Source organism: Amycolatopsis sp. w19 (assembly GCF_051373225.1).
GTDB lineage: Bacteria > Actinomycetota > Actinomycetes > Mycobacteriales > Pseudonocardiaceae > Amycolatopsis > Amycolatopsis japonica.
Map to the genome: position 1 here is coordinate 1 of NZ_JBPQFM010000005.1, position 56,685 is coordinate 56,685.

Consider the following 56,685-nt stretch of genomic DNA (forward strand, 5'->3'; position numbering starts at 1 on the left):
TGCTGGCCGCCGTACTGGTCGTAGCCGGGCTGCTGGGCGGCGCCGCCGTAGCCCTGGTCGTACCCGGGCTGCTGCTGGCCGCCGTACTGGTCGTAGCCGGGCTGCTGGGCGCCGCCGTAACCCTGGTCGTAGCCGCCCTGCTGCTGGCCGCCATAACCCTGGTCGTACCCGGGCTGCTGCTGGCCAGCCTGCTGTCCGTAGCCGTACTGGCCCTGCTGCTGGCCGTACGGGTCACCCTGGTCGTATTGGCCGTAGCCGGGGGGCTGGCTCATTGCTGGGTCTCCTGCGTTGCTGGGTCGTGCCGACCGTGACGAACCTTCGGCGCCGTGGGGCTTGACGTCGGGATCGACGGACGAACGGGTCTTGAACTGTCCAGTATGCAGCGCCTCGTTGCGCTCGAGCGAAACTACGACGTCACCATAGGTGTCCCATCCGTGCTCGGCGAGGTGTTCCTTGACCGCCTCCGCCAACACCGAGGTGACCCGACGCTCGTCTCCGGCCATGCGCTCGTGATCAGCCTGCCCCAACGACACGATGTAGTGATTGGGAGCGAGCTGTCGACCACCGGCCAGCTCACGAACGTTCTCCTCGCTCTCGCGCTCAAGCGCCACCGCCACTTCCTGCGTGACGACGTTGCCACCGAACATGCGCGCGAAGGTATTGCCCACAAGGTTCTCGAGCCGTCTGTCAAACCGTTCGACGCGGCCCACCGGGCAACCCTCCTCACACGTGTGCTTCCCCGTCGATCCTATCCGGGTACGGCCAGTCGGACACGGCCCCCGGTGAAACCCGTGAAATCCGCCTGCTACGCTTTGCGAGCTGTCAGAGAACGAAGCACTCGGGCGAGTGGCGGAATGGCAGACGCGCACGGTTCAGGTCCGTGTGTCCGAAAGGACGTGAGGGTTCAACTCCCTCCTCGCCCACTCTTGGTTGAAGGCCCCTTCGCTAGCGCGACGGGGCCTTCTTTCATGTGGTCGTCGCTCGTCAGTTCCCGGGGGGCCGAGCCCCCCGGACCCCCGCGGTGCGGTCGGCGGCGGTTGGCGGGGTGGTTGGGGTAGGGGCGAAGGGGACTTTCACCTCATTAGATGCAGCGAAAGGGCCCTTCACCTCGTGCGATGAGGTGAAGGGCCCTTTCGGCTCGTCGGGTGTGGGTCAGTTCACGCCGATGAGGTCGACGACGAAGATCAAGGTCTCGTTCGGCTTGATGACGCCGCCGGCGCCGCGTTCGCCGTAGGCCAGATGCGGCGGGATGACCAGCTTGCGGCGGCCGCCGACCTTCATCCCGGCCACGCCCTGGTCCCAGCCGGGGATGACCTGACCGGCGCCGAGGCCGAAGCGCAGCGGTTCGCCGCGGTCCCACGAGGCGTCGAACTGGTCGCCGGTCGAGTGCGAGACGCCGACGTAGTGCACCGAGACGGTGTCGCCGGCCTTCGCCTCCTGGCCCTCGCCGACGGTGATGTCGGACTTCTCCAGGTCGGACGGCGCGGGGCCCTCCGGGCGGTCGATCTGGGGCTTCTGCAAAGACATGTCCATAAGCTACCTCCGCAGGTCCCGGGCCCGCAGGGCGAGTGTTCCGCCGAACGGTGGCAAGAACGCGAATAGTCTTCACAAATTCGGATACCCGTGGGTAGTGTGCGCCTCGTCACTCTCCGACGACGGAGGTCTTTCATGCGACGAGGCATACGGGTCTTGACGACGCTGGCGGGGCTGACGCTGGTGGCGGGCACCGTTCCGGCACTGCAGGCGAACGCCGCGGAGGCGCCACAGAACTCGGTGGTGGCGGCCGCGCTCGACGACTATTGCGGCGGCCAGTGCGGTGACATCCTCCCGCCCGGCACCAAGGGGAACGCCACCCTCGCCGAGATCCTGGCGCACAAGGCGTTCGGCACCCGGCCCGCGCATTCGGCCGATCAGCTCGGCAAGTACGCCTCGCTCGCCGACGGCTACAAGACACTGACCACGGACAAGATCAACCAGTTCTTCAACGACGCGTCGTTCGGCGTTCCGTCCGGTCAGGTCGAGAGCACGATCAAACCCCGTTCGGACGTGACGATCACCCGCGACAAGGGGATCGGTGTGCCCCGCATCGTCGGCACGACGCGGCCGGGCACGATGTACGGCGCCGGATACGCCGCCGCGCAGGACCGCCTGTGGCTGATGGACATCATGCGCCGCGTCGGCCGTGGCCAGTTGACCTCGTACGCGGGTGGCGCGCAGGGCAACCGCGAACTCGAGCAGAGCTTCTTCGCCTCGGCGCCGTACACCGAGCAGGAACTGCAGAAGCAGATCGACAACGCCGCGGCCAGTGGCCCGCGCGGCGCGCAGGGCAAGGCCGACGCCGAGGCCTACGTGCAGGGCGTCAACAAGTACATCTCCGACGCGCACAGCGGCCGCTACTTCCCCGGCGAGTACGTGCTCACCGGGCACGTCGACGCGATCACGAACGCCGGGACCATCGAGCCGTTCAAGCTCACCGACCTCGTCGTCCTCGCCGCCGTCGTCGGGGCGCAGTTCGGCGCCGGCGGTGGCGGCGAGGTACAGAACGCCATCGCGAAGATGGCGATGCAGGAGAAGTACGGACTCGAACAAGGCGACAAGGTCTGGAAGAGCCTGCGGTCCGAGGACGACCCCGAGACCGTCAAGACGCTCCACAATGGACAGACGTTCGACTACGGCAAGGCGCCGTCGAACCCGCAGGGCGCGGCGATGCCGGACAAGGGTTCGGTCACCGGGCAGCAGCTGGTCTTCGACCCGACGGGTTCCGCCGGGACGGCGACGCCCGCCAAGGTGGACGTTCCGGCGCCCGAGGACCAGAAAGCCGTCCGCGGCATCTTCGACGACGGCGTCCTGCCGGGAAACCTGCTGTCGGAGAAGCACGGCATGTCCAACGCGCTGGTGGTGTCCGGCGCCAAGACCGCGAGCGGTCACCCGGTCGCCGTCTTCGGTCCGCAGGCCGGCTACTTCGCGCCGCAATTGCTGATGCTGCAAGAACTCCAGGGCCCTGGCATCAGCGCGCGCGGTGCCTCGTTCGCGGGCATCAGCATGTACGTGCTGCTCGGCCGCGGCAAGGATTACGCGTGGAGCGCGACCTCGGCGTCGCAGGACATCACCGACACCTACGCCGTCGAACTGTGCGAGCAGAACGGCTCCGCGCCGACGAAGAACTCCAACTTCTACCGCTTCCGCGGTCAGTGCCTGCCGTTCGAGATCGTCGAGCGCAAGAACGCGTGGAAGCCCACGATCGCCGACGGGACGGCCGAAGGTTCGTACACGCTGCGCAGCTTCCGCACCAAGTACGGGCCGGTGACGAGCCGGGCGCTGGTCGGCGGCAAACCGGTGGCGTACGCGTCGCTGCGGTCGACGTTCCAGCACGAGATCGACACGATCATCGGTTTCCAGAAGTTCAACGATCCGGACGCGATCAAATCCGCGCAGGACTTCCAGGCCGCGGCTGCCGACGTCAACCAGACCTACAACTGGTTCTACGCCGACTCGCGTGACGTCGCGTACTTCAACTCCGGCTCGAACCCCGTCCGCAACCCGAACGTCGACCCGGCCATGCCGGTGAAGGCCGACGCCGGATTCGACTGGCAGGGCTGGAACCCCGACGGCAACCTCGCGAACTACACGCCGTCTTCGCAGCATCCGCAGTCGATCAACCAGGACTACTACATCAGCTGGAACAACGCGCAGACCAACGGCTACGCGGCCAGCGGCGCGGACAAGAGTTCCGTGCACCGTGGCGATCTGATCGACGCGCGGGTGAAGAAGATGGTCTCCAGCGGCACCAAGGTGACGCGGGTGAACCTCACGCAGGCCATGGAGGAGGCGGCGCTGGCCGATCTCCGCGCGGAGAAGGTGCTGCCGGAACTGTTCAAGGTGATCGACAAGGCACCGGTGACCGGCCCGGCCGCGGACGCGGTGGCGAAGCTCAAGACCTGGCTCGCCGCGGGCGGCCTGCGCTCGGAGACGTCGCCGGGCAGCAAGGCCTACGCCAACGCCGACGCGATCCGCATCATGGACGCCTGGTGGCCGCTGCTGGTGAACGCCCAGTTCAAACCCGGTATGGGTGACGCCGCCTACGGTGCCATGGTCGGCGTGCTGAAGATCAACGAATCGCCTTCCGGCTGGCAGAACGAGGTTCCCGGCAAGCACGTCGGCCAGGGACACGCCGGTTCGTCGTACCAGTCCGGCTGGTGGGGCTACGTGCACAAGGACATCCGCTCGGTACTCGGGCAGAACGTGGCCGGTCCGCTCGCCGTGAAGTACTGCGGTGGCGGCGACGTCAACGCTTGCCGTCAGGTGCTGCTCGACTCGCTGACGCAGGCGGCCGCGCAGCCCGCGAACACCGTCTATCCCGGTGACGGCGACTGCGCCGCGGGCGACCAGTGGTGCGCCGACACGATCATCCACCGCGCGCTCGGCGGTATCACGCAGGACAAGATGAGCACCCAGAACCGGCCGACCTTCCAGCAGGTCGTGGAGTTCCCGGCGAAACGCGGCGACAACATCGCCAACCTCGCCACCGGCCGGTCGGTGAGCGCGAGCAGCCACGAGACCGGCTGGTACAACTCGCCGCCGTCCAACGCGATCGACGTCAACCTGTCGACGCGCTGGGCCAGCGACTGGAGCGACAACCAGTCGATCACCGTGGATCTCGGTTCGGTGCAGCGCGTATCCCGCGTGGTCCTGCAGTGGGAAGCCGCTTACGGGAAGGCGTACAAGGTGCAGGTCTCGTCCGACGGGACGAACTGGCGGGACGCGGCGTCCATAGTGGACGGAAACGGCGGAACGGACAACGTCGCCTTCGAGGCGGTGGACGGGCGCTATGTCCGGATGGCCGGTGTCCAGCGCGGGACGAAGTACGGCTACTCCCTCTACGAATTCGAGGTGTACGCCCACTAGCTCGTGGTGTGTGATGGGCCCCTGCTCGGACGTGAGGAAGGGGCCCATCATGCACGAGATCGAGCGACTCGTTCGCCGACTCGACGCGGATGGCGCCGGCGAGGCCGAAGACGCACAGGCGGAGCTGACCCGTCTCGGCCGTGAGACCGACGTGATCGCACCGCTCTTGCGGGCCCTGCCGACACTGAACGGGTTCGGGCAGCTGTGCGCCATCGAAATCCTTCAAGAACTCGGCGACGCCCGCGCCGGGCAGCCGCTGATCGAGCTGCTGACCAGCGAGCACGACACGGTCCGCGAGTGGTCCGCCCGCGCCTTGGCCCAGCTACGCGTCATCGACGCGGTACCCGCGCTCCGGCGCGCCTTTCAAGCGTGCAAGGACCGTGGCGACCCTCCCGACTGGTCGGCTCCGGGCAGCATTCGAGTCGCTTTGACCGAGCTCGGCGCTCGGCACCCCGTCGTCCCGTCGCTGACCGCGAGCCTCCGGTTCACCACGGCCTACGGGCACGAGGCATGGCCCTCGGAACGACTGATCCATGTCCTGGACGACCTCGCCGCCCATGATCAGGTGACGCTCGACTTCCAGCTCTGGCGAGTCGAACGCGACGGCGGGATGTACTGGACAGAGGTCCAGTGGGAGGACGCAGACCTCGACTATTCCCAGCCTTGGGCGATGCTCGTCCAGCAAGCCCACAGTCGAGCCACGATCGCCGCCACCCGAGCCGCCCTCGGCGCGAACGTCGTCGCCACGATCGACTGGATCGACCGAAGCGACCTCTGAAACCACGAGTGAACCGGCCGAGCGAGGGCACGGTTTACGGTGGCGGGGTGGACACGAACGACTGGTCACCCCGCACCCTCGCCGTCGCCGCCGGACGCCCGGAAGGGCCCGGCGAGCCGCTGAACGTGCCGATCGTCGCGGCGAGCACCTTCGACGCCGGCGCCGACCGCGCGTATTCGCGCCAGGACGGCACCCCGACCTGGGAGGCCCTCGAAGCCGCGATCGGCGCGCTCGAAGGCGGGCACGCCACGGCCTTCGCGTCGGGCATCGCGACGCTCAGCGCGGTCGTCGACACCCTGCCGGTCGGCGCGAAGGTCTGTGTCCCGACGTTCTCCTACGCGGGGTCGCGCGGGCTGCTCGCGCACGCGCACGGCACCGGCCGTCTGGTGGTGACCGAGATCGAGCCGGAGGACACGGCCGCCTGGGTCGCCGCTGCCGCGGACGCGGACCTCCTCTGGCTCGAATCGCCGACCAACCCGACGCTCGACGTCATCGACATCGAGACGATCGCCGCCGCCGCGAACGGCCTGGTCGCGGTGGACAACACGTTCGCCACCCCGCTCGGTCAGCGGCCGCTGGAGCTCGGCGCCGACATCGTCGTGCACAGCGCCACGAAACTCATCGGCGGCCACAGCGACCTTCTCCTCGGCCTCACCATCGCGGCCGACGAAGGCGTCGCGAAAGGCCTGCGCGACGCGCGCACCAGGTTGGGGGCGACGCCGGGAGCGCTCGAAGCGTGGCTGGCCCTACGCGGGCTGCGGACCCTGCCGGTGCGGCTGGCCGAGCAGACCCGCACGGCGAAGCTGCTGGCGGCGCGGCTGCTCGACCACCCCGCGATCACCCGGGTGCGTTATCCCGGCTCCGGCACGATGATCGCGTTCGAACTCCCGGACGCCGAGACCGCGGACAAGGTCATCGGGTCGCTGCGGCTGATCCGTGCCGCCACCAGCCTCGGCGGGGTGGAGAGCCTGGTCGAGCGGCGGGCCTGGATGGCGGGCGACGCCCACGTGCCCGCCGGGCTCGTCCGGTTCAGCGTCGGACTCGAAGATCCGGAAGATCTCTGGACGGATCTGGCCTCCGCGCTCGGCTAGCTTGGGCACGTGGACGAGACGAAACCGCCTCGGCGGCTCGGGCAATGGCTGTGGGGGCTGTTCTGGCTCCTGGTGCTGGGCTTCCTCGCGATCGTCGCGGCGGGCCTGCTGGCCGAACTCGCGGCGGCGCCCTGTCCGAGTGAAGGGGTTTGGGCCTGCGACGCGGAGAACCGGACCCTCGCCACCTTCATCCCCGGGATCGGGTTCGGCCTCGGCCTCCTGATCGCGGGGGTGGGCGGCGGCCGGGCGGTGCGGAAGCGGACGTCGCCGAAGCCCTGGCTGTTCGTCGCGGGCCTCTTCGGAGTGCTGTCGTTCGCCGTGGCGCTGTTCTTGGAGTTCTGATCGTGACCTTCGGAATTCGTTCGTAAAGGTCGGTATTTCGGGCCGTCCGGGTGTTAACATTCCCTCGTCGCCGCGAGTTTTTCCCTTGGCTGAGCGACTTTCGGGCCTTTGTATCGGCCGAGACCACTCCCGCGTTACCCGTTTTCACGGTGGCTCTTGTCACCGTCTATTCACTACGTCCGGCCGCGGTTTTTCGGGCAGGATCGCGCTATCACCCGAACGTGGGAATCTTCCCCGGGTGGTCGCAGGGTGGGGGTCACCGTGCGTTGCGATGCTTTTCCACTGGGAGATCACTTTGAAGAAGACGTTGGGCCGCATCGCGGGTGCGGTGCTGGCCGGCGCCGTCATCTCGCTGGCCGTGACGCCGGTCGCGATGGCGCAGACCGAAACGACGACCACGCCTCCCGCGCCGACGAGCGAGACGCCCACCACGGCGCCCTCGCCCTCGTGGTCCGGCGGCCAGGTCAGCAACCCGCCCTCGTGGTCGGGCGGCAAGGTCACGACGGCCCCGCCGTCCTCCTCCGAGACCGGCACGCCGACCTCGACCGGCGGCACGCCCACTTCCGGCAAGCCGTCGACCTCCACCTCGGAGAAGCCGACCACCACCACCCCGCCGAAGCCTGAGCTGAACGTCGGCGCCGGCTACGTCGAGGGCAACGAGGGCGCGCTGGCGATCCTGTGCGGTTCGGAGCCCGCGGACGTCACCGCGCCGGACTTCACCATCGTCGACTCGTTCCAGGACGGTGGCGACGCCTACCTGTGGATCTACATCGTCGAGGCCAAGCCCGGTTTCAAGGGCACCTCGAGCACCTTCACCTGGACCTGCGACGGCAAGCCGGGCAAGGGTGACATCGAGATCGAGACGGTCGGCGGCGGCTCGACCGCGCCGGGCACCAAGCCGGAGCAGCCGAAGAAGCAGGTCAAGCTGAAGCCGAAGGGCGGCATCGAGACCGGTTTCGGCGCCACCGCGGCCTGATCCGATGAAGCTCCTGACGCAGGGCGGCCGCTTGGTCGCGGCCGCCCTTGTGCTTTCCCTCGCACTGACGGGATGCGGCACCGACGAACCCGCCGCGCCCGCCGCGGCGGCGCCGTCGGAATCGGCTCCGCCGGTGGTCAAGCCGTACAACGGGACCCGTCCGACGAACGTGAAGATCCCCAAGATCGGCGCGGAATCGAGTCTGGTCACCGTCGCGGTCGGCAAGGACGGCAAGATGTCCGTCCCGTCGGCGAAGAACCCGATGCAGGCCGCGTGGTACCGGCTTTCGCCGGTGCCCGGCGACGTCGGCCCGTCGATTCTGCTCGGCCACGTCGACGGCAACAAGCAGCCGGGCATCTTCTACAAGCTCAAGGACGTCAACCCGGGTGACGAGGTGCTCGTCGAGCGCAGCGACGGCAAGAACCTGAAGTTCGTGGTCGAGAAGAAGGACCAGGTGCCCAAGGACCAGTTCCCCGAGGAAGCGGTCTACGGCAACACGGACAAGCCGCAGCTGCGGCTGATCACCTGTGGCGGTGTCTTCGACAAGGAAGAGCACAGCTACAAGGACAACATCATCGTTTACGCGAACCTGGTCGCCTGACGTGGGCTGAAAGCGTCCTTCACCGCATCCGACGCGGTGAAGGACGCTTTCAGCCCACCCCGGCGCCCGGGAACGGGAACCCGCCCGGAGCCGTCGCCTCGGTGTCGACCCACTTCCGCATCCCCGCGTCACAGGCCGCGTAGCCCCAGTTGATCAACCGCTCCTGCAGCACTTCCGGCAGTTTCGTCAGGCGCGTCGGGGTTTCCGCCAGCACGTGGGTGCGCTCGGCGGGCGCCGCGAGCGAATCTTCGAGCTGGAAGTTCGCGAGATCGACGTAAGACCCCCAGTAGGCGCCGGTGAAATCCTTCTCCACATAGGACTTCAGCAACGCGCCGCGCCGCAGTTCGCGCACCTGGTTGTCGATCACGTCGAGGACGCGCAGCAGTTGCCGTCCCCAGTCGCGTTTGACGTTGCGCGTGACCTTCATCCGCTTGCCCGCGTCGCTCACCAGCACTGTCGCGTGCCCTTCGACCGGGTCCAGGCCGAGGTTGTCGTAGACACCGGCGTCGCTCAGCACGATCTTGCGTTTCCGCTCGGCGGAATGCGGATCCTGGATCACCACGGGCGAGAGCATCGGCGGGAACGCCGAAGACGCGGCCACCGCGGTCGCGAGCGGGATGTTCCCGTGCGGGCCGTTCTGCCGGAAGAACCACCACAGCGCGCCGTCCTGGAGGTTCGTCGCGGTGAAGACGAACTGAGGGCCTGTCGGATCGATGTCCTTCAGGCAGCAGTCGCCGAACAGGTGTTTCGCGTACACCCGCGCGAGCTCCTCGCCGGCACTCCGCCAGGGCACGGTCATGGCGAGCAGAGTGACCGGGATGTCGAGCCGTTTGCGTGCCAGGTTCCGGATCGGCGCGACGACCTTGTCGGAGAAGTTGTCCGCCACACCGTTTTCGAACTTCAGGTCCGCCCAAGCGTGCGCGAGCACACCGGCCGCGATCGAGCCGCCCGAAACGCTGGAGAACGTCGAGATCTTCGACAGCCAGCCGAGTTCGTTGAGCCGCCACAGGGCCCCGGTGTGGAACAACATCGCGCGGTAGCCGCCGCCGGACAACGCGAGACCGACGCCTTGCCGGGTGGTCGAAGCTTTGCTGGTATCCCCCACCTGAGTGAGTGTAGGGGTGGTCAGGCGAGTAGTGGCTGCAAGAGACGTCGTTGCTCTTCGGGGACGTACTCGGCGTAGTTGTCGTAGAGCGCTTGCTTCGCCAGCCGCGAAGCGCGTTCGCCGTCGGAATCCCGGATCGCGCCGAGCACTTCTTCGTGATGCGTCAGCCAGCTGCGCATCAGCGCCGTCCGGTCGTCGGCGTGCTCCAGTTTGTCCTCGATGAGTTCCAGTACGACGCCGCGGACGACCTCACCGCTGATCACCAGCAGCGGATTCCCCGTCGCGCGGGCGATGGCTTCGTGGAACGCGACGTCCGCGTGGGAGAACTCCGCGAATCCCTCCGAGACGCCCGCGCGCATCGCCTCCAGCGCGGCGTCCAGTTCGGCGAGATGCTCCTCCGTCCTGAGCTGCGCGGCGAGCAGATGTGCGGAACCGTCGAGCACCATGCGGAACTGCAGGAGTTCGGACAACCCGAGATGGTCGGCCCGCGCGAGCCGGTGCATCGACCGGTGCAACGCGGCGGGCGAGGCGGCCAGAACCTCGGGCCCGCGCGGATCGCCTGGCCGGGAGCGGATCATTTCCGCTGCTTGCAGTACACGCAGCGCCTCGCGCACGGTCGAGCGGCCGACGTCGAACTGGACCATCAGCTCGCGTTCGCTCGGCAACCGGTCGCCCGGTTTGATCCGGCCGCTGAACACGGCTTCCTCGATCTGTTCGACGACACGCTGGTACGCGCGGACAGGGGAGACCGGCTCGAATTCCATCTTGACCCTGCCGTCTCGTCTGGTTTACTGGTCAGACCAGTCTACCGGTCAGGGGGCAGGATGAAAGCCCGGATTCACGCGGCAGTGGTGGCGTTGCTGCTGGTGGCGTCCGGCTGCTCCGCCGGCTCCAGTGCCACGGTGGCCAAGGATCCTGGCACCCTCGCCATCGGCTACACCGCCGAACCCGCGAACTTCGACTTCACCCGCACGGACGGTGCCGCCATCCCGCAGGCGTTGCTCTACAACGTCTACGAGGGGCTGGTGAAGCTCGACGCGAACGCGAAGATCGTGCCGCTGCTGGCAGAATCGTGGACGGTTTCGGAAGACCGCAAGACCTACGACTTCAAGCTCCGGAAGAACGCGAAGTTCAGCAACGGAGCGCCGTTCACCGCCGAGGACGTCAAGTTCTCGCTGATGCGTGTGAAGACCGACTGGACCGTGTCGATCAAGTCCACAATGGACGTCGTCGACCGGGTCGACGTGGTGGCGCCGGATCACGCGCGGGTCGTGCTCACGAAACCCAGCAACGGCTGGCTGTTCAGCCTCACCAGCCGCCTCGGTGCGATGTTCAGCCCGACCGGGGTCGCGGATCTGGCGAACAAACCGGTCGGCACCGGGCCGTACACGGTGTCCTCGCGACGTCGTGGCGACTCCATCGTCCTCAAGCAGAATCCCGCGTACTGGGGCACGAAACCGGCCTACTCCACCGTGGTCCTCAAGTACATCAAGGATCCGACGGCGCTCAACAACGCCTTGCTCAGCAACGGGATCGACGTCATCTCCGCGATCACCGTGCCGGATTCGATCCCGCAGTTCCAGAGCGACGACCGGTTCACCGTCGTCGAAGGAACGACCAACAGCGAGGTCACGCTCGCGTTCAACAACGCGCGCCCGCCGCTGAACGACGTCCGGGTGCGAAAAGCGCTGTCGTACGCGATCGACCGGAAAGCGTTGCTGGACACGGCTTGGGCCGGTCGCGGCACGCTCATCGGCAGTATGGTCCCGCCGACGGACCCCTGGTACGAAGACCTGTCGAACGCGTATCCGTTCGATCCCGCGAAGGCGAAAGCGCTGCTCGCCGAAGCAGGCCAGCCGAGTCCTTCACTGCGGCTGCGGATCCCGAATCTGCCGTACGCGGTTTCGGCCGCGCAGGTGGTGTCCTCGCAACTGGCGGACGTCGGGGTCACGGTGACGATCGAGCCGCTGGACTTCCCGGCGGTGTGGCTCAAGCAGGTCTTCACCGACCACGACTACGACCTGTCGATCATCCAGCACGTCGAGGCCCGCGACATCGTCACTTTCGGCAGGCCGAAGTACTACTGGGGTTACGACGGCAAACCCGTCCAGCAGAACCTGGCGAAGGCCGACGCCGGAACGCCTCAGGAGCAGATCGACGCGATGAGGCAGGTCGCGCGGAGGCTGTCCGAAGACGCCGCCGCAGACTGGCTCTTCCTGTTCCCCAACGTGATCGTGGCGAAGAACAAGGTGACCGGGTTCGTCCGCAACCAGGTCAGCGAGTCCTTCGATCTCACGGGATTGGCGCCGCGATGACGGTCAAAATCGTGCGCCGGGTGGCGATCCTGGTGGCCAGTGTGCTGGTCGCGTCCATCGTGGTGTTCCTGTTCATGGCCGTGCTGCCGGGCGATCCGGCGCAGGTCGCGCTCGGCGTCAACGCGACCCCGGAACTGGTCGCGAAGACCCGCGCCGAATTCGGCATCGACAGGCCGCTCGTGACGCAGTACTTCGACTGGATCGGCGGTGTCCTGCAAGGCGACTTCGGCCGCTCGTACGTGACCCGCGAAGAGATCGGGCCCGCACTGACCGACCGGCTCGGCGTGACGTTGTGGCTGGTCGGGGCCGGGATGCTGGTGGCGTTGCTGATCGCCGTCCCGGCCGGGACGTTCGCCGCGGTACGGCACCGGAAGGCGGACGGCACGGCGGTTTCCGGGCTGTCGCAGATCGGCGTCGCGATCCCCGCGTTCCTCGCCGGCATCATCCTGGTGCAGATCTTCGCGGTGCAGTTGCGCTGGCTGCCCTCCGGCGGCTGGACACCACCGGTGCAGGACCCCGGCGAATTCCTCCGCGGTCTCGTCCTGCCCGCGTTGTCCTTGGGGCTGGTGCAAGGCGCGGTGCTCACCCGCTACGTCCGGTCGGCCGTGCTCGACACGCTCGGCCAGGACTACCTGCGCACGGCGCGCTCCAAGGGGCTGCGGCCGTTCCAAGCCTTGTTCCGCCACGGTCTGCGCAACGCCGCCGTGCCGGTGGTGACGGTGCTCGGACTGCAACTCTCGACGCTGCTGATCGGCGCCGTCGTCGTCGAGCGCGTGTTCGTCCTGCCGGGGCTGGGCAGCATGCTGCTCGACTCGGTGGCGTCGCGGGATCTGTTGTCCGTGCAGGGGATCGTGCTGGTCCTGGTGGTCGGCGTGCTGCTGGTGAACTTCGTGGTCGACGTCCTGTACACGGTGCTCGACCCGAGATTGCGGGGTTCCTGATGCGTAACCGCAGTCTCCTCGTCGGCGGTGTCCTGGTCGCGCTGATCGTGCTCGCCGCGCTGCTTTCGTTCGTGTGGACGCCGTTCGACCCGGTGAAGGTCGACGGGGCCAACCGCCTGCACGATTTCAGCGGCTCGAATCCGCTCGGCACCGACAGCTTCGGCCGCGACGTGCTCAGCCAGATCATGGTCGGCGCGCGGACAACGCTGTACGTCGGCGTGGTCGCGGTCGGGATCGCCGCGGTGATCGGGACGCCGCTCGGGATCCTCGCCGGGATGTCGTCGCGGTGGCTCGGCGAATTCGTCATGCGGGTCAACGATCTGGTGCTCGCGTTCCCCGCGTTGCTGCTGGCGATCATGTTCGGCGCGGTGTTCGGGGCGGACACTTTGACCGCCATGGTGGCGATCGGTATCGCGACCATCCCGTCGTTCGCGCGGATCGCGCGTTCGGGCACGTTGCAGGTGATGAGCAGCGAGTTCGTGCTGGCCGCACGGTCGGCGGGCCGGTCGCGGCTGAACATCGCGGCGCGGCATGTGCTGCCGAACATCTCCGGGCTGCTGATCGTGCAGGCGTCGGTGTCGTTCGCGATCGCCGTGCTCGCGGAAGCGGCGTTGTCGTTCCTCGGCTTCGGCACGCGGCCGCCGACCCCGTCGTGGGGCCGCATGCTGCAGGAATCGCAGGTGTTCCTGACCCTGCATCCGCGGCTCGCGCTCGTGCCCGGTGTCGCGATCGCCATCGCCGTCCTCGGATTCAACCTGCTCGGTGACGGCCTGCGCGATCGTCTCGACCCCCGATTGGCGGCGCGGCTATGACCCTCGAAGTCCATGGTCTCGGCATCTCCGGTCTGGTCCGCGACGTCTCGTTCGGCATCGCTCGCGGTGAGCGCGTCGGGCTGATCGGCGAGTCCGGTTCCGGGAAGTCGTTGACGGCGTTGTCGATCATGGGGCTGCTGCCCGAAGAGCTCGCCGCCTCCGGATCGGTGAAACTCGACGGCCGCGAACTGCTCGGCGCGCCGGAGAAGGAACTGTCGCGGTTGCGCGGCAACGAACTCTCGATGGTGTTCCAGGAGCCGATGACCGCCTTGAACCCGGCGATGCGGGTCGGCGCGCAGGTGACCGAGCCGATGCGGATCCATCGCAAGGGCGGGAAGGATCCCGAGGCTTTGCTGGCGTCCGTCGGACTGCCCGGGGTCGCTCGTGCGTATCCGCACCAGCTGTCCGGTGGGCAGCGGCAACGCGTCGTCCTCGCGATCGCGCTGGCCAACGACCCGAAGCTGCTCATCTGCGACGAGCCGACGACCGCGCTGGACGTCACCGTGCAGGCGCAGATCCTGGAACTGATCCTCGACGGCGTGCGGGAGCGGGAGAGCGCGCTGCTGTTCATCACGCACGACCTCGCCGTCGTGGCGTCGGTGTGCGAGCGGGTGCTGGTGATGCTGGACGGCGAGATCGTCGAAGCCGGTACCACCCGCGACGTCCTCACCGCGCCACAGCACGAGTACACGAAGAAGCTGTTGGCCGCTTCGGATCTGGAGGCGAGCCGATGATGATCTCGGTGCGGGACCTTGAACGTCGGTACACCAGACGTGATGTCCACGCCTTGCGCGGTGTCTCTTTCGACGTCGAGGCCGGTCAGCGGTTCGGCATCGTCGGCGAATCCGGCTCGGGGAAGTCCACTTTGGTCAGATTGCTGGCCGCGCTCGACAAGCCGACGGCGGGCAGCGTCTCGTTCCAGGGCAAGCGCGTGGACACCCTGCCGGAACGCAAACTCGGCTTCCTGCGGTCGGAACTGCAGATCGTCTTCCAGGATCCGATGGGTTCGCTCGATCCGCGGATGCGGGTGCGCGACATCATCTCCGAACCATTGGGCCGGAGGGATCCCGCGCGGGTCTCGGAGCTGCTGAAGGCCGTCGGGCTGCCTTCGGATGCTGCGGGACGCTATCCGCACCAGTTCTCCGGCGGGCAACGGCAGCGCATCTCGATCGCGCGGGCGCTCGCGCCGAATCCGAGCATCCTCATCGCGGACGAGCCGGTGAGCGCGCTCGACGTCTCGGTGCGGAAGCAGATCCTCGACCTGCTCGCGTCGCTGGTCGAGCTGTATTCGCTGACGCTGATCTTCGTCTCGCACGATCTCGGCGTGGTGCGGCACGTCTGCGACCGGGTCGCGGTGATGCGGCGCGGGGAGATCGTCGAGATCGGCGACGTCGACCAGGTCTACGACGCGCCGGAACACGAGTACACCAGGGAACTGCTGGCGGCCGCGCCGAATCTGCGGGCCGAACTGGCGCGGTTGAGGGGAGGGGACGATGGCTGAATACCCGGAGGGACTGCCGATCGGTGACGGTTGGGTGTCCACTGTGGACAATTTTCCGGTGAACTTCCCGTTCGACGGGAGTGAGATCGGCCGGGCGCCGGCCGGGACGCCGGAGCTGGCCACGCGGGCGATCGACGAGGCGGTCGCGGTGTTCAAGCAGGTCGCGGCCCTGCCGTCGCGGACCCGGCGTTCACTTCTCAACGACGTCGCTGCCGCTTTGGCGGCCCGGCGCTCCGACTTCGAGCAGCTTCTGGTGCTGGAGACCGGAAAACCGCTGGTCGATTGCCGCGTCGAGGTCGCCCGCACGATCGTCACCTGGCAGGCCGCCGCGGAGGAGGTCTCGCGGCTGCACGGCGAGACCGTTCCGCTCGATCTGCTGCCGTCCGGGGACGGGCTGGTCGGGTTCTGGAAACGCAAGCCGATCGGCGTGGTGGTCGGCATCGCCGGGTTCAACTATCCGCTGCTCCTGGCGTCGCACAAGATCGCGCCAGCCATCGCCGCGGGCTGCCCGGTGGTGGTGAAACCCGCGCCGCAGACGCCGCTGGCGACGTTGTGGCTCGTGCATCTGGTGCGCTCGCTGACCGACCTGCCCGCGATGGTCCAGCTGGTCACCGGTGACGCGGCCGTCGGCTCGGCGCTGGTCACGGATCGGCGGGTCGGCGCGGTGTCGTTCACCGGATCCGCGCTGGTCGGGCACCGGATCGCGCGCGACGCCGCGCCCACGAAGACGTTGCTGGAACTGGGTTCCAACGCGGCACTGGTCGTCGCGGAGGACGCGGACCTCGACGCGGCCGCGGACGCCGTGCTGCGCGGCGGGTTCTACGCGTCCGGGCAGGCCTGCATCTCGGTGCAGCGGGTGCTGGTCGTGGACGCCGTCGCCGAGGAATTCACCGAACGGGTGCTGGCGCGGCTCGGCGAGGTCGTCACCGGTGATCCCCGCGACGAGAAGACGAGGGTTTCGGCGCTGATCGACCCCGGCTCGACGCGGCGCGTTCAGGAGTGGGTCGACAAAGCGACTTCGGCCGGTGCGCGGCTGGTCGGAGGCGGTGTCGACGGCACGGTGATCCGGCCGACCGTGCTGCTCGACGTGCCCGGCGGCCTCGAATGCTGGGACGAGGAGATCTTCGGCCCCGTGGTCTGCATCCGCACTGTGTCCTCTGTGGACGATGCGTTCGATGCGGTCAACGCGTCGCGCTACGGGCTGCACGCCTCGGTGTTCAGCACGTCGTTGAAGACGGCGTTCCGCGCGCTCGACGAGCTCGAAGTCGGCGGCGTGGTGGTCAACGAGGTGCCCGGTTTCCGGTCCGACACCATGCCGTACGGCGGCGTGAAGGACTCCGGGATCGGGCGGGAAGGGCCGCGGTTCGCGGTCGAAGAACTGACCGTGACGAGAATGGCGGTGCTGCGCCCGTGACGTACGAAAACCTGTTCCGGCTCGACGGGAAGCGGGCCGTCGTCCTCGGCGGTGGCAGCGGGATCGGCCGCGAATCCGCGAAAGCACTGGCAGCGCACGGCGCCGAGGTGATCGTCGCGGACCGCGATGTCGCCGCGGCCAAGGAAACCGGCGTGGGCGAGGCGTACGAGGTCGACCTGCTCTCGGAGGGCGCGGCGGCGCGGGCGGCGGAAGAGCTCGGCGAGATCGACGTCGTCGTGCTGACCGCCGCGACCAACGTGCGCAAACGGCTGCTGGAGTACACGCGCGAGGAATTCGACCGGGTGATCGCGCTGAACCTCGGCGCGACCTTCGAGGTCGTCCGCGCGTTCGGCGCCGGGATGGTCGAGCGCGGGCGGGGGAGCATCGTCGGGTTCTCGTCGATCCGCGGCACCACCGTCGAGCCCGGCCAAGGCCCGTACGCGGCGACGAAAGCCGGGCTGGTGCAGCTGTTCCGCACGGCCGCGGCGGAGTTCGGTCCGGCGGGGGTGCGGGTGAACGCGATCGCGCCCGGTGTCGTCGAAACCCCGCTGACCGCGCAGATCAAGGCGAATCCGGCCTGGTACGACGCGTACGCGACCAAGGGCGCGCTCGGCCGATGGGCGCGCCCGGACGAACTCGCGGGCGCCGTCGTGTACCTGGCGTCGGACGCGTCGTCGTTCGTCACCGGCTCCGTGCTGGCGGTGGACGGCGGCTGGACCGCGGTCGACGGCCGCTTCGAACCGCCCGCGACGTAAGGAGCCCTGCCGTGCCGGAGTTGCCCGATCTGACCGCCGTCGAACTGGTCGCCCAGTACCGCGCTGGGACGCTGTCGCCGGTCGAGGTCACCGAAGCGGTCCTCGCCCGCGTCGAGGCGCGCGAGCCTGAACTGCACGCGCTCTACGCGTACGACCCGAGCGGAGCACGCGAAGACGCGAAGGCGTCCGAAAGCCGTTGGCACGCGGGCGAACCACTCGGCCCGATCGACGGCGTTCCGTTGACGCTCAAGGAGAACATCGCGACGCGCGGCACGCCGGTCCCGCTCGGCACGGCCGCCACGTCGCTGACGCCCGCGCCCGAAGACGCCCCGGCGAGCGCTCGCGTGCGCGAGTCCGGTGGCGTTCTGCTGGGCAAGACGACCATGCCGGACTACGGGATGCTGACGTCCGGTCTGTCGAGTTTTCACACCGCGTCGCGGAATCCGTGGGACACCACGCGCACGCCCGGCGGCTCCAGCGCCGGTGCGGGTTCGGCGGCCGCCGCGGGCTACGGCCCCCTGCACGTCGGCACCGACATCGGCGGCTCGATCCGGCTGCCCGCCGGCTGGTGCGGTCTGGTCGGGCTGAAGCCGAGCTTCGGGCGGGTGCCGGTGGATCCGCCGTTCCTCGGCCGCGTCGCCGGGCCGATGACGCGGACCGTGGCGGACACCGCGCTGCTGATGAGCGTTCTGTCCGGTGTGGACGGTCGCGATCACCTCTCGCTGCCGCCGTCGTCGCTCGACTGGGCTTCGCTTTCGGCCGAGGTCAAGGGCCTGCGGATCGGGCTGCACCTCGATCCCGGCGTCGGGCTTCCGGTGCTGCCGGAGACCATCGCCGCCGTCACCGAGGCCGCACGTGTCTTCGAGGCGGCCGGTGCCGTCGTCGAGCCGGTTTCGCCGTTCCTGCGCCGGGAAATGCTCGACGGGCTCGACACCTTCTGGCGCGTCCGGGCCTGGTCGGACATGTCGGCCCTGCCCGAAGACCGCCGCGTGAAGGTGCTGCCGTACATCGCCGACTGGGCCGCCGGCGGCGCCGACGTCAGCGGTGTCGACGCCTACCGCAGCTTCGCGCAGATCGACGCCATCGCCGTCGCGACCCTGCGCGCGACCGAGCGTTTCGACGTCGTCCTGTCCCCGACCTGCCCGGTCTCGGCCCCGCCCGCCGACTGGCCCTCGCCGACCAACGACCCGCGCCGCCCGTTCGAGCACATCGCGTTCACTGTGCCGTACAACATGTCCGGCCAGCCCGCGGTCTCGATCAACTGCGGCTACACGAGCGACGACCAGCCCATCGGCCTGCAAATCAGCGGCCGCCGCTTCGCGGACCTCGACGTCCTTCGCGCCGCTGCCGCCTACGAAACCCTTCGCCCCACTCCGCGCCCCTGGCCCTGACCATCACCTTCAGAGCTTCGAGGAGCCGCTGATCAGCGCCAATTCCTCTGCGATCTCCTGGAGTTCCGGCCGGAGATTCTTGAGTTCCGTCCGGAGCTGATCGTGGTGTTCCCAAGCCCGTTCGTGTGTCCTTCGGCCCACGTCGCCGGGACGGAGGTCGAAGTGCTCGTCCAACGCCGGATGCCAACGGGACAGTAGTGGTCGCAGGATCTCCTCCAGGAGCCGGTTGGTGACGGTTCGCAGTCCCGGCCTCGCCAGGGTGGAGTCCCGCAAGGCCTGTGACGGCATGGCATCGCGGATCTTCCGGGTCCTTTTGAAGAGTTCGTGCAATGAAGTCAAGGCATCCCGCAGCAAGCCATGGTCGTCCGCGAGCGGCTGGAAAGGGACACGGGTGGTCAGTTCGTTCAGCACCCGATGAGCGGCATCTCGTTCGGCCCCGTTCAAGTCGTCTCGCAGCGGACGCGCGAAGATCACGTGTCGCTCGGCCGGCGCCTGCTTCCTGATGACGCGGAGTGTTTGGGTTCGTATTCGCTCTGCTTCCGTCGGATCGCTGTCGACGGTGCGAACGGTGAGGACGAATGCCTGGGGCAGTTCGAAGCTTTCACCGTGAGGGGAGCCGCGAAGCAGGCCCTTGGCGACAAGGCCCATCACGGCTCCCTGGGCCTTCCTGAACTCGTCTTCACGCGTTGTTCCGAGATCCGCCGCGAGAACATCGGCGACCAGAAGCGGGGATACGAAGGTCGGCGCGGCCGCGGCGAAGACCCGAAGTGCCGCCCACTCGGCGCTGGTCAGCTGTTCGAGTTCGGGACGCAGGCGTTTGATCGTCGGCTGGATGAGTTGTGACGTGCCGCGGTACAGCGAGTTCACTGCCCCTCGCGTGCTGTCGAACCCGGCCGTCATGCTGGCAGCGAGCCAGAGCAGGAGGTCGGTCGCACCACTCGCCACCTCGCGGAGTGATGAGGGCACCTGAATGTCGTGTTCGCCCAGATCCAGAAGCTCCAGCTCGGTGCCCAATGTGGCGAGCCGGGGATCGCGGGTGATGAGCAGACAGGGAACCTCAGGGTCACTGGGGAGCAGCGCACGGATTCGGTCCGGCTCACCGGACACATCGTCGACCACCCACAGACCGGTACCGTCGGCCGGGCGCACCTCGTTCCTGCCGTCCGACCAGGCGATCCCGCGGGGAAACGCCGAACCGAAATGCCGTACGTAGGCGGCGGCAAGCGCGGTCTTCCCGATTCCCGCGACACCGTGCACGACGGTGACGGGGGCTCGGACCGGGCCGGTGAGCCTGCCGGTCGTCGGATGAAGCGCGGAGTGCAGGCGCAGGAGATCGTGCCATCGGCCGGTGAAGCGCTCCGGTGGGTAGTGCGGCGACGAGGTCAGCCATGGTGGTCGCGCTCGGGCGTATCGGCCGAGCGGCACCGTAACGGCCGCGGCTCTTGCCATAACCGTTTCGACGAGATGATTCAGCGCGGCTCGGGTCACCGGCCTGCCTGCCGCCAAAGTGTCACGCAGGTGGACCGGTTCGATATGCGTGAAGGTGTCTTCGGGGTTGACCACCAGGATTCTCGAGGAAGGTTCTCCTTCCACCTGTGCGGCGAGGTAGGCCGTCGCGAGCTCTTCCTGACAGGCCATACGCGTCGGGTAGCTGGCGCTGTAGTAGACGAGAACGACGCGTGTGCCGAGCAGTGCCTTCAGCACATCGGGTGATATCGGCGTGAACGGCCAAAGCGTCGTGTCCCGGAACACCTGAAGCCCCGCCGACGTCAGCGCCTCGGCGATTCGACTGACAACACCGTCGTCGTCGCGGTCGTAGCTGATGAAGACGTCCCAATCGGGCTCCGGCATTCTTCCCCCTCTGGCAGACGACCGCCTCGGTCACCGTAGCGCCATAGAATGCCACCATGAGCAGGCACGAGGAGACGGACCGCGCACTCGCGTGGGAGCTGCACGTCGAGCTGGCCAGCCGGATCACGGCCGTCGAGCTGAGGCCGGACGAGGGCTTGCTTTCCGAGGCGTTGGACAGCCTCTACAGCGTGTTTTCGACCGCGCGCCGGGCGCTGGCCGGACATCGGCCCGCGCCGGACGCGACCGAGGATTCCGTCCACCACCTGGTGATCAACCTGTTGAACAAGGGGATCCGGCCGTTCCTCGCCTACTGGCATCGGATGTACGTCGATCACCAGGACCGGCGGCCGGCCGGAGTCACCGTGTTCGAACACGAGCAGGCGTGGGAACACAAAGACCGCCTTCGTGCTGAACTCGCCGATCTTCAGGTTCTTCTGCGCGATGTGGCTCGCCGGCTCGCCGAGCTCGCAGAGGCGACGTCCCTGCTCGCCACTGCCGGAGGTGCTCGGTGATGGGACGGTTCCGCCGGGCGGCCAGGCCGCGGGAACTGAACGTAAAGCTGAAGCTGCCGTTCGTCGGCGAATTCGGCGGGACGTGGGCCCCGCAACGGGCGGAGGCCGAAGCCGCTTGGGAACTCTATGTCGAATTGGCGACGAGGATCACCTACGTCGAATTGCGGCCCGGCGAGGGTTTGGTTCGCGAAGCCCTGACCAGCGTTTACAGCCTGTTCGGTACGACGAGGGACATTCTGCGCCGCTACGGTCCGGCTGTATCGCCTGCTGACCGGGCGGGAGAATTGACGTTCGGGACTCTCGCGCTCACGGTGCTCAACCTTTCGCTACGGCCGATGCTCGCTCGGTGGCACCCCCGCCTCCTGGCGTGGGAGGACCGACGTCCGGACGATGTGTCGAAAATGGACCACGAGAATGCCTGGGACCAGGTCGGTGAGCTTCGGGCGAGGCTCGAAGAAGCCCGGCTTGGACTGGTGCAGCTCGCGGACGTGCTCGCCAAGGTCGCCGGTGCCGCCCCGCTGGTCGTGGACCCCCGGCTCCTGAGTAACCCCGAAAAAGAGCGGGGGGGGGGGCTAGAAGATTTTCGGTTCTGCCTGGCTACCCCTTCGCGCGGGCGTCGAGAATGCCCAGCCAGGTGGCGAAGTGTGGACACTCGTCCTTCAAACCTTCGACGCCCAGGCTCTCGATCGCCAAGGGGCCTTCGAGCGTCTTCTGGTGGTCCGGGTAGTACCGGGCGAGGCGCTTCGAAGGCGCGTTCTTCGGGTCGTCGTTGACGAGTTCAGGGCCACCGGCCTCGGCGCAATCCTGCTTGATCCGCTCGCCAAGGGCTGGGTCGTCGACGAGGAGCGCGAGCTGTCGACCGGCGGCGAACACCCAGGACTCCGGTTCGTGAAGAACGAGATGGGGAACGAACCGGTGATCGCCGACGGTCGTCTGAAGTTCGTGCTCGACGTGTTCCACTTTGCCGGCGGCGGTACCCGCCGGACGCGTTGCCATCCCTGGTGCGTCGGAGGGGAATCCGTAGTAGTCGAACAAGGTCGTCAGTACGGTGAGACGTCGGCTGGAGAGCAGCTCTTTGATTTCGCGATGCAGCTTCACCCATGTCGAGACACCGCCGCGATGGGGCGCGGACGATGTCTGCGTACGGATCGTCGACTAGGTGACGAACCAGCCTTGCCGCTGGAAGTGTCCGGACAGCAGATCCCGGACCACGGCCGCCTCTGTCTGGCCTTCCACCAGCAGATGTAGACGCTTTTGCTCAGGCATCGAGAACGCTGCCCATCGATCCTGGCTGCCCACCGATGATGTTCTTCTCCCAGAGTTCGCCGAGCGAATATTCGTCGAGCCAGTTCTTCAGCGCGGAATTGTTCGGCCGGGTGAAGACCGAATCGCCGCCTCGTTGTTCGACGACGATCAGGTCTTCGGCGGAGAACTGGTTCATCAGCGTTACCGACTGGGTCTCGATCAGGACCTGACTGCGTGTCGAGGCGACTCGAAGCATATCCGCGAGCTGGACGATGGCGAACGGGTGCAGCCCGAGTTCCGGTTCGTCGAGTATGACGAGTGAGGGACGCTCAGGTTGGAGCAATAGGGTGGCCAGGCAGACGAAACGAAGTGTTCCGTCGGACGTCTGGTTCGCCGAGAAGATCGTGTCCGAACCCTGCCGGTGCCAGCGAAGCAGAATACGGTCGGTGCTGTCGGGCTGGAGGACGAAGCCGCCGAAGAACGGCGCGACGAGGCGGATCGCGCCGACGATACGCGACCTTGTCCGCTCGGTTTACAAAAGTTGACGATGCACGCGCAACTACCGCATTCAGAGGACTGAATGCGTCAGCCACCGATCGCCTCGGCCAGCGCCAAGATCCGCCGCGCGTTCTCCACGTGCAGGTTTTCGATCATCCGCCCGTCCACGGTCACGACGCCCTGCCCGGCCGCCTGCGCCTCTTCGAACGCCGAGATGATCTTGCGCGACCGCGTGATCTCCTCCTCGGACGGCGCGAAGATCCGGTTGCACGGCTCCAGTTGCGCCGGGTGGATCAGCGTCTTGCCGTCGAAGCCGAACTGGCGCCCCTGCACGCATTCCGCCTCGAAGCCTTCGAGGTCCTTCACGTCGTTGTAGACGCCGTCGAGGATCGCCTTGCCGGTCGCGCGCGCGGCCAGCAGCGCGAGGGAGAGCCCGCCCAGCAGCGGCGCGCGGCCGGGGACGAACTCGGCGTGCAGTTCCTTCGCCAGGTCGTTCGTGCCCATGACCAGCACGGTCAGCCGCTCGGACGCGGCGGCGATCTCCTCGGCGTGCAGCATCGCGACCGGGGTTTCGACCATCGCCCAGATCTTCGTGTGGTCCGGCGCGCCGCCGAGTTCCAGCGCGCGCTCGATGTTGTGCACTTCGGCGGCGGAGTTCACCTTCGGCACCACGATCGCGGCCGGGCCCGCCTGCGCGGCGGCGCGGAGGTCGGCGTCGTGCCATTCGGTGTCGAGGCCGTTGACGCGGATGGTCACCTCGCGCGAGCCGTATTCCTTCGACGAAGCCGCGGCGCAAACGCGTTCACGTGCGGCCTCCTTCGCGTCGGGCGCGACGGCGTCTTCGAGATCGAGGATGAGCCCGTCCGCGTCCAGCGTCTTGGCCTTTTCCAGCGCTCTTTCGTTCGCGCCGGGCATGTAGAGGACGGAACGCCGGGGGTTCATCAGGATGCCTCCTTCGTGGCCGCGTCGTACGCGGCGGCGAGTTCAGGATCGTCGGCGGCGAGGGCGTCCGCGAGTTCGGCGACCACCCGGCACTGCTTCACCGAGGCGTCGTCCTGCATCTTGCCGTCGATCATCACCGCACCGGTGCCATCACCCATTTCGGCGATCACACGCCGCGCCCAGGCGACGTCCTCGGGCGAAGGCGAGAACACCTTCTTGGCGATGTCGATCTGCACCGGGTGCAGGCTCCAGGCGCCCACACAGCCGAGCAGGAACGCGTTGCGGAACTGGTCCTCACAGGCCACGACGTCGCGGATGTCGCCGAACGGCCCGTAGTACGGCAGGATCCCGTTCGCCGCGCAGGCGTCGACCATCCGCGCGACGGTGTAGTGCCACAGATCCTGCTGATACGTCGTGCGTCCCTCGTTCAGGTCCTCGCCGGTCGGGTCCGTGCGCACGAGGTAACCGGGGTGCCCACCACCCACCCGGGTGGTCTTCATCCGGCGGCTCGCGGCGAGGTCGGCCGGGCCGAGCGAGATGCCCTGCATCCGGGGGCTCGCGCCGGCGATCTCCTCGACGTTCGCGACGCCGCTGGCGGTCTCCAGGATCGCGTGCACCAGCAGCGGCTTCGTCAGCCCGGCCCGCGCTTCGAGCTGCGCGAGCAGCCGGTCGACGTAGTGGATGTCCTGCGCGCCTTCGACCTTCGGCACCATGATCACGTCGAGTTTGTCGCCGATCTCGGTGACCAGCGTGATCAGGTCGTCGAGCACCCACGGCGAGTCGAGGCTGTTGACGCGCGTCCACAGCTGCGTCTTGCCGAAGTCGGTCGACTTCGCGATGGCGACGAGCCCGTTCCGCGCGGCCTCCTTGCGGTCGGCGCGCACGGCGTCTTCGAGGTTGCCGAGCAGGACGTCGACCTTCTTGGCGATGTCCGGGACCTTGGCGGCCATCTTCTCGTTGCTGGGATCGAAGAAATGGATCATCCGCGAAGGAGGCACGGGGATCTGGCGGAGCGGTTCCGGCGCCCCCACCGCGAGCGGGGCGAAGAAATCCTTCGGCGAACGCATCGTTCCTCCATCGCTACGGGCTAAGTGACCGACGGGTAACCCTAAACCCGGAAGGCGGGGAACCGCTGCGGCGCAGCTCACCTCCAAGGGGACACGATCGGGAATCGCGGAGGAATCTGTGGACGACTGGGCCTTGCCGGGTTTCACCGAGCTGGGGTCGCTGGGCGAAGGTGGATTCGGACGGGTCGTGCTGGCCCGCCACGACGAATCCGCGCAGGTCGTGGCCATCAAATACCTGTATGCGAGGTTCGCCGCCGACCCGCGGCGCCTGGCCGAGTTCCGCCATGAGGCGCAGATCCTGAGCCGCGTTTCGGGGCCTCACATCGCCCGTCTGCACCAGTTCGTGGAGACCCCGCAAGGGGCCGCGATCATCATGGAGGCCGTTCACGGAATCTCCCTGAAAGAGATCCTCGGCCGCCAGGAGAAGCTCGAACCCGAAGCCGCGCTGGCCATCCTCAAGGGCTCGCTGCTCGGTCTCGCCGGCGCGCACGCCGCGGGCACCGTCCACCGCGACTACAAACCGGCCAACGTCCTGGTCACCCGCGAGGGGCAGAGCAAACTCGTCGACTTCGGCATCGCCGTGCTCGCCGGGCAGACCGGGGTCGCCGCGGGCACGCCCGCGTACATGGCGCCCGAGCAGTGGGCGGGCGGCGTCGCCACCCCCGCGACCGATGTCTACGCCGCGACCTGCGTGTTCTTCCAGTGCGTCGTCGGCCACCGGCCGTACGAGGCGGAGCAGACCGAAGTGCTGCGCACGCTGCACGAGTACGCCCCGATCCCGTTCGGCGAAGTGCCCGCACCGGTCCGCGACCTCATCGCGCGCGGCATGGCGAAGGACATCGCCCACCGGCCATCGGGCGCGGCCGAATTCGTCGCGGAGCTGGAGGCGTCCGCCAGGAAGGCGTACGGCGAGGACTGGGAGCGCAACGGCTGGCACTGGCTCGCCAAGGGCGCCGGTGTCCTGGTCGCCCTGTCCCCGTTGGCCCTGCTCGGCGCGGGAACCGCGGCCGCGCCGGTCCTCGCGGGCGGCGGGGTCGCGGCCACCGCCGGCGGCGGGATCGCGCTCGGTCTCAAGATCACCGCCGCGGTCGCCGCCGCCACCGCGGTCGCCGTCGGGACGGTCGTGGTGGTCAACACGAACAGCGACGACGAAGCACCGCCACAGACGACGACCGTCGCCGCGATGAAGGTCGACCTCCTCACCCGGACCGAGAAGCTCGACGGCTTCGACTTCAACGGGAAGTACGTCCGCATCAGCGGGTTGAAGGACAAGGCGGTCGAGGAGCGGGTCAACAAGGCGCTGATGGCGCCGATCGACGGCTGGCTCAAGAGCGTTTGGCCGCCGGGCAGCCCGCCGGAGAAGGAACCCGACGGCGACATCCCGCATATGTCCACCACCGCCGAGGTCCTGCGCCAGGACGACAAGCTGATCTCGGTCGTCTACGAACGCTCGGTCGAGACGGTCCAGCTCGGGAACCACGGCGCCTACGCCGTCCGGACCCTCGTGATCGACCTGTCCGACGGCGACGTGATCCCGACCGCGGGCCTGTTCGCCGACGTCGACGGCAATGCCGAACGAATGCGGATGGTGGAGGACCGGATGTACGCCTCGGCCAAGCCGGGCGAGTGTCTCGCCACGCCGCCGTCGGCACCGGAGCACCTTCCCGCGGGCGCGATGTCGGACCGGTACACCCAGGACGGGGGGATCGTGCAGGCGGCGCCCGCGGCGAACGGGATGGAGTTCCGCGTCGCCGCCTTCGCGCTCGGGTACCCGATGGTCTGCAATCCGACGACCGTCACCGTGCCCTACGAACGGCTGCGTGACCTGCTGAGTCCCGCGGTCGCGCACCTGCTCGGCGGCAAGCAGGGCGAACGGACCAAAGAGCACAACGTCGGCGCCTTCACCATCACCACGCCGGAAAACTGGCGACTGCTTTCCGGCGAACCCATCGAGCGCTACCTGGTGACCGCCGACCAGTGCACACAGCCGTTCCATTGCGCGGGCGTGGTCTTCAGCGACAACTCGCGGGTCGATCCGGCCACGCCGGCGTATGAACCGGGCAAGCCCTACAACCGATCCACCGGCCCGCGTCCATGTCACTCGCTCGGGGCACCAGGGGAGACGCAGGGGTCACCTGTCCTCCAGACGAAGGAGCTTCGTTCGATCGGGACGAAGAAGGCGGCCTACGAAGAGTGGCGACTCACGTGTTCCGGCGGCGGTAGCGTCACTCAGCGGGTCTGGTTCCTGCCGAAAACGCAGCTCGTGATCGTGGACGAGTGGAACACTCCAGGCCTCGACAAGATCCTGGAAGAGGCGCGATGGAACTGAGCGACGAGTGGAGACTGCCCGGCTTCACGGAGCTGGAGCAGCTGGGCACCGGCACCTTCGGCCGCGTGGTGCTCGCGCGCCAGGACAACACGGGCCACGTCGTCGCGATCAAGTACCTCTTCTCCCGCTTCGCCGCCGAGCCCGCCTATCTCGACGCGTTCCGCCAAGAAGCCCTGGCGCTGCATCGGGTGACGAGCCCGCACGTCGTGAAGCTGTACGAGTTCTTCGAGACGCCGCGGGGCGCGGCGATCGTCATGGAGGCGATCAACGGCGTCTCCCTGCGTTCCGTCCTCCAGGCCGAAGGCGCTCTCGAACCGGAAGCCGCCCTCGCGGTCCTGAAGGGATCGCTGCTCGGGCTGGCCGCGGCGCACTCCGCGAACGTCGTCCACCGGGACTACAAACCGGCCAACGTCCTCGTCGCCGACACCGGCGAGAGCAAGCTGGTCGACTTCGGCACGGCCGTCCTGGCGGGTGAACGCGGCCCGTCCGTCGGCACTCCCGCGTACATGGCGCCCGAGCAGTGGTCCGGCGGGCAGGCCACCCCCGCGACCGACGTCTACGCCGCGACCTGCGTGTTCTTCCAGTGTGTCGCCGGGCACCGGCCGTACGAGGCCGAGCAGACCGAAGTGCTGCGCACGCTGCACGAACACGCACCCATCCCGTTCGGCGAAGTCCCCCAGCCGGTGCACGAGATCGTCGCGCTGGGAATGGCGAAGGACCCGTCGAAACGACCGGTCGACGCGCTGATGTTCGTCAGCGAACTGGAACGCGTCGCCCGCGCGGGGTACGGCGACGAATGGGAACGCAAGGGCTGGTCGCGGTTGGCGAAGGCGGCGGGCGTGCTCGTCGCGGCGACTCCGTTGGTCCTGCTCAGCGCCGGTACCGCGGCCGCGCCCGGTGTCGCCGCCGCCGGAACGGGTGCGGCGGCCGCGTCGACCGGCGGGATCGCGGTCGGGCTGAAGATCACCGCCGGGGTCGTCGCGGCGACGGCCGCCGTGGTCGGTTCGGTGGTCGTCTTCTCCGACGCGAGCACCCCGCCACCGCCACCGCCGACCACGCAGGCCGTCGCGCTCAAGGTCGCCATGAAGACCGAGTCCGGGACGGTGCCCGGCACGACCCTCGCCTACACCGGCGACCACCCGGTGGTGACCGGTTCGCCCGATCAAGCCTGGCTCAAGCGGGTCAACGACGCGCTGATGGCGCCGATCGACGCCTGGAACCGCAAAACCGGACCCGGCGCCGCCAAGCTGGAGCCGGAACGCGGCCCGTACACGCTGACCACCAAGGCCGACATCCGCTCGCAGAACGAGCGGTACCTCTCCGTCCGCTACACCAGCGACCTCGTGAACAAACCGCATCCGACCTGGGGTCACGGCCGCGCGACGGTGACGATCGACCTCAAGGAGGGCAAGGCGCTCACGCCGGCCGAACTGTTCGCCCCCGGAAAGTTCACCGACGAGGGCCTCCGGGAACTGACCGAGGTCCTCTGGCCCGACAAGGAGCAGTGCGGCCCTCCGAGCACCATTTTCCCGTACCGGCCGCTCCGGGCGGCCGACCTCACCGGAGACCCGAAGGTGTGGCTCGCGTTCGCGCCGACCGCCCTCGAGGTCACGGCCAACATGACCGACCTGGGCTTCACCACCGCCTGCAGCGTCCAAGACCTCACACTGCCCTACGACAAAGTCGCCGGACTGCTGAACCCCACCCTTGTCGATGGCGTGACCAGCGGAAAGGTGGTCAAGGGCACGTCGTCCGCCCCGCCCGCGCAGGGTGTCACGGACGTCTCGGCCGGAGCGCTCACCCTGCATCTGCCGCAAGGCTGGTCCGAGGTCTCGCAGGGGCTGGAGAAGGTGCTCGTCGCGCCGGGCTGCCCGGATCCCAAGAAGTACTTCAACTGCAAGTACGTCCTCGTCACGGACAACACCCAGCGCTCCGCCGAGCAGCCGCCGTACCGGCCGGGGGAGTTCTACCGGCGCAGCGCGGGCGGCCGGGCCTGCAACGCCGCCGGGCGGAAGGACCTCCGCCAAGAGGGTGACGCCGCGCGGACGGCTTCCGCCACCGCACCGGTCGGCGGGGCGACGGCGACCTACGAGGAGTGGACGATCCAGTGTGTTCCTCGTGGACAGACGGGCGGAAGCGGCGAGACGCAAGTGACGCAGCGGATCTGGTTCCTTGCGGACAGGCAAATCGTGGTGATGGACGAATGGCGGACACCGGGCGTCGAAGAACTTCTTCGTACCGCGACGATCTCCTGACCTGACCTGCGAAAGTCCAAAGTGGAATGAGTATTCATTGGGCCGAATGGCCTAACGTCTCGTTTCGTTTCCCGTGACCGTTCGGAGACACCGGGTAACACCACTTACCTCCCTCTCACTCGGTTGGCGGCACGGTCGGACTGAAGTCGAATGACCGCCTACCGACCGGTCACCGATGACAAAGTGCCGCCGATCGCAGCCACTCCCGTTGCCCGGCGCCGCCGCCTCCCCGCCCTGTTAGACAGGTCATGTGCCGCTTCCACCGAGGTGGCACGGGGATGACGAGCCCTAGGGAAACCAGGTTCGAAGGAGGCGGAACGTGGCGGCTACACCGAACATGGAGAGCTCGACGGTCGCCGGTGGCGCGAAGCGCAGCCGGTCACTGCCGAGCCGGGTGGTGCCGCCGATCGAACTGCCCGCGAGCGTCGGGGAGCTTTCGCGCAAGGCGGCGGCCCTGCTCGGCTGGAACGGCATCGTCTTGCCGGAGACCACCGTGCTCGGCCGCAAGATCTGCGTGGTCGCCCGGCTCCGTACCGACGTGCACGCGGAGCGCATCGCGATGGGCATGGGTCCCGTCGTCGATCGCGCCACCGTCGACACCTGGACATGGCCAGAGCTGGCCGCGACCGCACCCGCGCCGGCCGCCGAGATCATCGGCGTCCTCGCGGTCGCCCGGCACTGGCGCACCGCGATGGCCTCCGCGGTTCCGTTCGCACGTTACGGCGAGGCCGCGATGGTTCTCCCATCGCCTGCCGTACTGACGGAAGACTACGTCGGCAACTGCCTCCCGCGTGCCCGCGCCTACGGGCTCGGCATCGTCACCGCCGACCCCAACGCGGTGGCCGACCTCGACCTCGAGGGCCACGGCGAGCGCATGATCCTCGACGAGGACCCGGTCTCGCGCCTGGTCAACGAGATCGTCTACGAGCAGCTGCTCCGCGAAACCGAGCTCCCTGCCGAAGTGGACTGAACGCGCTACCGTCGGGTCCATGCGAGTCGTCATTGCGGGTGGACACGGACAGATCGCGTTGAAGCTGGAGAAACTGCTCTCCGCACGCGGTGATCAGGCGGTGGGGATCGTGCGCAATCCCGATCACGTCGCCGATCTCGAAGCCGCCGGTGCCGAAGCGGTCGTCCTCGACCTGGAAAAGTCCGATGTGGACGCCGTCGCCAAGGTGCTCGACGGCGCCGACGCCGCCATCTTCGCGGCGGGCGCCGGGCCGGGCAGCGGGACCGCTCGTAAGGACACTGTGGACAGAGCGGCCGCCGAACTCTTCGCGGCCGCCTCGGAGCGGGCGGGCGTCCGGCGGCATATCCAGGTCGGCTCCATGGGGGCGGACAAATGGGAGACCGCGGACGTCCCGGACGATTTCCGGATCTACCTCAAGGCCAAGAAGGCGGCCGAAGACGATCTGCGCGCCCGCGATCTCGACTGGACGATCCTGCGGCCGGGGCAGCTCACCAACGACGAAGGCACCGGCGAGATCCTGATCGCCGAGTCCACCGGCCGCGGGCCTATTCCCCGGCAGGACGTCGCCGCGATCCTCGTCGCTCTGCTCGACAGCCCGTCGACGGCGGGACGCGTCCTCGAAGCGATCTCGGGTGATACTGCTATCTCTCAGGCCTTTTCCGCACTGTGAAACTCTAGTGTGTGGACGTAATCCGTCTTTTGACTGAACGGAGAAGGTCCTTGCGCGAGGACATCGCGGTCTTCAGTGGCAGCGCCCATCCCGAGCTCGCCGAAGAGATCTGCGCCCATCTTGGTGTTCCCCTGCATCCGGTGAAGGTGCAGCGGTTCGCCAACGACTGTCTCGAAGTCCAGCTCGAGGCGAACTGCCGTGAGCGCGACGTCTTCCTGATTCAGCCGTTGGTGCGGCCGGTGCAGGAACATCTCGTCGAACTGCTGCTGATGCTGGATGCCGCGCGGGGCGCTTCGGCGAAGCGGATCACCGTCGTCATGCCGCACTATTCGTACGCCCGGTCGGACAAGAAGGACGCGCCGCGGATCTCGATCGGCGGTCGTCTCGTCGCCGACCTGATGGCGACCGCCGGCGCCGATCGTGTCCTCGCGATGACGCTGCATTCGCCGCAGGTGCACGGGTTCTTCAGCGTTCCGGTCGATCACCTGCACGCGTTGCAGGAACTGGCGAAGCACTTCCGCCAGTACGACCTGTCCGCGACCACCGTGGTCTCGCCGGATCTCGGCAACGCCAAGGAGGCCGCGCATTTCGCCCGGCTGCTCGGCGTTCAGGTCGCGGCGGGCGCGAAGCAGCGCTTCGCCGACGACAGGGTCGAGATCAGCTCGGTGATCGGCGAGATCACCGGCCGCGACGTGATCGTCCTCGACGACGAGATCGCCAAGGGCAGCACGGTGATCGAACTGCTCAACAAGCTGCGGGAACTGAAGCCGCGCTCGATCCGCGTCGCCTGCACGCACGGCCTCTTCTCCAGCGGCGCGCTCGAGCGGATCGGCAGCCAGCCCGACGTGCTGGAGGTCGTCTGCACGAACACGGTGCCCATCCCGCCGGAGGAGCAGAGCCCGAAACTGCGGGTCCTGTCGATCGCGCCCGCGCTGGCGGAGGCGATGCGCCGGATCCACAACGGAGAGTCGGTCAGCGCGCTGTTTGAAACGGGCTAGGTCTACACCGCCTAAACGGTGCCGAGGACCCGGTCGAGGTACGTGTTCGTGAAGATCCCGGCCGGGTCCACCTCCTTGCGGACCCGCAGGAAGTCGTCGAAGCGCGGGTATCGCGAGCGCAGCGTCGCGGCGTCGAGGTCGTGCATCTTGCCCCAATGCGGGCGGCCGCCGACCTCGCCGACGATCGACGCGAACCCGGCGAAGTACTCCCGGTAGGGCATGCCGACGAACTGGTGGATCGCGATGTAGGCCGAGTCGCGGCCGTTCGCGGTCGAAAGCCAGATGTCGTCCGCCGCGGCGACGCGGACCTCGACCGGGAACGCGACCGGGTTCTCCAGCTTCGGGACGAACGCGCGGAGTTCGGAGAAGACGTCGTGCAGTGCTTCGCGGGGGATCGCGAACTCCGACTCGACGAACCGCACGCCGCGATGGGTCACGAAGACGCGATGGGACGTGTCGCTGTACTCGCGGGCGGAGAGGATGTTCGAGGCGAACCGGCCGAGCGGTTGCACGAGTTTCGGCACCGCGCGGCCGAGACGGCACAGGCCGCCGAACGCGACGTTCTCCGTGACCTCGTAGTCGACGAACTCCTTCAGCCTGCCCAGCGGCCGGTGTTCGCTGCCCGCCGGAAGCCGGTTGTTGCGCTTGACCAGGGCGTTCTTGCCGTAGGGGAACCAGTAGAACTCGAAGTGGTCGTTCTCGTCGGCGAACTGGTCGAAGCCTTCGAGGACCTGTTCGAGCGGTTCCGGCCGCTCCTGGGCGGAGAGCAGGAACGACGGTTCACACTGCAGGGTGACCGTGCTGATGACGCCGAGCGCGCCCAGCCCGACCCGTGCCGCGGCGAAGAGGTCGGGGCGTTCGTCCGCCGAACAGGTGACCACGGTGCCGTCGGCGAGCACGAGTTCGAGCGCGGCGATCTGGGTGGCGATGCCGCCGAGCCGGGCGCCGGTGCCGTGGGTGCCGGTGGAGATCGCGCCGGCGACGGTCTGCGCGTCGATGTCGCCGAGGTTGGTCATCGCCAGGCCCAGCGCGTCGAGTTCGGCGTTGAGCTGCTTGAGCGTGGTCCCCGAACGGACCGTGACCAGGCCTTTCGCGACGTCGGCGGAGGCGATCCCGGTCCAGCCGGTCAGGTCCATGGCGTCCGAGTTCGCGGCGGCGATCGCGGTGAACGAGTGGCCGCTGCCGAGCGGGCGCAGACGTCGTCCGTCCGCGGCGGACCGGCCGATCGCTTCGGCGATCGCGTCCGTGTCACGCGGCCGATGCACGCGCAGCGGCGACGCCGTCGCGGTGCCGGCCCAGTTGCTCCACCGTGTCATGCGCCCACCTATTCCGAGAGGCTGTGAGTGCCGAAACAGTAAGTGAATAGTATTCGCGTTTCAAGCCCTTCTGTCGTACCTTAGTTCGGGTGACCAGTGCGACGGTGTACGACTTGGCGACGAAGGACCTGGATCCTCCGTTCGCGATTGTCGACTTGGATGCGTTCGACGCGAACGGTGCCGACCTGCTGCGGCGGGCCGCGGGGAAGCCGATCCGCGTGGTCAGCAAATCCGTGCGCTGCCGGTATCTGCTCGAACGCGTCCTCGCGCGGCCCGGCTTCGAAGGTCTCATGTGCTACTCGCTCGCCGAAGCCGTCTGGCATGTCGAGCAGGGGACGTCCGACGACATCGTGGTGGCGTACCCGACCGCCGACCATGGCGCGCTGCGGCGGTTGGCGGCGAACGACCGGGCGCGGGCGGCGATCTCGATCATGGTCGACTCGCCCGAACATCTCGACCTGGTCGATGCCGCGCTGGGGCAGGGGCATCCCGAAATCCGGGTCTGCCTGGAACTCGACGCTTCGTGGCGGCCGCTGCCCGGAGTGCACATCGGCACCCGGCGCTCGCCGGTGTTCAGCCCGCGGCAAGCCGCGGATCTGGCGCGGACCATCTTGTCCCGCAAGGGTTTCCGGCTGGTCGGGATGATGGCGTACGAAGGTCAGATCGCCGGGCTCGGCGACGCGGCCGGCAGCGGGGCCAGGAACTCCGTCATCGGCTGGATGCAGCGAAAGTCCATTGTGGAAATCGCGAAGCGCCGTGCGGCCGCGGTCCGCGCCGTCCGGGCGCTGGCGGATCTGGAGTTCGTCAACGGCGGCGGCAGCGGCAGCGTCGAATCGACCGGCGCCGAAGCGGCCGTCACCGAAATCGCGGCGGGCTCCGGCCTGATCGGGCCGACCCTTTTCGACGGCTACGCGCACTTCTCGCCGCGCCCGGCCGCGATGTTCGCGCTGCCCGTCGTCCGGCGCCCCGCCCCGAAGGTCGCGACGCTCTTCTCCGGCGGCTACATCGCTTCGGGCCCCGCGGAGTCTTCGCGGCTCCCGAAGCCCTACCTGCCCGAAGGCCTTTCGCTACTCGGCTTCGAAGGCGCCGGCGAAGTCCAAACCCCCGTCTCCGGCGAAGCGGCCCGCCACCTCCGCCTCGGCGACCGCGTCTGGCTGCGCCACGCGAAGGCAGGCGAACTCGCCGAACGCTTCACGCACTACCACGTCGTCGTCGGCGACCGCGTCGACCGGACCGTCCCCACCTACCGAGGCGAATCCCAAAACTTCGGCTGATCCGCGCAACCCCACCCCCCACCCATCCCTGGGGGGCGCGCCCCGCACCAGCGTATCGGGAGGGGGCGTCGGGGAATGGGGTTCGGTGGGGTGAGGGGCGAGGTTGTCCACAACTGTGGGTGGATGTGGACAACTTATGTGGACAACCGGGTAATACCAGGTCAGCGGGTATGAGGGCGTGGTTGCTGGGGGTCGTGTGACTGGTGTGGCGACGGGTTCGGGCGCCTGTGGACACGAATGGAGCAGGACGTCCGGGCAGTCTCACTGGGAGTCCACAGTGGACGGACGTGGGCTGAAGGCGTCCTTCACCGCATCGCATGCGGCGAAAGCGTCCTTCAGCCCCCGGGGAGCAGCGCGGAGAGCCTCAGGCTTCCCCGAACTTGCTCGCCAAGTAGCCCTTCACCACCGACTTGGCCTCCGCCACGATCCGCTCGTCCCCTCGCGGGTCCCGGCGGAAAGCCAGCTTCAGCAGCGCGTCGGCGGTCTCGTTCGCGATCGTCAGCGCGAACCGGATGTCGTCCGGCGGCGACTGGATCCGCGCGGAGAGCACGTCGGTGAGCGCGTCGACGATGACCGCGTTGTTGTCGCGCGTCTCGTCGAGGAGCTGCCGGTCCACGACGTCACCGAAGTGCACCTTCGAGAAGCCCGGGACCTCGCGGTGCATCGCCAAGTAGATGTCGAGGATCGAGTCCACGACGTCCCACCAGTGCTCGGGCGCCAGCTCATTCAGCGTTTCCGACACCGAGGCGACGAACCGCTCGAGGTTCCGCTGCGTCAGCGCCTGCACCACGGCCCGCTTGTCGGGGAAGAACTGGTACAGCGAACCGACGGCCACCCCGGCGCGCTTCGCGATCAGCGTGGTCGTCAACGCGTCGTAGCCGAGTTCGTCGATCAGCTGGGCGCTGGCGTCGAGCATCTGCTCCACCCGCTTGGCGCTGCGCTGCTGAACGGGCTGCCGCCGGAGCGGAGTCGTCTCCGCTTGCGGTTTCGCGGCCTGGATGTCGGACACTCGGGCTCCTCCTTCGCTGATCTGCGACTTTATCGTGCCGACAGGGTTCCCCCCGGTCGAGTGAAGGCATAGTATCTGAGAACTTTTCATGTTCGGCCGAGTCTGAAGAGGAAAGGTGTGCCGCCGGTGGAGAATCCGACCTTCCCGTCCGAATTCCTGTGGGGTGTATCGACCTCCGCCTTCCAGATCGAGGGGGCGACCGGTGAAGGCGGCCGGGGACAGTCCATTTGGGACACGTTCACCGAAACGGAGGGAAAGATCGCGCGGGCTGAGCACGCCAAGGTAGCGGCCGATCACTTCCACCGCTACTCCGAGGACATCGCGCTGATGGCCGAACTCGGCGTCGGCGCCTACCGCATGTCCTTCGCCTGGCCCCGGATCCAGCCCGACGGCGACGGCAAGCCCAACGCCGAAGGCCTTGCGTTCTATGACGAATTGCTCGACGAGGTCTGCGCCGCCGGTATCGCGCCGACCGGGACGCTCTTCCATTGGGACCTCCCGCAGGCACTCGAAGACAAGGGTGGCTGGCTCTCCCGTGATACCGCCGAACGGTTCGGGGAGTACGCCGCCATCGTGGGAGAGCGGTTCTCCGATCGGGTGAAAATGTGGATCCCGCTCAACGAGCCCATGGTCATGTCGATCTTCGGCTACGCGATCGGTGAGTACGCGCCCGGCAAGACCCTCCTGCTCGACGCCCTGCCCACCGCGCACTACCAGAATCTCGCGCACGGTCTGGCGGTCCAAGCGCTGCGCGCTGCCGGTGCCCGGAGCGTCGGTACGGCCAACAATCATTCGCCGATCTGGCCCGCCACCGATTCGCCGGAGGACAAGGCCGCGGGCGAATGGATCGACGCTCTCATCAATCGCACTTACGCGGATCCGGTGCTGCTCGGCCGATATCCCGAACAAGTCGTCGCGCATCTCCCGGCGGGTTTCGCCGACGATCTGCCGACCATCGCGCAGCCCCTCGACTTCTACGGGGTGAATTACTACGAGCCGCAGGGCGTCGCCGCGCCCGGCGAAGGCAATCCGCTGCCCTTCGAGCTTCGCGCGATCGAGGGATATCCCATGACCACCAACGATTCGCCGATCGTCCCGCACGGGCTGCGCGATCTGCTAGTCGGCTTCCACGAGCGCTACCGAGAGCACCTTCCGCCCGTCTACATCACCGAAAACGGCTGCAGCTTCGACGACGTCGTCGCCGAAGACGGCCACGTCCATGACCAGGAACGCATCGACTTCCTCGACAGCCACCTGGTCGCGATGCGCGAAGCGATGGACGCCGGCGTCGACGTCCGCGGGTACTTCGTCTGGTCGTTGATGGACAACTTCGAATGGTCTAAGGGCTACCAGCCGCGTTTCGGTCTGGTGCACATCGATTACGAGACACAGAAGCGCACGCCGAAGGACTCCTTCGGCTGGTACCGGGAACTGATCCGCCATGAGTGAGGTCCGGGACCTGCCCGAGGCGCTCGCCGAGCCGGTCGCCAGGGTCCGCGCGGGGTGGATGAGCCTGCTGTTCTTCGCGAACATCGCGCTCTGGCTGGGGGTTTACGCGCCCATCCAGGTTCTCCTGCCCAAACAGGCGGAACTGCTGGACGCCGCCGACAAGGAAGCCGTGTTCAGCCTGGTCACCGGCATCGGCGCGGTCGTCGCGTTGATCGCCAACCCGGCCGTCGGCCTGCTGTCCGACCGGACCTGTTCCGCTCGCGGCCGTCGTCATCCGTGGACGGCGGCCGGCGCCGCGGTCGCCGCCGCCGGACTGATCGTCCTCGCGTTCGCGCCGAACGTCGCGGTCATGGTGCTCGGCTGGTGCCTGGTTCAAGCCGGACTGAACGGGATGCTCGCGATGCTGGTGTCGGCCATCGCCGACCGCGTTCCCGTACCCCAGCGCGCTCAGGTCGGCGGCCTCGTCGGCATCGCCCAGATGCTCGGGACCGTGCTCGGCGCGGTGGTGGTCGTGGTGATGCTCGACCTCGCCGGGCTCCCGCTGGGCTACGCGGTCTGCGCGGCCGTCGTGCTGGCGGGCGCGGCGGCGTTCGTCCTGCGCACGCCGGACGCGCGGCTGCCGGTCGCGTTCCGGCCGTCGGCCAGGACACGGGACGTACTCGCGAATCTGTGGATCTCCCCGCGCAGGCATCCGGACTTCGCCTGGGCGTGGGGCTGCCACTTCATGATCAACCTCGGCAACGCCTTCGGGACGCTGTACCTGTTGTTCTTCCTCAAGGACGCGGTGCACTACGAAGATCCGGACACCGGACTGCTGATCATGATGGGCCTCTACGGCGCGGCGCTCATCGTCGGCGCGCTCATCGCCGGGCACTTCTCCGACAAGACGGGACGCCGGAAGCCGTACGTCCTCGCCGCTTCGGCGGTGATGGCCGTCGCCGCCCTGCTGCTGGTCGTCTGGCAGAACTGGACGGCCGCGCTCGCGGCGTCACCGTTGCTGGGAGTCGGTTTCGGCGCGTACATGGCCGTCGCGCTGGCGATGCTCACGCAGGTGTTGCCCACCGCGCAGGACCGGGCGAAGGATCTCGGCGTCATCAACATCGCGAACTCGCTGCCGCAGGTGGTGGCGCCGATGCTGACCGCGCCGATTTTGGCCTACCTGGGCGGATATCCGAGCCTCTTCGCGGCTTCGGCGCTGTCCACCGTCATCGCCGCGGTACTGGTCACGCGGGTGAAGGGCGTCAGCTGAAGGTTGGAGACCGCGGACCGGTGCCGGTCGGGGGAGGGGAGTGCAACGGCACCGGCCCGCGGGGTTCGGGGGATGGCAGCGCGCTCCGGGGCAGGTATCGCGCTGCGTTTGTGATCATCAACCTAGCGACCGATTACTGCCTTCGCTAGGTGTTCTGCCGACAATTTTCGATTAATCGCGGTGGGGACCGGAGTGATTACCGAGAGCGGTTCGTCGCGTTCGGGGGTACGCGCGAACCGCCGCCGGCGAAGGCGAGATCGTGGCGTGGTTGCCGAGGGGGCTGCTCGGACCGCCGTTCACTCGCCGGTCTTTCAAGCTGTGATGGGACGACGCGGGTTGACCAGAGCGTGCCTGCCGGTGGTTTCGGCCGGGCTCACCCCGCGGCTCTGGCCCGGGACGCGGCGGCGGCTTTCGCGCCGGTGGTCCTGGGTGGCCGCGATCTGCTGGGGGGCGAGGCCACCGGCGACCAGGTGCTCGTGCGCGACCTGCCATACCGAGCAGGGGGCCTTGCACTTGTGCCAGCGAGTCGAGCAGGTGGGGCAGTCCCCACGCTCGTCGGGCTCGTGCGCCTGGAGCATCGCGCGCCAGCCTTCGGCGAGCCGGGGGAGCTCCGAGCGGGCGACCGAGACGAGCGACTGCGCGTCGGCCCGGTTCGCGAGATCGGAGAGCATGTCGAGGCGTTCCCAAACCGCGTTGCGGAGGACTTGCCCTAGGACCTGATCCACGGAGAACTCACCGTTACCTTTCCGCCATTTTGGCGGCTTCGTTGAGCGCTGCCCTGAGCTGTCCGAGCTGGCCGGACGTCAGGCGCGCGGTCTCTCCTGGCGGCGAGACGAGAACCACCTGGTTGTCTTCGACGAACACGGTGACGGCGCGTTCGCGGCTGATGAGATCGCCGCACTGCACCCGCCAGACCAGCTGTCCGCCTTCGTAACGGCGCACACTCGCGGTACGGGGGTCGACCGGGGCGGAAGGGGAGACCGGACGGCTCGCTCCGGGGGCGACCGCGACCGTCTGCTGACCGGCGGGGCCGGCCGCACGCAGGTGGCGCGTGGCCATACCGGGCCGTCCCGCGGTGATGGAGCCTGTTGCGATCGAGTCCACGAACTCCACTGGCTCTTCTCCGCTCTCTCGTTCCACGTCGTCTTCGTATCCGCGTGTCCGCACCTTTAGGGGGTTCGGAGACTTGGTAGCTCTCTGTGATCGCGGCCGGTGGCCGGTCGGTCACGGAGATCTGACAACTACAGTGATGTGAAACCGAGTGCGATAGAAGGTCGAACCGCCGTCATAGCGGTGACCGGACGGGGTTTCACGGTAAGCGGTCAAACGACTTCTGCCGGGCCGATCACGACGGGCGATCCGGTGTTTCGCACGGTTGAATAGGTGTGCCTACGCTGTTTATCGACCCCAACGGAACTGTGAGGGGGCGCAATGGACGCCAGTATCGGTGGCGGCGCTGTCGCCGGCTCGGACGCTGCAAGCGGTTCGGGTCGCCAGAGTCACCCCGTGCCACCGGATGCCTGGGAGCAGCCGGAGATGCGAGCCGCACTGGCCACACGGGAGATCTCGTCCGTGTACCGGCTGTTGCGCAAGCACGGTGTTTCGCAGCGTCAGATCGCCGCGATGACCGGCCAGTCGCAGTCCGAGGTGTCCGAGATCCTCAAAGGTCGCCAGGTGATGGCGTACGACGTGCTCACCCGCATCGCTGACGGCCTTGGTGTCCCCAGGGGATACATGGGTCTCGCCTATGACGAGGCGACAGCGATAAAGGTCGTCGGTGCTGCCGACGGCCAGCAGGCGGAGGAGGACGAGTCCGTGAAGCGACGGAGGTTCCTCGCACACGCCGCCCAGGTCACGATGGGTGCGGCGGTGTTCGGCCCGGAATCGGGTACGTGGTCGGCGGGCCCGGCGAAGACGCCCGCCCCCGGGCGGATCGGCATGACCGACGTCCGTCAGGTGGAAGCCGCGACCAGAGCCCTCCGTTCCCTCGACTACCAGTACGGCGGCGGTTTCTGCCGCGACGCCGTGGTCGCCCAGCTGTCCTGGGGACAGCAGATGCTCGAGTCCACCGGCACCGAGCCGGTCAAGAACCGCCTGTACGTCGCCCTCGCCGACCTGCACAGCCTGGCGGGCTGGACCTCCTTCGACACCGGCCTCATGGATTCCGCGCGCGGACATTTCGCGAACGCGCTGGACCTGGCCAAACAGGGCGACAACCACCCGCTCGTCGCCAACGTCCTCTACCGGATGGGCCGCGTCTACCTGCACCAGGACGCCCCGAACGACGCGCTGAAACTGTTCCAGCTCGGCCAGATCGCCGCCCAGGAATCGGGCTCCGAGCTGGCGGTCGCCGTGCTCTGCGCCAACGAGGCCTGGGCCTACGCGATGATGGGCAACGAGGAGCAGGCCGTGAAGCTGCTCGGCCGGAGCAAGGACGAGTTCGCCCGCGCCAACCTCGCCGAGGCCGAATCCTGGGTCAAATTCTTCACCGAGACCGACGTCTACGCCATGATCGGCACCGTGCACACCGTGCTCGCGGCGAAGAACGCCGAGCACACCAAGTACGCGATCCCGGCGCTGACCAAGGCCGTCGAGTCCTACACGGACGACATGGCCCGCAGCAAGACGTTCATGCTCAGCGCCCTGGCCACGAACCACCTGCTCGAAGGCGATCTCGACCATGGCGCCAAGGTGGGCTCCAAGGCCGTCGACTGTGCCGAGGGCATCAAGTCCGAGCGGGTGAAGGACCGGATGCGGCCACTGCAGGTCGAGGCGGAGCGCCGCCGGAACAACGCGGACGCCCGTGACCTCGCCGACCGCCTCAACTCCTTCTACGCCGCCTGAGCCGACCGGCCCGGGCGGCCGGTTCACGCCCGGCATCCTGCGCGACGCCCTCGGGCGGACGTGCGATCTGCTGGGCGTGGACCCCGAAGGCGCCCGCCTGCTGAGGTTCACCAACAACGCCGTCTACGAGCTGGCGAGCGCGCCGTTCGTCGTCAGGATCGTCGGCTCCACCCGCCTGCGGCATCGCGTCGGCACCGTCGTGCGGGTCGCGCGGCACTTCGAACGGCACGCGGTGCCTGCCATCCGCCTCGTTCCCGGGCTCGACCAGCCGCTGCCGGTCGGCGAACATCTCGTGACGGTCTGGTGGAAGGTGCCCGAGACCGGCCGGAAGGCGAAGTCGGCCGACCTCGCCGCGCTGCTGCGCCAGGTCCACGCGCTGCCGCCGCCCGAAGGGCTCGCCGAATGGGCGCCGTTCGCCGCGGTCCGCGCCCGGGTTTCGGACGCGGAGGAGCTGGACGAGGGCGACCGGCGATTCCTGCTCGAACGTTGCGCCGAGGTCGAAGCCGCGCTGGCGGACCTGGACTTCCCCCTGCCCAGGGGCCTGGTCCACGGGGACGCGCACACCGGGAACGTGATCCCCGGGCCGGACGGGCCGGTGCTGTGCGATTTCGATTCGTCCTGTGTCGGGCCGCCGGAATGGGATCTGACGCCGCTCGCCGTCGGCCATGAACGGTTCGGTGATCCACCGGCCCGCTATCGCGTGTTCGCGCAGCGGTACGGATTCGACGTGACGACGTGGTCCGGCTTCTCCGTACTGCGCGCGATCCGTGAACTGAAGCTCACGACGAGTGTTCTTCCCATTCTTCGCAGTCATCCCAGCGTGCGGGATGAGCTGCGAAAACGATTGAACGATCTTCGGAACGGACGCACCGGCGCACGCTGGAACCGCTATCGCTGACTCACCCGGGAAAGGCATCTGCACGTGCATTCGCCGACGGCGAATGACCGTTCGTCGCTTGTCCGAATTCGTCGATCAAACGGTGACGAATTCGCCCGGGCTAATCACTTCTCCCGGCCCAATGCTCCCCCGAATGTGCAAGTTGCAGCTACGCTGAGTCATTCGCATCGGCGCGTTCACTCGGTCGCTGAGTACCGATCGGTGCCGTGGGGTCACAGCCGTTCGAGCCGCGTGCGCAGAGCGTCAGCCTCCGGGCGGCCCAGGCCGACCAGAATGGGCAACGCCCGGTCGTAGTGCCGCCTCGCCTCGTCGGTGTTCCCTTCCGCCTCGGCGACCTCGCCGAACGCGGCCAGGGCCCTGGCCACCTCGAACCTCGACCCGCTGGCCTCCATCGTGGCCAGCGACGCTTCGAGTTCGGTCCGGGCGGCCGCGAGATCCCCGGTCGCGGTGAGGGCGCGGCCGAGATCGGTCCGGGCGCGGGCCACGTTGTACGGGTCGGCGGCCAGCACTTCGCGAGCGCGGGTGAGGTGCTCGATCGCCGGTTCCGGCCGTCCGGCCTTGAGCTGCGTCGAGCCGAGGTTGATCAGCGCGAGCCCGATGTCGTGCGTGCGGTTCTGGCTCTCGCTCAGGCGATGGTCTTCGGTGAACCACCGCACCGCGTCGTCGAGCCTGCCCTGTGCCAGCGCGACCAGGCCGAGGCCTTCCACCGACCGGATCTCGACGACCTCGTTGCCGGCCTTCCGCGCCGCTTCGCGTCCGGCCTCGTAATGCGAGACGGCTTCGTCGTACCGGCCGGTGCCGCGGCAGGCGGCGCCCGCGCGGTTGTGCATCAACGCCTCCGCCGACGCGTCGCCCCACGCCCGTGCGCAGCGCACACCGGCCTGGCTCACCTCCAGGAAGTCCGGATAGTGCTTGCGCAGCAAGAAGAGCGGCCACATCGCGGCGGCGAGCTGCCAGCCCAGTTCGGGCAGCTGCCAGGTTTCGGCGGTCTTGACGGCGGCGATGAGGTTCTCGCGTTCCAGTTCGAGCCAGGCGAGTTCCTCTTCGGAGGACGCGAACGACATCGGCGACGGTGGCCGGTACTCGTAGCGGTACGGGATCGGGTCCTGGTCGGGGACCGTCATGGCGGTGGTCTTCGACGCGGTGAAGAGGTACCACTCGAGCATGCGGCGCACCGCGATGTCGCGGTCGTACTCGTTGCCCGCCGTCTTCTCCTTGGCGTGCAGGCGCGCGAGATCGTGGAAGGTGTACCGGTCGTCGCCGCGGTCGATCAGCAGTCCGACGTCGACGAGCTGGTCCAGCAGGTCTTCGGCGACCTCCTCGCGGACGGCGATCGACGCGGCGGCCACGCCGACGCCGAAATCGGGGCCGGGGTGGAGCCCGAGCGCCGCGTACAGCGCGGCCGCGTCCGAGGGGAGCTCGTCGTAGGAGAGGTTGAAGCTGGCTTCCACCGATTGCGCCTCTTTCGTCGACAGCGTGGCCAGTCGACGATATTCCTTCCCCAGTTCGGTGGCGATCTTCTCCAGCGACATCTTCGGCCGTCCGGCCAGCTTGGCGCTGACCGTGGTGAGGGCGATCGGCAGCCCGCCGCACAGCTCGGCGATGTCCCGCGCCCGCGCGGCTTCGGCGCCGACCCGCTCCGCGCCGACCGCGCGACCCAGCAGTTCGGCGCTGTGCGCGGAACCGAACGGCGCCAGCTCGACCAGCCGCGCGCGATGTTCGGTCTGGAGCCTGCCCAGACGGCGTCGCGAAGTCACGATCACGAGGCTTCCCCCGGCGGCGGGCAGCAGCGGAAGCACCTGTTCGGTCGATCCGGCGTTGTCGAGCAGTACGAGCAACGGTCGTTCGGCGGTCGTCGTGCGGTACAGCGCGATGAGCTCTTCGACGTCCGAGGGCAGCCCCTCCGGCGGAACGTCCAGCGCGCGAAGGAACCGGCCGAGCGCTTCGCTCACCGAAAGCGGGCCGTTGGTGCTGAACCCGCCGAGGTCCGCCCAGAGGTGCCCGTCGGGGAAGCGGTCTCCGAGCTGCCGGCCCCACGCGGTGGCCAGCGCGGTCTTGCCGATCCCGCCCTGGCCGCTGATCAGCTGCACGGCCGGCCCGTCGGTGTCGTGCTGGGCCAGCAGCTTCTCCAGCAACGCGAGTTCGGCGGTGCGGTTGGTGAAATGCGCGGGTGCGGGCGGAAGCTGACGCGGTCCCGAACTCACCTGCCGGGTGAGCCTGACCGCCGATCGCTGCCGCGGTACCTGTGGCGTGCTGACTTCACTTTCACCCGGCAACGGGCCGCCCATCAACCATCCCCTCTTCGGGTTAACCCCAGCGAACGCGTAGAGCATTCCGGTGGAGCCCCGGGGAGGACAGCGAAATCGGCCAAATGCGGCCGGATGGAGCAAGGTGTGTAACAGCTTCCGAAAAGTCGCGCTCTCGCGCGGTGAAGGACGCTTTACCCGCGTCACATGCGGTGAAAGTCCCCTTCAGCCACCCCGAAAACTAAGTCGTCGGGACGACCGGGGCTCGCGTGAGGACCACGGCGAAGCCGAACGCGAGCCCCATCACCGTCAGTTCCAGCGTCGCCCACGCGGCCAGCGCGGTTCGGTTGTGCCGCACGATCTGCGGCATCAGTTTCCAGCGCGTGTACGCGCCGAGGCTCGCGATCACGCCGGTGCACAACAGCTTCAACAGCACCAGCTGCCCGTACGGCGTGGTGAAGACGCCTTCCCAGAAACCGAGCGACGGGTTGAGCGAGATCTCGATCAGCCCGTTGAACAGCCCGGTCGCCGCGCCGAGGATCAGGCACAGCGTCGCGAGTTTCGAGAACCGCGGCAGCGCGTGCGCCAGCAGTGTCCGGTTCCCGACGAGCAGCACCGCCATCGCACCGAGCCCGCCGGTCCAGGCGACGGCGCTCATCACGTGCAGTTCCATCGAGATCATCGTGTAGTCGTGGTAGTTCCAGTTCGACGCGTGCCCGGTGACCGGCAGCGGCAGCAGCGCGAACAGCCCAAGCCCGACGCGGACCTCCGCGGGCACCTTCTCGCCGTGTTTCAGCGCGAGGATCCCGAGCCCGGCGTGCAGCAGGGCAAGGATCGCGACGATCAGCAGCGCCTTCCCGGCGCCGACGTCGGCGATGTAGCTCCCGACGTCCGACATCGACAGCGTGCTGGAACCCGGCCGGTATTCGGCGGTCTGCAGGATCAGCGCGACGAGCGCGGTGGTCGCCCAGACCAGCGCGGCCGCGACGCTCGCGGGCCGCGCGATCCGCATGATCGGCTCGGAGAGCTTCGGCCGGTCGTAGCCGACCAGTACCGAAAGCAGCGCCAGCCCGATCGTCGCGACCGCCGAGATGTCCAGCAGGACCCGCACGATCGGGATCGAGACCGAGACCACCTCGCTGACCTGCGCGACCCCGGGCACCGGGGCGGTCGCCGTCAGCGCGACACCGATCAGGGCACCGACGATCCCCGCCGTCACCACACAGAACAGGACGGCGACGCGGGCTCGCGAGGTGGTCTCGGCCTGGGTCATGAGCCGCTCTTCTCCTTGTCACCGGCGCCGGTGCGCAGTGCGACGGTCAGTCCGACGGCGAGCAGCACCACGGCGCCCGCGATCCACACCCAGATCGGCACGCCGGACGAGCCTTCGCCGCCGGTCGCCGGGGTGGTCTCGGCCTGGCCCGCGTTGCTGCGCGCGGCGTCGGCGCTCGCCGGGGTCCCGGTGCCCGCGGCGGTGAGGGTGAACGGCACCTCACCGGTCACGGAGTGCCCGTCCGCGGACAGGATCCGGTAGCCGATCTTGTACTCGCCAGCCGGGCCGAGCGGCCGCAGCGGCACGGTCACGACGCTGTCGCGGACCTCGACCTGGCCCTCGGCCCACTGGCCGCCGCCCGGTCCGACGACCGCGATCTGGTTGACGTTCGCGTTCTGGACGTACTGGTCGAACGTGAGCGTGATCTTCGCGGGCCCGGCGGCGAGCGACGCGCCCTTCGCCGGGTCGGAGGAGATCAGGACGTTGTGCGCCAGCGCCGGGGTGGCGGTGGCGAGCCACGCCACCCCGGTGATCGCCAGCGCGACGATCGCTTTACGCATTCACTTTCCTTCGGTGTCGCTCTTGCCGGAGACGGCGGTGGCGCGGCGGGCACGCAGGGTGGCACCGGCGCCGACGCCGAGGCCGAGCGCGCCGACGACCAGGCCTGCGCCGCCGAGCCAGCGGGCGGTGTTGTCGGACGACGAAGAAGCCGCGTGCGACTCCTCGGACGCCTTCGCGTCGGTGCCGTGGCCGCCACCGTGCCCGTCAGCGGTCTTCTCGGCGAGCTTCACCGTCGGCGCCGGGTGCTCCGGCTCCTCGCCGGAGGCCGGGGTCGGCTGGTTCCACTCGACGACCTTGCCGTTCTCGTAGGTCTGGGTGGCCGGGAACTCGATCGCGTCGACGTTGGTCGGGAACTGGCCCGCGCTGATCTGGAACTCCTGGAACTCGGTCGATCCGGCGGCGATCTTGGTGCCGGGTTCGGCGGTCCAGGAGACCTTGGAGACGGCTTCGGTGATCTGCGTGCCGGACGCGGTGGTCACCGGGGCGGGCAGCTTGGACTTGACGACCTCGGCCTTCCAGCCGGGAACCGGCTTGGCCCGCACCGAGCTGAGCGCGTACTCGGGTTTGACGGTGATCTCGACCTTGACCGTGCCGGCGTCCTTCTCCTCGTTGGGAACGCGGAAGAAGATCGCGCCGTAGCCGCCCTTCGACGGCTGAGGGCCATAGACGTTGGCGGTGACGTGGGCCGAGGCGACCCCGGCGGACAGCAGGCCGGCGATACCGACGGTGGCGGCCAGGAAACCGGCGCGCTTGAAGACGTGCTTGGACACGAAAACTCCTGAACGTGACTGGGACGGCGGGCTCGGGGCCTCGCCGGATTGACGGGGGATGTCGTGGGTTCAGGAGAACAGCGGAGGGCCACGCCTGCCGTGGACGCGGCGGAGGTCCACCCGCACGAGGTGACCGGGGCCCGCCGGACGGGCGAGCACCGGCGACGCCATCGCGGCGGGGACCGGGAGCGCGTTGAGGATGAAGGGGACCAGCGCGCGCAGGCAGGCGAGGACGCCGAGCAGCAGTCCGTCGGCCTTGGCCAGCAGCACCGCGGTGATCAGCGTGGCGACGACGTGCGCGACGGTCATCGCGAGCCCGCCCGAAACCGGGGCCGGTTCGTCGTGCACCACCTCGTGCGTGCTCAGCGAACTGAGCACGAGGTGCATCACGACCTGACCGGCGCCGAGATCGACGATGGTGGCCAGCGGTCCGCGGGCTTTCGAAGCGAGGAAAGCCGCGTTCCAGCCGATCAGCACGGTGAGCAACACCGTCATCGCCGTATCGGGGAGGTCGCCGTCCCCGATCATGTGAGCGGTCACGGCCAGCGCCGCGGAGCTCACTCCGAGCAAGCCACCACGCACCACGCGTAACGCGCTTCGGTGGTGGTCGCCTTTACTCACGGGTGAAGAGTATTCGACGTACGTCCGGGTGGTCGATCTCCTCCCGGCTGGTGAGCGGTGGGAAAGACACCGCCTGCGTTTGCCCGATCGGACAGGATCGGGCAGGTTGGCGGGATAAAAGGCGGTACTGATCAGGGGTGGCGTAGCTCCGTTGAGGGTGGTGGCGGGGCGGGTGGGGTTTGACCGCGCGGCTTTTGGGTAGTCAGGCTCCCGATACAGCTACTCCGAATGGGTGAGGAGGCTCACCCAGAGGCGGCGGGAGAACCAGCACGCGATGAACCTCTTCGAGTACATCTCGGATCGGTGGGACAGACTCGCCCTCCAAGGGCTCCTCCATGTCAGCGCGGTCGTGCAGTGCACGATCCTGGCCGCCGTCCTCGGCGTGGTGATCGGCGTCGCCGTCTACCGCAGCCCGATCGGCTCGGCCGTGGCCACGGCGCTGGCGAGCACGATCCTCACCGTTCCCTCCTTCGCCCTCCTGGGGCTCCTCATCCCGGTGTTCGGGCTCGGCGCGAACACCACGGTCATCGCGCTCGTGCTCTACGCGCTGCTGCCGATCGTGCGGAACACGATCGTCGGGCTGAGCGGCGTCGATCCGGCGGTCAGTGACGCGGCGCGCGGTATCGGCATGAGCCGGTTCGGTGTGCTGACCAGGGTGGAGCTGCGGCTCGCCTGGCCCGCGATCCTCGCCGGCATGCGGGTCGCGACGCAGATGCTCATGGGCATCGCGGTCATCGCGGCCTACGCGAAGGGCCCCGGCCTCGGCTCGGAGGTCTTCTCCGGCCTCACCAACGCGGGGAGCACGAACTCCCTCAACCAGGCACTGACCGGGACGCTCGGTGTGGTCGTCCTCGCACTGGTCCTCGACGCCGTTTACGTCCTGATCAACCGTTTGACCGTCTCTAGGGGTGTCCGTGGCTGAGTCTCCTGAAACCGTATCCGGCGTCGAGATCGAGCTGGAGAACGTCACGAAGCGCTACCCCGGCACCCGGGAGCCCGCGGTCGACGACTTCTCGATGGTGGTGCCCGCGGGCAAGATCGTGGTCTTCGTCGGCCCGTCCGGCTGCGGCAAGACCACGACCATGCGCATGATCAACCGGCTGATCGAGCCGACGTCGGGCCGCATCACCATCGGCGGCGACGACGCGCTGAAGCTCGACGTCGACACCCTGCGCCGCCGCATCGGCTACGCGATCCAGCAGGCCGGGCTCTTCCCGCATTTCACCGTCGCGCAGAACATCGCCGTGGTGCCCGGGCTGCTCGGCTGGGACAAGAAGAAGGTCAACGACCGGGTCGAGGAGATGATGGACCTGGTCGGGCTGGACCCGGCCGATTTCCGCGACCGATTCCCGCGTCAGCTGTCCGGCGGGCAGCAGCAGCGGGTCGGCGTCGCGCGGGCGCTCGCGGCGGATCCGCCGGTGCTGCTGATGGACGAGCCGTTCGGCGCGGTCGACCCGATCACCCGCGGCAACCTGCAGGACGAACTGCTGCGGCTGCAGACCGAGCTGAAGAAGACGATCGTCTTCGTCACCCACGACTTCGACGAGGCCGTGAAGCTCGGCGACAAGATCGCGGTGCTGGGCAACCAGTCCCGGATCCTGCAGTACGACACCCCGGACGCGATCCTCGCGAACCCGGCCGACGACACGGTCGCCGGTTTCGTCGGCGCCGGTGCCTCGCTGAAGCAGCTGACGCTGCTGCGGGTCCGCGACGTCGAGCTGAAGCAGGACGCGCTCACGGCGACGGTGAGCGAATCGCCGTCCGAGGTGCGCGAGAAGCTGACTCAGCAGCGCAAGCATTTCGTGCTGGTGCTCGACCAGCGGCGTCGTCCGATGCGGTGGGTGCACGTCCGCGAGCTGACCGCGTCGTCGTCGCTGTCCACCGCGGGCAAACCGCTGCGTGACTCGGTCAGCCTCCAGTCGACGCTGCAGGACGCGCTCGAAGCCATGCTCGCCGAGGGCGGCAGCGTCCCGGTGACCGGCGCCCGCGGCGAATACGCCGGGACGATCGAGCTCGACACCGTCATCGCGACGATCCAGCAGCTGCGCGAGGAGCACTCCGACGACAACCCGGCGGAAGGTGTGACCGCATGACGGCCGTCGATACCGGGTTCTCCACCGAGTCCTCGTCGAGAAGCGCCGAACGGGTCCGGCTGTTCGCCCAGCCCGCGGCGGTACTGCTGATCGTCGCCGGGGTGCTGATCTGGGTCTTCAGCAGTGAGCTGACCGCGACGGAGAAGGAGACCCTCAACGCCGCCGGGCTGTTCGCCGCGCTGCGCGACCACCTGGCGATGACCGTGGTGGTCACCGCGATCGTGGTCGCCGTCGCGGTACCGCTCGGCGTGCTCGTGACGCGGCCGTGGGCGAAATGGGCGGCGCCGGTCTTCCTGGCGGTCGCGAACATCGGCCAGGCCGCGCCCGCGCTGGGTGTGCTGGTGCTGTGGTTCATCGTCACCGGCGCCACCGGCGGGCTGTGGGTCGCCGCGCTGCCGCTGGCGTTCTACTCGCTGCTTCCGGTGCTGCGGAACACGATGGTCGGCCTGCAGCAGGTCGATCCGTCGCTGATCGACGCCGGCCGCGGGATCGGCATGTCGGCCTCCGGGGTGCTGTGGCGGGTCGAGTTCCCGCTGGCGATCCCGCTGATCCTGGCCGGCCTGCGGACCTCGCTGGTGCTGGCCGTCGGCACGGCGACCTTCGGCATGTTCGTCAACGCCGGCGGTTTCGGCCTGCTGATCGACACCGGCTACAAGCTCAACCTGACGAAGGTGCTGATCACCGGCTCGGTGCTCGCCGTCGCGCTGGCGCTGCTGGTGGACTGGCTCGGCGCGGTGGCGGAACAGTTCTTCGGACCGAAGGGACTGCGCTGACAATGCGACTCAAAGCGATCCTGGGCGCGGTCCTGTTGTGCGGCACGCTTTCCGCGTGCGGGCTCGAGGTCAACACCGCGCTGCCGTACAAGATCGAACCCGGTTCCATCCAGCCCGTCGAGTCGCTCAAGGGCGTCAAGGTGACAGTGGGCTCGAAGGACTTCACCGAGAACATCATCCTGGGCTACATGGCCGAGATGGCGCTTTCCGCGGCGGGCGCGGACGTCGTCGACCTGACCGACATCAAGGGCTCGAACTCGTCGCGGCAGGCGCTGCTCGCCGGCCAGACCGACGTCACCTGGGAGTACACCGGCACCGGCTGGATCAACTACCAGGGCAACGAACTCCCCGTCCCCGGCGGGGAAAAGGCCCAGTACGAGGCCACGAAGGCGGCCGACGAAGCGAAGTTCGGCGTCACCTGGCTGAATTACTCGCCGCTCAACGACCAGTACGCCTTCGCGGTCACCGAGGCCTACGGCGCGGCGAACAACCTGAAGACGACGTCGGATCTGGCGGAGTTCCTGAAGCGGAAGCCGGACCAGAACGTGTTCTGCCTGGAGACCGAATTCACCAGCCGCCAGGACGGTTTCCCGGCCGCCGTGCGGGCGTACGGGTTCCAGAATCCGGTGATCAAGAACTTTGGCATCGGGACGATCTACTCGGCCGTGGCGAGCGGGACCTGCCCGATCGGCGAGATCTTCACGACCGACGGCCGGATCGCCGGGCTGAACCTTCGCGTCCTCGAAGACGACAAGAAGGCGTTCCCGCAGTACAACGCCGTGCCGACGTTGCGGACGGAATTCCTGAACCAGCACCCGGAGATCCGCGGGCCGCTGGAAGCCGTCGCCGCCGCCCTCGACAACGAGCAGATGATCGAGCTGTGCAAGCAGGTCGACGTCGACGGTCGTGACCAGGGCGAGGTCGCCTACGAATGGATGAAGAAGAAGGGGTTCATCAAGTAACCGATGCCATGAAAGGTCCTTTCCTTGCGAAATTTGCAAGGAAAGGACCTTTCATAGCGTTCGAGAGCGGCTTCAGATCCCCAGCCGGTGCAGCAGCTTCCCCTCGAGCTGGTCCAGCTCCCCGGCCACGGCCCGGTGCGCCGCCTTCCGTCGCGCGGCGGGCATCCGCTCCGAAGCGCGGACGGTCGCCGAAAGCTGCTCCAGCGTCCCCTGGGTGTCCTTCGCGAAGGCCGCGTCGGCGTCTGTCGCCTTCGCGGACCTCTTCAGCTCCGCGAGCCCCTGCGTCAGCCCCGCGATCCGCGCGTGCAGCGCGGCACCGCGTCCGCTGAACTCGCCGAGCTGGTCGACGGCGACGCCGAGCTTCTTCGCTTGATAACGGTCGTATAGCTCTCGTGCGGCGCCCGCCGCTCGAACGGCGTACGGCGCGATCACCGGCAGTACGGCCGGTCCGACCACTTTGGCCACCGCGACGGCGTTCTTCGCCTTCTTCGGGGTAAACCTGCCTTCGCCCTCGATGGCTTTGGCCTTGCGCGCCATGGCACCTCCCACGCTGTGTCACTGACGAACTTACTGGTCCCCGATGTGGCGGGCATGTCGGCTTGCCGGTGGCCTTCTAGAGTGTTGTCCGTGAGTAACGAGGTGCTACTGGACGCGGGAGCGGTGAGCCGCTGCCGGCGTCGCGTGCACCTGGAACACGATCCGGCGATGCGCGAGGTCCCGCTCGCCCCGCCCGACCCCGCCGCGCAGCAGCGGATCGCCGACGCCTCAGCGCATCGCGACGCGATCGTGCGGCGGCTCATGGACGCCACCGGACCCGATGCGACCTGGGTCAAGATCCCTCGTGACCTCCCTGCCGCCGAGCGCGTGCAGCTCACCGAAGAGGCCTTCGCCGCCGAAGCGCGCTACATCTGGGGCGCGCTGCTCCCGGTGGATCGCGCCGGTCATCGGCGTGGCGGCTCCGAACTCCTGGTCCACACCGGCGACGGCTACGTGCCGGTGCTGGTCGTGCGGCACCGCATCACCGATCGCGGCGCGGGCGCGCCGACCACCGCGATGACCGACCTCGATCCGGCGAACCGGGTGCCCGACGCGGCGCGAAAGGTCCGCTCGCAGCCACGGGACCAGATGCGGCTCGCACACCTCTATCGGATGCTCGAAGCGCTCGGAAAGCACGAAGGACACCGCGCCGTCGGTGGCGTCATCGGGCTCGACGCGGACGTCGTCGTCTGGCACGACTTGTCCGCGGCCACCTGGCCTGGCGGCCGAAGCGCGCTGACGGAGTACCAAAGCCGCTTCGCCGACAGGCTCGCCATCGCGACCGCCGCCGCCGAAGGGGACGAGCCGCTCGCCGAGCCTTCCCGCGTCCTCGAATGCCGGCGCTGTCCCTGGTGGCCGACGTGCGAAGTCGTGCTCACCGAAACCCGCGACGTCAGCCTGGTCGTCCGCGGCGAGGACGCGATGGAACTGCGCCGCGCCGGGGTGTCCACAGTGGACAAGCTGGCCGCGCTCGATCCGGCCGACGAGCCCCCGCCGATGAACTGGACCGGCGGCACCTTCGCCGACTCGATCATCCTGGCGCGCGCCTGGCTCGCCGATCTCACGATGGTGCGCAAGGTCGACCGCGTCGAGGTCTCGCGCGGCGACGTCGAGGTCGACGTCGACATGGAGAGCTTCGGTGATTCCGGCGCGTACCTGTGGGGTTCGCTGCTGACCGGCGCCGACATCGGGATGGAGCAGGGCTATCGGGCGTTCGCGACCTGGGAGCCGCTGCCGACCGCCGACGAGGCCCGGTCGTTCGCGGAGTTCTGGGCCTGGTTCACCGAAGTCCGCGAGCGCACGCTCGCCGCGGGCCTGACCTTCCGCGCCTACTGCTACAACGCGCTCGCCGAGAACCGCTGGCTCTTCGGCTCCGCGACCCGCTTCGGCGAATACCCGGGTGTCCCCAAGAAGGCCGAGATCGCGTCCTTTGTGGACTCCGAGGAGTGGATCGACCTCTTCCGCAGCGTCACCGACCAGTTCCTGTGCTCGCACGGCAAGGGGCTCAAGGTCATCGCCCCGGTCGCCGGGTTCGCGTGGCGCGATCCGGAAGCGGGCGGCGAGGCGTCGATGCGGTGGTACCGCGACGCCGTCGGCATGGACGGCGGTGTCCCCGACGACGTCCAGCGGGAGCGTCTGCTGCGCTACAACGAGGACGACGTCCTGGCCACGCACGCGCTGCGGAACTGGATGACCGAGCACGCGCAGACGTCCGTGCCGTACATGAACGACCTCTGATCCCGGCTCCCGCCGAGCTTGCGATCACTCGCGGCCCTGTGAATACTCGTGGACGAGTACTCGTCTACGAGGAGGCGCGGTGAAGCGGCGCAAGGTCGGGAATCTGCTGGCGCTGGCGATCCTGTCCACGCTGAACGAGCGCCCGATGCATCCGTACGAAATGGCCTCGGTCCTGAAGAGCCGCGGCAAAGACCGCGACATGGGGATCAAATGGGGTTCCTTCTACACGGTCGTCGGCAACCTGCGGAAACACGGTCTCATCGAGGCGGCGGAGAGCGGTCGCGACGGCGCTCGCCCCGAACGAACGGTGTACCGGATCACCGACACCGGCCGTGACGAAATGCTCGACTGGCTGCGTGAACTCCTGGGCGAGCTCGCGCCGGAGGAGCCGAAGTTCGTCGCCGGGCTGTCGGTGATGGGGTGGCTCGGTCCGGACGAGGTGGTCGCCCTGTTCCGCACCCGCCTGGCGGCGTTGGAGGAGGACATCGCCTCGACGCGAGCGGAACTGGCACGGCTCCTCGAAGAGATCCCGCGGCTGGTGCTGCTCGAAACCGAGTACCACCTGGCGATCCGGGTCGCCGAGGCCGAGTGGGTCCGCTCGATCCTCGGGGAACTGACTTCCGGCTCGATGCCGGGGCTCGCGCAGTGGCAGGCCATGCTGGCGGAAAGGGGGAGTACCCGCAGCTGAAAGAGCCCCGGCGAGGTGTTGCAGCACCCCGCCGGGGCGACGATCCCGCAACCGGAACCCGGTCACGAGACGGCACTTCGAGGATAACCGGGCTCCGGGTGGACAACCTGGAGAGACATGTCGAACATCAAGGACAGGAAACGGTTCAAGATCTTGCCGGAGATGGGCGGCGCGCTGGCGCGGAACTACGCCCGGCAGCGCGGCACCGGACCACAGATCGAACAATGGCGGCAGCAGGCGGGCGAACTCACCGCGGACCTGCCGGAAGGCGCGAAGATCCTCGAGGTCGCCTTCGGCCCCGGCTACTTCGCCGTCGAACTCGCGCGGCTCGGGTTCTCCGTCACCGGCCTCGACGTCGCGCCGACGTTCGTCGAGATCGCGAGCGAATACGCGCGAACTGAAGGAGTCGAGATCTCGTTCCGCGAGGGCGATGTCGCGGCGATGCCGTTCGACGACGAGTCGTTCGACCTCGTCGTCTGCCAGGCGGCGTTCAAGAACTTCGTGTGGCCGGTGAAGGCGCTCGACGAGATGTACCGCGTGCTGCGCCCAGGCGGAACGGCCGTGGTGCAGGACATGAACCGGGACGCGACCGACGGCGACATCGTGCGTGAGGTCGAGGGCATGAAGCTCGGGAAGCTGGCGGCACTCGGAGTGCGGCAGGCGCTCACCGGGCTGCGGCGGCGGGCGTACACGCCGGTCGATTTCGGCGGGCTGGTCGCCGAAACCGCGTTCCGCACGGGTGAGATCACGACGTCGGGCATCACGCTGGACGTCCGCCTCCGCCGCCCCTGAGATGCAATGAAAGGTCCTTTCCTTGCAAATTTCGCAAGGAAAGGACCTTTCCTCTCACGCGACGGAGGCTCAGCGAGGAGCCATGCGCAGCGAGCCGTCCATCCGGATGACCTCGCCGTTCAGGTAGTCGTGGTCGATCAGCGACAGCGCGAGCTGCGCGTACTCGTCCGGCCGCGCGAGCCGCTTCGGGAACGGCACGCCCTCGGCCAGCGAAGCGCGGAACTCTTCGCTCACCGTCGCCAGCATCGGGGTGTCGACGATGCCCGGCGCGATGGTCAGCACGCGGATCCCGTGCGACGCGAGGTCGCGCGCGGCGGGCAGGGTCATCCCGACGATGCCGCCCTTGGACGACGAGTACGCGACCTGCCCGATCTGGCCGTCGAAGGCGGCGACCGACGCGGTGTTGATGATGACGCCGCGCGCGTTGTCGGCCAGCGGCTCGGTCTTGGCGATGGCCTCGGAGGCCAGCGTCAGCACGTTGAAGGAGCCGATCAGGTTGATCTGGACGACCTTCGCGTACAGGGCGAGGTCGTGCGGGCCCTTCTTCGAAAGGATCCGCGCGGACGGCCCGATCCCGGCGCAGTTCACCACGGTCCGCAGCGGCACCCCGGACTCGGCCGCGGTCGCGACGGCGGCGCGTACCTGCTCCGGGTCGGTCACGTCCGCCTCGACGTAGGTGATGCCCTCGATCTGCTCGGCGTTGGCGATGGCGCCGGCGAGGTCCAGCGCGAAGACCCGCGCGCCCTTCGCGGCGAGCGCCTTCGCGGTCGCGCCGCCGAGCCCGGACGCGCCACCCGTGACGAGCGCCGCGGTATCGGTGATCTGCATGTTCTCCCTTTCGTCGGCAACCGTTCATAGGTTAACGCTCGTTCGCATCGGGCCCAGGTGGGATGGCTCACTCCGGTGCGAAGCATGTCGTGAGGAGTATTCGGGCCTGAAGCATTCCGTTCGCTCGGAGGTCAACTCCGGCTGTCACCTTCAGCAGCATGAGCGCTGCTCGGATCGTGGTGGTGGGGACCGGTTACGTCGGATTGACCACGGGGGCCTGCCTGGCCGGCCTGGGGCATCGAGTCACTTGCGTCGATGTCGACCAGGCGAAGGTCGCAAGGCTTTCCGCCGGACGGGTGGACATCCTGGAGCCGGGATTGTCCGAGCTGGTGTCGAGGGGGCTGACCAGCGGGAGACTGGAGTTCGTCGTCGGGGCGCGCGACGCCGTTCGCGACGCCGAGGCCGTTTTCCTTTGTGTGCCAACGCCGATGGGCGCGGGCGGCTCGGCGGACCTGCGGGCGGTCGAAGCCGTGACCACCGAGATCGGCGACGTCATCCCGC

The 56,685-nt window shown here is 68.3% G+C and carries 53 protein-coding genes, 1 tRNA gene and 1 pseudogene (1 of these 55 only partly in view); 34 read left to right on the plus strand and 21 right to left on the minus strand.

Annotated features, from left to right (window positions below):
- The coding region (locus ACSMFO_RS12765) for a DUF3662 domain-containing protein (RefSeq protein ID WP_436458788.1) at positions 1-710 on the minus strand (710 nt) is incomplete at its 3' end.
- A gap of 130 nt (positions 711-840) precedes the next feature.
- Between ACSMFO_RS12765 and ACSMFO_RS12770 the strand changes: the two genes are divergently transcribed.
- Positions 841-923 (plus strand) — tRNA-Leu (locus ACSMFO_RS12770).
- A 229-nt stretch (positions 924-1,152) separates the two neighbouring features.
- On the opposite strand, the gene ACSMFO_RS12775 is transcribed toward ACSMFO_RS12770, so the two are convergent.
- Entirely contained in the window at positions 1,153-1,527 is a 375-nt protein-coding gene (locus tag ACSMFO_RS12775) for an FKBP-type peptidyl-prolyl cis-trans isomerase (RefSeq protein ID WP_038522092.1), read from the minus strand.
- A gap of 141 nt (positions 1,528-1,668) precedes the next feature.
- Here ACSMFO_RS12775 and ACSMFO_RS12780 point away from each other — a divergent pair, with 141 nt between their 5' ends.
- From ACSMFO_RS12780 to ACSMFO_RS12805, 6 genes are all read left to right on the plus strand, one after another.
- Positions 1,669-4,905, plus strand: coding sequence for a penicillin acylase family protein (locus ACSMFO_RS12780; protein ID WP_436458789.1), 3,237 nt, complete (start codon positions 1,669-1,671; stop codon positions 4,903-4,905).
- Positions 4,906-4,954: 49 nt separating this feature from the next.
- On the plus strand, positions 4,955-5,683 hold the full coding sequence (locus ACSMFO_RS12785) for a HEAT repeat domain-containing protein (RefSeq protein ID WP_436458790.1): 729 nt from the start codon (positions 4,955-4,957) through the stop codon (positions 5,681-5,683).
- Between the two features lie 47 nt (positions 5,684-5,730).
- The gene (locus ACSMFO_RS12790; RefSeq protein ID WP_436458791.1) at positions 5,731-6,774 is read left to right on the plus strand and encodes a trans-sulfuration enzyme family protein; all 1,044 of its coding nucleotides are present in this window, start codon (positions 5,731-5,733) and stop codon (positions 6,772-6,774) included.
- Between the two features lie 9 nt (positions 6,775-6,783).
- Complete coding sequence (locus ACSMFO_RS12795; protein ID WP_436458792.1) at positions 6,784-7,116, plus strand: hypothetical protein; 333 nt, start codon at positions 6,784-6,786, stop codon at positions 7,114-7,116.
- A gap of 271 nt (positions 7,117-7,387) precedes the next feature.
- Positions 7,388-8,092 (plus strand): hypothetical protein, encoded by a 705-nt coding sequence (locus tag ACSMFO_RS12800; protein ID WP_436458793.1) that lies wholly within the window; start codon positions 7,388-7,390, stop codon positions 8,090-8,092.
- 4 nt (positions 8,093-8,096) lie between these two features.
- Positions 8,097-8,693 carry a class F sortase gene (locus ACSMFO_RS12805; RefSeq protein WP_350592139.1) on the plus strand — a complete coding sequence of 199 codons (597 nt, stop codon included), beginning with the start codon at positions 8,097-8,099 and terminating at the stop codon, positions 8,691-8,693.
- 49 nt (positions 8,694-8,742) lie between these two features.
- On the opposite strand, the gene ACSMFO_RS12810 is transcribed toward ACSMFO_RS12805, so the two are convergent.
- On the minus strand, positions 8,743-9,798 hold the full coding sequence (locus ACSMFO_RS12810) for a patatin-like phospholipase family protein (protein ID WP_436458794.1): 1,056 nt from the start codon (positions 9,796-9,798) through the stop codon (positions 8,743-8,745).
- Between the two features lie 20 nt (positions 9,799-9,818).
- The gene (locus ACSMFO_RS12815) at positions 9,819-10,562 is read right to left on the minus strand and encodes a FadR/GntR family transcriptional regulator (RefSeq protein WP_436458795.1); all 744 of its coding nucleotides are present in this window, start codon (positions 10,560-10,562) and stop codon (positions 9,819-9,821) included.
- A 60-nt stretch (positions 10,563-10,622) separates the two neighbouring features.
- Between ACSMFO_RS12815 and ACSMFO_RS12820 the strand changes: the two genes are divergently transcribed.
- From ACSMFO_RS12820 to ACSMFO_RS12855, 8 genes are read left to right on the plus strand one after another with little or no spacing between them, the layout of a single operon-like run.
- Positions 10,623-12,113 carry an ABC transporter substrate-binding protein gene (locus ACSMFO_RS12820; RefSeq protein WP_436458796.1) on the plus strand — a complete coding sequence of 497 codons (1,491 nt, stop codon included), beginning with the start codon at positions 10,623-10,625 and terminating at the stop codon, positions 12,111-12,113.
- The gene (locus ACSMFO_RS12825) at positions 12,110-13,054 is read left to right on the plus strand and encodes an ABC transporter permease (protein WP_038507117.1); all 945 of its coding nucleotides are present in this window, start codon (positions 12,110-12,112) and stop codon (positions 13,052-13,054) included. The genes ACSMFO_RS12820 and ACSMFO_RS12825 overlap by 4 nt, the downstream gene beginning before the upstream one ends.
- Positions 13,054-13,866, plus strand: coding sequence for an ABC transporter permease (locus tag ACSMFO_RS12830; RefSeq protein ID WP_436458797.1), 813 nt, complete (start codon positions 13,054-13,056; stop codon positions 13,864-13,866). The genes ACSMFO_RS12825 and ACSMFO_RS12830 overlap by 1 nt, the downstream gene beginning before the upstream one ends.
- Entirely contained in the window at positions 13,863-14,600 is a 738-nt protein-coding gene (locus tag ACSMFO_RS12835; RefSeq protein ID WP_378411228.1) for an ABC transporter ATP-binding protein, read from the plus strand. The genes ACSMFO_RS12830 and ACSMFO_RS12835 overlap by 4 nt, the downstream gene beginning before the upstream one ends.
- Entirely contained in the window at positions 14,597-15,367 is a 771-nt protein-coding gene (locus ACSMFO_RS12840; RefSeq protein WP_436458798.1) for an ABC transporter ATP-binding protein, read from the plus strand. The genes ACSMFO_RS12835 and ACSMFO_RS12840 overlap by 4 nt, the downstream gene beginning before the upstream one ends.
- The gene (locus ACSMFO_RS12845) at positions 15,360-16,781 is read left to right on the plus strand and encodes an aldehyde dehydrogenase family protein (protein ID WP_436458799.1); all 1,422 of its coding nucleotides are present in this window, start codon (positions 15,360-15,362) and stop codon (positions 16,779-16,781) included. Before ACSMFO_RS12840 ends, ACSMFO_RS12845 begins: the two co-directional genes overlap by 8 nt.
- The gene (locus tag ACSMFO_RS12850) at positions 16,778-17,536 is read left to right on the plus strand and encodes an SDR family NAD(P)-dependent oxidoreductase (RefSeq protein WP_038507128.1); all 759 of its coding nucleotides are present in this window, start codon (positions 16,778-16,780) and stop codon (positions 17,534-17,536) included. Before ACSMFO_RS12845 ends, ACSMFO_RS12850 begins: the two co-directional genes overlap by 4 nt.
- Before the next feature lie 11 nt (positions 17,537-17,547).
- Positions 17,548-18,927 (plus strand): amidase, encoded by a 1,380-nt coding sequence (locus tag ACSMFO_RS12855; RefSeq protein WP_436458800.1) that lies wholly within the window; start codon positions 17,548-17,550, stop codon positions 18,925-18,927.
- 9 nt (positions 18,928-18,936) lie between these two features.
- Here ACSMFO_RS12855 and ACSMFO_RS12860 read toward each other — a convergent pair whose 3' ends face one another.
- On the minus strand, positions 18,937-20,778 hold the full coding sequence (locus tag ACSMFO_RS12860) for a TIR domain-containing protein (RefSeq protein ID WP_436458801.1): 1,842 nt from the start codon (positions 20,776-20,778) through the stop codon (positions 18,937-18,939).
- Positions 20,779-20,834: 56 nt separating this feature from the next.
- On the opposite strand from ACSMFO_RS12860, the gene ACSMFO_RS12865 reads away from it, so the two are divergent.
- Entirely contained in the window at positions 20,835-21,290 is a 456-nt protein-coding gene (locus ACSMFO_RS12865) for a hypothetical protein (protein ID WP_436458802.1), read from the plus strand.
- Positions 21,291-21,887: 597 nt separating this feature from the next.
- On the opposite strand, the gene ACSMFO_RS12870 is transcribed toward ACSMFO_RS12865, so the two are convergent.
- The 5 genes and pseudogenes from ACSMFO_RS12870 to ACSMFO_RS12890 all read right to left on the minus strand — a co-directional run bounded on the left by ACSMFO_RS12870 (position 21,888) and on the right by ACSMFO_RS12890 (position 25,042).
- On the minus strand, positions 21,888-22,439 hold the full coding sequence (locus ACSMFO_RS12870; RefSeq protein ID WP_436459014.1) for a DUF4276 family protein: 552 nt from the start codon (positions 22,437-22,439) through the stop codon (positions 21,888-21,890).
- Positions 22,440-22,548: 109 nt separating this feature from the next.
- On the minus strand, positions 22,549-22,731 hold the full coding sequence (locus ACSMFO_RS12875) for a hypothetical protein (RefSeq protein ID WP_436458803.1): 183 nt from the start codon (positions 22,729-22,731) through the stop codon (positions 22,549-22,551).
- A 54-nt stretch (positions 22,732-22,785) separates the two neighbouring features.
- Positions 22,786-23,046, minus strand: a pseudogene (locus tag ACSMFO_RS12880) (AAA family ATPase); the annotation flags it as partial.
- Between the two features lie 74 nt (positions 23,047-23,120).
- A complete protein-coding gene (locus tag ACSMFO_RS12885; RefSeq protein WP_436458804.1) occupies positions 23,121-23,975 on the minus strand; it encodes an HpcH/HpaI aldolase/citrate lyase family protein in 855 nt (284 codons plus the stop codon).
- Entirely contained in the window at positions 23,975-25,042 is a 1,068-nt protein-coding gene (locus ACSMFO_RS12890; protein ID WP_038507139.1) for an HpcH/HpaI aldolase/citrate lyase family protein, read from the minus strand. The genes ACSMFO_RS12885 and ACSMFO_RS12890 overlap by 1 nt, the downstream gene beginning before the upstream one ends.
- Positions 25,043-25,160: 118 nt before the next feature.
- Here ACSMFO_RS12890 and ACSMFO_RS12895 point away from each other — a divergent pair, with 118 nt between their 5' ends.
- The 5 genes from ACSMFO_RS12895 (at position 25,161) to ACSMFO_RS12915 (ending at position 32,264) form a co-directional block, all read left to right on the plus strand.
- Complete coding sequence (locus tag ACSMFO_RS12895) at positions 25,161-27,371, plus strand: protein kinase domain-containing protein (protein ID WP_436458805.1); 2,211 nt, start codon at positions 25,161-25,163, stop codon at positions 27,369-27,371.
- The gene (locus ACSMFO_RS12900) at positions 27,362-29,626 is read left to right on the plus strand and encodes a serine/threonine-protein kinase (protein ID WP_436458806.1); all 2,265 of its coding nucleotides are present in this window, start codon (positions 27,362-27,364) and stop codon (positions 29,624-29,626) included. The genes ACSMFO_RS12895 and ACSMFO_RS12900 overlap by 10 nt, the downstream gene beginning before the upstream one ends.
- 319 nt (positions 29,627-29,945) lie before the next feature.
- The gene (locus tag ACSMFO_RS12905) at positions 29,946-30,596 is read left to right on the plus strand and encodes a hypothetical protein (RefSeq protein WP_037333848.1); all 651 of its coding nucleotides are present in this window, start codon (positions 29,946-29,948) and stop codon (positions 30,594-30,596) included.
- A gap of 19 nt (positions 30,597-30,615) precedes the next feature.
- Positions 30,616-31,266, plus strand: coding sequence for an NAD(P)H-binding protein (locus ACSMFO_RS12910; RefSeq protein WP_073845976.1), 651 nt, complete (start codon positions 30,616-30,618; stop codon positions 31,264-31,266).
- Positions 31,267-31,316: 50 nt separating this feature from the next.
- Positions 31,317-32,264, plus strand: a complete 948-nt coding sequence (locus tag ACSMFO_RS12915) for a ribose-phosphate diphosphokinase (RefSeq protein ID WP_125731440.1) — start codon at positions 31,317-31,319, stop codon at positions 32,262-32,264.
- 11 nt (positions 32,265-32,275) lie between these two features.
- Here the strand turns inward: ACSMFO_RS12915 and ACSMFO_RS12920 are convergent, their stop codons facing one another.
- Entirely contained in the window at positions 32,276-33,580 is a 1,305-nt protein-coding gene (locus tag ACSMFO_RS12920; RefSeq protein ID WP_436458807.1) for a D-arabinono-1,4-lactone oxidase, read from the minus strand.
- Between the two features lie 89 nt (positions 33,581-33,669).
- On the opposite strand from ACSMFO_RS12920, the gene ACSMFO_RS12925 reads away from it, so the two are divergent.
- On the plus strand, positions 33,670-34,854 hold the full coding sequence (locus ACSMFO_RS12925) for an amino acid deaminase/aldolase (RefSeq protein WP_436458808.1): 1,185 nt from the start codon (positions 33,670-33,672) through the stop codon (positions 34,852-34,854).
- A gap of 364 nt (positions 34,855-35,218) precedes the next feature.
- On the opposite strand, the gene ACSMFO_RS12930 is transcribed toward ACSMFO_RS12925, so the two are convergent.
- Positions 35,219-35,863 (minus strand): TetR/AcrR family transcriptional regulator, encoded by a 645-nt coding sequence (locus ACSMFO_RS12930; RefSeq protein WP_016330531.1) that lies wholly within the window; start codon positions 35,861-35,863, stop codon positions 35,219-35,221.
- Between the two features lie 126 nt (positions 35,864-35,989).
- Here ACSMFO_RS12930 and ACSMFO_RS12935 point away from each other — a divergent pair, with 126 nt between their 5' ends.
- Positions 35,990-37,312 (plus strand): GH1 family beta-glucosidase, encoded by a 1,323-nt coding sequence (locus ACSMFO_RS12935; protein WP_436458809.1) that lies wholly within the window; start codon positions 35,990-35,992, stop codon positions 37,310-37,312.
- Positions 37,305-38,561 (plus strand): MFS transporter, encoded by a 1,257-nt coding sequence (locus ACSMFO_RS12940; RefSeq protein WP_436458810.1) that lies wholly within the window; start codon positions 37,305-37,307, stop codon positions 38,559-38,561. The genes ACSMFO_RS12935 and ACSMFO_RS12940 overlap by 8 nt, the downstream gene beginning before the upstream one ends.
- A 311-nt stretch (positions 38,562-38,872) precedes the next feature.
- On the opposite strand, the gene ACSMFO_RS12945 is transcribed toward ACSMFO_RS12940, so the two are convergent.
- Both ACSMFO_RS12945 and ACSMFO_RS12950 read right to left on the minus strand, forming a co-directional pair.
- A complete protein-coding gene (locus ACSMFO_RS12945) occupies positions 38,873-39,286 on the minus strand; it encodes a hypothetical protein (protein WP_016330534.1) in 414 nt (137 codons plus the stop codon).
- A 13-nt stretch (positions 39,287-39,299) separates the two neighbouring features.
- Positions 39,300-39,674: a hypothetical protein gene (locus ACSMFO_RS12950; RefSeq protein ID WP_436459015.1), complete on the minus strand. Its 375-nt coding sequence runs from the start codon at positions 39,672-39,674 to the stop codon at positions 39,300-39,302.
- 423 nt (positions 39,675-40,097) lie between these two features.
- Between ACSMFO_RS12950 and ACSMFO_RS12955 the strand changes: the two genes are divergently transcribed.
- Both ACSMFO_RS12955 and ACSMFO_RS12960 read left to right on the plus strand, forming a co-directional pair.
- Entirely contained in the window at positions 40,098-41,405 is a 1,308-nt protein-coding gene (locus ACSMFO_RS12955; RefSeq protein WP_161791087.1) for a helix-turn-helix transcriptional regulator, read from the plus strand.
- Positions 41,365-42,303: a phosphotransferase family protein gene (locus tag ACSMFO_RS12960; protein ID WP_267284126.1), complete on the plus strand. Its 939-nt coding sequence runs from the start codon at positions 41,365-41,367 to the stop codon at positions 42,301-42,303. Before ACSMFO_RS12955 ends, ACSMFO_RS12960 begins: the two co-directional genes overlap by 41 nt.
- Before the next feature lie 212 nt (positions 42,304-42,515).
- Here the strand turns inward: ACSMFO_RS12960 and ACSMFO_RS12965 are convergent, their stop codons facing one another.
- From ACSMFO_RS12965 to ACSMFO_RS12985, 5 genes are all read right to left on the minus strand, one after another.
- A complete protein-coding gene (locus ACSMFO_RS12965) occupies positions 42,516-44,507 on the minus strand; it encodes a tetratricopeptide repeat protein (protein WP_436458811.1) in 1,992 nt (663 codons plus the stop codon).
- A gap of 283 nt (positions 44,508-44,790) precedes the next feature.
- Positions 44,791-45,822 carry a copper resistance D family protein gene (locus ACSMFO_RS12970; protein WP_436458812.1) on the minus strand — a complete coding sequence of 344 codons (1,032 nt, stop codon included), beginning with the start codon at positions 45,820-45,822 and terminating at the stop codon, positions 44,791-44,793.
- Positions 45,819-46,382, minus strand: a complete 564-nt coding sequence (locus ACSMFO_RS12975) for a copper resistance CopC family protein (protein WP_360089680.1) — start codon at positions 46,380-46,382, stop codon at positions 45,819-45,821. Before ACSMFO_RS12975 ends, ACSMFO_RS12970 begins: the two co-directional genes overlap by 4 nt.
- A complete protein-coding gene (locus ACSMFO_RS12980) occupies positions 46,383-47,153 on the minus strand; it encodes a YcnI family copper-binding membrane protein (protein WP_038507180.1) in 771 nt (256 codons plus the stop codon). It lies immediately after the preceding gene.
- A gap of 69 nt (positions 47,154-47,222) precedes the next feature.
- A complete protein-coding gene (locus ACSMFO_RS12985; protein ID WP_436459016.1) occupies positions 47,223-47,714 on the minus strand; it encodes a hypothetical protein in 492 nt (163 codons plus the stop codon).
- Positions 47,715-48,048: 334 nt separating this feature from the next.
- Between ACSMFO_RS12985 and ACSMFO_RS12990 the strand changes: the two genes are divergently transcribed.
- Genes ACSMFO_RS12990 through ACSMFO_RS13005 form a run of 4 tightly spaced genes read left to right on the plus strand, consistent with a single transcriptional unit; the run spans position 48,049 to position 51,602 of the window.
- On the plus strand, positions 48,049-48,696 hold the full coding sequence (locus ACSMFO_RS12990) for an ABC transporter permease (protein ID WP_007030477.1): 648 nt from the start codon (positions 48,049-48,051) through the stop codon (positions 48,694-48,696).
- On the plus strand, positions 48,683-49,867 hold the full coding sequence (locus ACSMFO_RS12995; RefSeq protein WP_436458813.1) for an ATP-binding cassette domain-containing protein: 1,185 nt from the start codon (positions 48,683-48,685) through the stop codon (positions 49,865-49,867). The genes ACSMFO_RS12990 and ACSMFO_RS12995 overlap by 14 nt, the downstream gene beginning before the upstream one ends.
- Positions 49,864-50,640, plus strand: a complete 777-nt coding sequence (locus ACSMFO_RS13000; RefSeq protein WP_038507183.1) for an ABC transporter permease — start codon at positions 49,864-49,866, stop codon at positions 50,638-50,640. Before ACSMFO_RS12995 ends, ACSMFO_RS13000 begins: the two co-directional genes overlap by 4 nt.
- Positions 50,641-50,642: 2 nt before the next feature.
- Positions 50,643-51,602, plus strand: a complete 960-nt coding sequence (locus tag ACSMFO_RS13005; protein ID WP_038507186.1) for a glycine betaine ABC transporter substrate-binding protein — start codon at positions 50,643-50,645, stop codon at positions 51,600-51,602.
- A 72-nt stretch (positions 51,603-51,674) separates the two neighbouring features.
- Here ACSMFO_RS13005 and ACSMFO_RS13010 read toward each other — a convergent pair whose 3' ends face one another.
- Positions 51,675-52,139, minus strand: coding sequence for a DUF6474 family protein (locus tag ACSMFO_RS13010; RefSeq protein ID WP_038507189.1), 465 nt, complete (start codon positions 52,137-52,139; stop codon positions 51,675-51,677).
- Positions 52,140-52,193: 54 nt separating this feature from the next.
- On the opposite strand from ACSMFO_RS13010, the gene ACSMFO_RS13015 reads away from it, so the two are divergent.
- From ACSMFO_RS13015 to ACSMFO_RS13025, 3 genes are all read left to right on the plus strand, one after another.
- On the plus strand, positions 52,194-53,876 hold the full coding sequence (locus ACSMFO_RS13015; protein WP_436459017.1) for a TM0106 family RecB-like putative nuclease: 1,683 nt from the start codon (positions 52,194-52,196) through the stop codon (positions 53,874-53,876).
- A gap of 79 nt (positions 53,877-53,955) precedes the next feature.
- Positions 53,956-54,564 carry a PadR family transcriptional regulator gene (locus tag ACSMFO_RS13020; RefSeq protein ID WP_436458814.1) on the plus strand — a complete coding sequence of 203 codons (609 nt, stop codon included), beginning with the start codon at positions 53,956-53,958 and terminating at the stop codon, positions 54,562-54,564.
- A gap of 117 nt (positions 54,565-54,681) precedes the next feature.
- Positions 54,682-55,356: a class I SAM-dependent methyltransferase gene (locus tag ACSMFO_RS13025; RefSeq protein ID WP_436458815.1), complete on the plus strand. Its 675-nt coding sequence runs from the start codon at positions 54,682-54,684 to the stop codon at positions 55,354-55,356.
- 69 nt (positions 55,357-55,425) lie between these two features.
- Here ACSMFO_RS13025 and ACSMFO_RS13030 read toward each other — a convergent pair whose 3' ends face one another.
- The gene (locus ACSMFO_RS13030) at positions 55,426-56,184 is read right to left on the minus strand and encodes an SDR family NAD(P)-dependent oxidoreductase (protein WP_037333780.1); all 759 of its coding nucleotides are present in this window, start codon (positions 56,182-56,184) and stop codon (positions 55,426-55,428) included.
- A 158-nt stretch (positions 56,185-56,342) separates the two neighbouring features.
- On the opposite strand from ACSMFO_RS13030, the gene ACSMFO_RS13035 reads away from it, so the two are divergent.
- Positions 56,343-56,685 carry the start of a UDP-glucose dehydrogenase family protein gene (locus ACSMFO_RS13035; RefSeq protein WP_436458816.1) on the plus strand. The gene runs 968 nt beyond the window's last position, so the window shows 343 of its 1,311 coding nt (coding positions 1-343); it begins with the start codon at positions 56,343-56,345; the stop codon falls past the right edge of the window.

Excerpts from the sequence above, each read along its gene's own strand:
- ACSMFO_RS12775 (WP_038522092.1), bottom strand. The coding sequence starts at position 1,527 with ATGTCTTTGCAGAAGCCCCAGATCGACCGCCCGGAGGGCCCCGCGCCG.
- ACSMFO_RS12780 (WP_436458789.1), top strand. The coding sequence starts at position 1,669 with ATGCGACGAGGCATACGGGTCTTGACGACGCTGGCGGGGCTGACGCTG.
- ACSMFO_RS12785 (WP_436458790.1), top strand. The coding sequence starts at position 4,955 with ATGCACGAGATCGAGCGACTCGTTCGCCGACTCGACGCGGATGGCGCC.
- ACSMFO_RS12800 (WP_436458793.1), top strand. The coding sequence starts at position 7,388 with ATGCTTTTCCACTGGGAGATCACTTTGAAGAAGACGTTGGGCCGCATC.
- ACSMFO_RS12805 (WP_350592139.1), top strand. The coding sequence starts at position 8,097 with ATGAAGCTCCTGACGCAGGGCGGCCGCTTGGTCGCGGCCGCCCTTGTG.
- ACSMFO_RS12815 (WP_436458795.1), bottom strand. The coding sequence starts at position 10,562 with ATGGAATTCGAGCCGGTCTCCCCTGTCCGCGCGTACCAGCGTGTCGTC.
- ACSMFO_RS12820 (WP_436458796.1), top strand. The coding sequence starts at position 10,623 with ATGAAAGCCCGGATTCACGCGGCAGTGGTGGCGTTGCTGCTGGTGGCG.
- ACSMFO_RS12825 (WP_038507117.1), top strand. The coding sequence starts at position 12,110 with ATGACGGTCAAAATCGTGCGCCGGGTGGCGATCCTGGTGGCCAGTGTG.
- ACSMFO_RS12830 (WP_436458797.1), top strand. The coding sequence starts at position 13,054 with ATGCGTAACCGCAGTCTCCTCGTCGGCGGTGTCCTGGTCGCGCTGATC.
- ACSMFO_RS12835 (WP_378411228.1), top strand. The coding sequence starts at position 13,863 with ATGACCCTCGAAGTCCATGGTCTCGGCATCTCCGGTCTGGTCCGCGAC.
- ACSMFO_RS12840 (WP_436458798.1), top strand. The coding sequence starts at position 14,597 with ATGATGATCTCGGTGCGGGACCTTGAACGTCGGTACACCAGACGTGAT.
- ACSMFO_RS12845 (WP_436458799.1), top strand. The coding sequence starts at position 15,360 with ATGGCTGAATACCCGGAGGGACTGCCGATCGGTGACGGTTGGGTGTCC.
- ACSMFO_RS12860 (WP_436458801.1), bottom strand. The coding sequence starts at position 20,778 with ATGCCGGAGCCCGATTGGGACGTCTTCATCAGCTACGACCGCGACGAC.
- ACSMFO_RS12865 (WP_436458802.1), top strand. The coding sequence starts at position 20,835 with ATGAGCAGGCACGAGGAGACGGACCGCGCACTCGCGTGGGAGCTGCAC.
- ACSMFO_RS12875 (WP_436458803.1), bottom strand. The coding sequence starts at position 22,731 with ATGAACCAGTTCTCCGCCGAAGACCTGATCGTCGTCGAACAACGAGGC.
- ACSMFO_RS12885 (WP_436458804.1), bottom strand. The coding sequence starts at position 23,975 with ATGAACCCCCGGCGTTCCGTCCTCTACATGCCCGGCGCGAACGAAAGA.
- ACSMFO_RS12890 (WP_038507139.1), bottom strand. The coding sequence starts at position 25,042 with ATGCGTTCGCCGAAGGATTTCTTCGCCCCGCTCGCGGTGGGGGCGCCG.
- ACSMFO_RS12900 (WP_436458806.1), top strand. The coding sequence starts at position 27,362 with ATGGAACTGAGCGACGAGTGGAGACTGCCCGGCTTCACGGAGCTGGAG.
- ACSMFO_RS12910 (WP_073845976.1), top strand. The coding sequence starts at position 30,616 with ATGCGAGTCGTCATTGCGGGTGGACACGGACAGATCGCGTTGAAGCTG.
- ACSMFO_RS12920 (WP_436458807.1), bottom strand. The coding sequence starts at position 33,580 with ATGACACGGTGGAGCAACTGGGCCGGCACCGCGACGGCGTCGCCGCTG.
- ACSMFO_RS12940 (WP_436458810.1), top strand. The coding sequence starts at position 37,305 with ATGAGTGAGGTCCGGGACCTGCCCGAGGCGCTCGCCGAGCCGGTCGCC.
- ACSMFO_RS12955 (WP_161791087.1), top strand. The coding sequence starts at position 40,098 with ATGCGAGCCGCACTGGCCACACGGGAGATCTCGTCCGTGTACCGGCTG.
- ACSMFO_RS12970 (WP_436458812.1), bottom strand. The coding sequence starts at position 45,822 with ATGACCCAGGCCGAGACCACCTCGCGAGCCCGCGTCGCCGTCCTGTTC.
- ACSMFO_RS12975 (WP_360089680.1), bottom strand. The coding sequence starts at position 46,382 with ATGCGTAAAGCGATCGTCGCGCTGGCGATCACCGGGGTGGCGTGGCTC.
- ACSMFO_RS12990 (WP_007030477.1), top strand. The coding sequence starts at position 48,049 with ATGAACCTCTTCGAGTACATCTCGGATCGGTGGGACAGACTCGCCCTC.
- ACSMFO_RS13000 (WP_038507183.1), top strand. The coding sequence starts at position 49,864 with ATGACGGCCGTCGATACCGGGTTCTCCACCGAGTCCTCGTCGAGAAGC.
- ACSMFO_RS13005 (WP_038507186.1), top strand. The coding sequence starts at position 50,643 with ATGCGACTCAAAGCGATCCTGGGCGCGGTCCTGTTGTGCGGCACGCTT.
- ACSMFO_RS13010 (WP_038507189.1), bottom strand. The coding sequence starts at position 52,139 with ATGGCGCGCAAGGCCAAAGCCATCGAGGGCGAAGGCAGGTTTACCCCG.
- ACSMFO_RS13015 (WP_436459017.1), top strand. The coding sequence starts at position 52,194 with ATGTCGGCTTGCCGGTGGCCTTCTAGAGTGTTGTCCGTGAGTAACGAG.
- ACSMFO_RS13025 (WP_436458815.1), top strand. The coding sequence starts at position 54,682 with ATGTCGAACATCAAGGACAGGAAACGGTTCAAGATCTTGCCGGAGATG.
- ACSMFO_RS13030 (WP_037333780.1), bottom strand. The coding sequence starts at position 56,184 with ATGCAGATCACCGATACCGCGGCGCTCGTCACGGGTGGCGCGTCCGGG.